This is a genomic window from Gordonia sp. 852002-51296_SCH5728562-b (assembly GCF_001665475.1).
Lineage (GTDB): Bacteria > Actinomycetota > Actinomycetes > Mycobacteriales > Mycobacteriaceae > Gordonia > Gordonia sputi.
Genome location: NZ_LZMI01000115.1, coordinates 1 through 44565 on the forward strand (window position 1 = coordinate 1; position 44565 = coordinate 44565).

48 protein-coding genes, 4 tRNA genes, 1 pseudogene and 1 riboswitch are annotated in these 44565 nt (G+C 66.6%); of the genes and pseudogenes, 33 read left to right on the forward strand and 20 right to left on the reverse strand.

The window, feature by feature from the left end; translation table 11 throughout:
- The first annotated feature begins 262 nt into the window (after window positions 1-262).
- The 7 genes from A5766_RS19530 (at window position 263) to A5766_RS19560 (ending at window position 3539) form a co-directional block, all read left to right on the forward strand.
- The gene (locus tag A5766_RS19530) at window positions 263-499 is read left to right on the forward strand and encodes a hypothetical protein (RefSeq protein ID WP_231894734.1); all 237 of its coding nucleotides are present in this window, start codon (window positions 263-265) and stop codon (window positions 497-499) included.
- A 117-nt stretch (window positions 500-616) separates the two neighbouring features.
- Entirely contained in the window at window positions 617-919 is a 303-nt protein-coding gene (locus A5766_RS19535) for a hypothetical protein (protein WP_064906077.1), read from the forward strand.
- A gap of 5 nt (window positions 920-924) precedes the next feature.
- Window positions 925-1119: a hypothetical protein gene (locus A5766_RS19540; RefSeq protein ID WP_064906079.1), complete on the forward strand. Its 195-nt coding sequence runs from the start codon at window positions 925-927 to the stop codon at window positions 1117-1119.
- A 64-nt stretch (window positions 1120-1183) separates the two neighbouring features.
- On the forward strand, window positions 1184-1798 hold the full coding sequence (locus A5766_RS19545; protein ID WP_064906081.1) for a hypothetical protein: 615 nt from the start codon (window positions 1184-1186) through the stop codon (window positions 1796-1798).
- Entirely contained in the window at window positions 1795-2010 is a 216-nt protein-coding gene (locus tag A5766_RS19550; RefSeq protein WP_064906083.1) for a hypothetical protein, read from the forward strand. Before A5766_RS19545 ends, A5766_RS19550 begins: the two co-directional genes overlap by 4 nt.
- A 294-nt stretch (window positions 2011-2304) precedes the next feature.
- Window positions 2305-2805 carry a hypothetical protein gene (locus A5766_RS25170; protein ID WP_231894735.1) on the forward strand — a complete coding sequence of 167 codons (501 nt, stop codon included), beginning with the start codon at window positions 2305-2307 and terminating at the stop codon, window positions 2803-2805.
- 134 nt (window positions 2806-2939) lie between these two features.
- Complete coding sequence (locus tag A5766_RS19560; protein ID WP_064906085.1) at window positions 2940-3539, forward strand: hypothetical protein; 600 nt, start codon at window positions 2940-2942, stop codon at window positions 3537-3539.
- A gap of 61 nt (window positions 3540-3600) precedes the next feature.
- Here A5766_RS19560 and A5766_RS19565 read toward each other — a convergent pair whose 3' ends face one another.
- The 3 genes from A5766_RS19565 to A5766_RS19575 all read right to left on the reverse strand — a co-directional run bounded on the left by A5766_RS19565 (window position 3601) and on the right by A5766_RS19575 (window position 6045).
- Window positions 3601-4851, reverse strand: a complete 1251-nt coding sequence (locus tag A5766_RS19565) for a HEPN domain-containing protein (RefSeq protein ID WP_064906087.1) — start codon at window positions 4849-4851, stop codon at window positions 3601-3603.
- Window positions 4852-4935: 84 nt separating this feature from the next.
- Complete coding sequence (locus tag A5766_RS19570) at window positions 4936-5814, reverse strand: hypothetical protein (protein ID WP_156527527.1); 879 nt, start codon at window positions 5812-5814, stop codon at window positions 4936-4938.
- A 156-nt stretch (window positions 5815-5970) separates the two neighbouring features.
- A tRNA-Val gene (locus tag A5766_RS19575) sits at window positions 5971-6045 on the reverse strand.
- Between the two features lie 234 nt (window positions 6046-6279).
- Here A5766_RS19575 and A5766_RS19580 point away from each other — a divergent pair.
- The 3 genes from A5766_RS19580 (at window position 6280) to A5766_RS19590 (ending at window position 6542) form a co-directional block, all read left to right on the forward strand.
- Window positions 6280-6352: transfer RNA gene (locus A5766_RS19580), tRNA-Gly, on the forward strand.
- A gap of 22 nt (window positions 6353-6374) precedes the next feature.
- A tRNA-Cys gene (locus A5766_RS19585) sits at window positions 6375-6448 on the forward strand.
- 19 nt (window positions 6449-6467) lie between these two features.
- Window positions 6468-6542, forward strand: a tRNA-Val gene (locus A5766_RS19590).
- 152 nt (window positions 6543-6694) lie between these two features.
- On the opposite strand, the gene A5766_RS19595 is transcribed toward A5766_RS19590, so the two are convergent.
- On the reverse strand, window positions 6695-8041 hold the full coding sequence (locus tag A5766_RS19595; RefSeq protein WP_082965581.1) for a tyrosine-type recombinase/integrase: 1347 nt from the start codon (window positions 8039-8041) through the stop codon (window positions 6695-6697).
- A gap of 291 nt (window positions 8042-8332) precedes the next feature.
- Between A5766_RS19595 and A5766_RS24095 the strand changes: the two genes are divergently transcribed.
- From A5766_RS24095 to A5766_RS19635, 8 genes are all read left to right on the forward strand, one after another.
- Window positions 8333-8578 (forward strand): helix-turn-helix transcriptional regulator, encoded by a 246-nt coding sequence (locus tag A5766_RS24095; protein ID WP_156527528.1) that lies wholly within the window; start codon window positions 8333-8335, stop codon window positions 8576-8578.
- A gap of 74 nt (window positions 8579-8652) precedes the next feature.
- Entirely contained in the window at window positions 8653-9663 is a 1011-nt protein-coding gene (locus tag A5766_RS19605; protein WP_064906093.1) for a bifunctional DNA primase/polymerase, read from the forward strand.
- The gene (locus A5766_RS19610) at window positions 9663-10979 is read left to right on the forward strand and encodes a DUF3631 domain-containing protein (RefSeq protein WP_064906095.1); all 1317 of its coding nucleotides are present in this window, start codon (window positions 9663-9665) and stop codon (window positions 10977-10979) included. Before A5766_RS19605 ends, A5766_RS19610 begins: the two co-directional genes overlap by 1 nt.
- Window positions 10980-11268: 289 nt before the next feature.
- Complete coding sequence (locus tag A5766_RS19615) at window positions 11269-11502, forward strand: hypothetical protein (protein WP_064906097.1); 234 nt, start codon at window positions 11269-11271, stop codon at window positions 11500-11502.
- Window positions 11503-11508: 6 nt separating this feature from the next.
- Window positions 11509-12570 carry a hypothetical protein gene (locus A5766_RS19620; protein WP_064906099.1) on the forward strand — a complete coding sequence of 354 codons (1062 nt, stop codon included), beginning with the start codon at window positions 11509-11511 and terminating at the stop codon, window positions 12568-12570.
- On the forward strand, window positions 12567-12767 hold the full coding sequence (locus tag A5766_RS19625) for a hypothetical protein (RefSeq protein ID WP_064906101.1): 201 nt from the start codon (window positions 12567-12569) through the stop codon (window positions 12765-12767). The genes A5766_RS19620 and A5766_RS19625 overlap by 4 nt, the downstream gene beginning before the upstream one ends.
- 441 nt (window positions 12768-13208) lie before the next feature.
- Window positions 13209-13637 carry a hypothetical protein gene (locus A5766_RS19630; protein WP_064906103.1) on the forward strand — a complete coding sequence of 143 codons (429 nt, stop codon included), beginning with the start codon at window positions 13209-13211 and terminating at the stop codon, window positions 13635-13637.
- Between the two features lie 5 nt (window positions 13638-13642).
- Window positions 13643-14047 (forward strand): hypothetical protein, encoded by a 405-nt coding sequence (locus A5766_RS19635; RefSeq protein ID WP_156527529.1) that lies wholly within the window; start codon window positions 13643-13645, stop codon window positions 14045-14047.
- A 396-nt stretch (window positions 14048-14443) separates the two neighbouring features.
- Here A5766_RS19635 and A5766_RS19640 read toward each other — a convergent pair whose 3' ends face one another.
- On the reverse strand, window positions 14444-15034 hold the full coding sequence (locus A5766_RS19640; protein WP_231894736.1) for an oxidoreductase: 591 nt from the start codon (window positions 15032-15034) through the stop codon (window positions 14444-14446).
- 257 nt (window positions 15035-15291) lie between these two features.
- Window positions 15292-15388, forward strand: a riboswitch (TPP riboswitch).
- Between A5766_RS19640 and A5766_RS19645 the strand changes: the two genes are divergently transcribed.
- The 3 genes from A5766_RS19645 to A5766_RS19655 all read left to right on the forward strand — a co-directional run bounded on the left by A5766_RS19645 (window position 15382) and on the right by A5766_RS19655 (window position 17191).
- On the forward strand, window positions 15382-16155 hold the full coding sequence (locus A5766_RS19645) for a 3-oxoacyl-ACP reductase (protein WP_064906107.1): 774 nt from the start codon (window positions 15382-15384) through the stop codon (window positions 16153-16155). Its footprint overlaps the riboswitch before it by 7 nt.
- A 23-nt stretch (window positions 16156-16178) precedes the next feature.
- Complete coding sequence (locus A5766_RS19650; protein WP_064861396.1) at window positions 16179-16388, forward strand: hypothetical protein; 210 nt, start codon at window positions 16179-16181, stop codon at window positions 16386-16388.
- A 263-nt stretch (window positions 16389-16651) separates the two neighbouring features.
- The gene (locus A5766_RS19655) at window positions 16652-17191 is read left to right on the forward strand and encodes a GNAT family N-acetyltransferase (RefSeq protein ID WP_064906119.1); all 540 of its coding nucleotides are present in this window, start codon (window positions 16652-16654) and stop codon (window positions 17189-17191) included.
- A gap of 46 nt (window positions 17192-17237) precedes the next feature.
- Here A5766_RS19655 and A5766_RS19660 read toward each other — a convergent pair whose 3' ends face one another.
- Window positions 17238-18215: an alpha/beta hydrolase gene (locus A5766_RS19660; RefSeq protein WP_064906109.1), complete on the reverse strand. Its 978-nt coding sequence runs from the start codon at window positions 18213-18215 to the stop codon at window positions 17238-17240.
- 171 nt (window positions 18216-18386) lie between these two features.
- On the reverse strand, window positions 18387-19403 hold the full coding sequence (gene zapE / locus A5766_RS19665; RefSeq protein WP_064906111.1) for a cell division protein ZapE: 1017 nt from the start codon (window positions 19401-19403) through the stop codon (window positions 18387-18389).
- A 35-nt stretch (window positions 19404-19438) separates the two neighbouring features.
- Here zapE and A5766_RS19670 point away from each other — a divergent pair, with 35 nt between their 5' ends.
- The 4 genes from A5766_RS19670 to msrB all read left to right on the forward strand — a co-directional run bounded on the left by A5766_RS19670 (window position 19439) and on the right by msrB (window position 23671).
- Window positions 19439-20191, forward strand: coding sequence for a pyrimidine reductase family protein (locus tag A5766_RS19670; protein WP_064862990.1), 753 nt, complete (start codon window positions 19439-19441; stop codon window positions 20189-20191).
- Between the two features lie 14 nt (window positions 20192-20205).
- Window positions 20206-21819: an alpha/beta hydrolase gene (locus tag A5766_RS19675; protein WP_231894737.1), complete on the forward strand. Its 1614-nt coding sequence runs from the start codon at window positions 20206-20208 to the stop codon at window positions 21817-21819.
- An 89-nt stretch (window positions 21820-21908) separates the two neighbouring features.
- On the forward strand, window positions 21909-23180 hold the full coding sequence (locus A5766_RS19680; protein ID WP_064870818.1) for a glycosyltransferase family 87 protein: 1272 nt from the start codon (window positions 21909-21911) through the stop codon (window positions 23178-23180).
- Window positions 23181-23224: 44 nt separating this feature from the next.
- The gene (gene msrB / locus A5766_RS19685; RefSeq protein ID WP_064870819.1) at window positions 23225-23671 is read left to right on the forward strand and encodes a peptide-methionine (R)-S-oxide reductase MsrB; all 447 of its coding nucleotides are present in this window, start codon (window positions 23225-23227) and stop codon (window positions 23669-23671) included.
- 13 nt (window positions 23672-23684) lie between these two features.
- Here msrB and A5766_RS19690 read toward each other — a convergent pair whose 3' ends face one another.
- The 4 genes from A5766_RS19690 to hemE form a co-directional block, all read right to left on the reverse strand.
- Window positions 23685-24371 carry a haloacid dehalogenase type II gene (locus A5766_RS19690; RefSeq protein ID WP_005201899.1) on the reverse strand — a complete coding sequence of 229 codons (687 nt, stop codon included), beginning with the start codon at window positions 24369-24371 and terminating at the stop codon, window positions 23685-23687.
- A 20-nt stretch (window positions 24372-24391) separates the two neighbouring features.
- Window positions 24392-25087: a hydrogen peroxide-dependent heme synthase gene (gene hemQ, locus A5766_RS19695; protein WP_005201898.1), complete on the reverse strand. Its 696-nt coding sequence runs from the start codon at window positions 25085-25087 to the stop codon at window positions 24392-24394.
- Between the two features lie 311 nt (window positions 25088-25398).
- Window positions 25399-26814, reverse strand: coding sequence for a protoporphyrinogen oxidase (hemG, locus tag A5766_RS19700; protein WP_005201897.1), 1416 nt, complete (start codon window positions 26812-26814; stop codon window positions 25399-25401).
- A 19-nt stretch (window positions 26815-26833) separates the two neighbouring features.
- Complete coding sequence (gene hemE / locus A5766_RS19705) at window positions 26834-27859, reverse strand: uroporphyrinogen decarboxylase (protein WP_005201896.1); 1026 nt, start codon at window positions 27857-27859, stop codon at window positions 26834-26836.
- Window positions 27860-28054: 195 nt separating this feature from the next.
- Between hemE and A5766_RS19710 the strand changes: the two genes are divergently transcribed.
- Together A5766_RS19710 and A5766_RS19715 are read left to right on the forward strand one after the other, a co-directional pair.
- Window positions 28055-28693 carry a DUF3000 domain-containing protein gene (locus tag A5766_RS19710; protein ID WP_005201895.1) on the forward strand — a complete coding sequence of 213 codons (639 nt, stop codon included), beginning with the start codon at window positions 28055-28057 and terminating at the stop codon, window positions 28691-28693.
- 10 nt (window positions 28694-28703) lie between these two features.
- Window positions 28704-29984, forward strand: a complete 1281-nt coding sequence (locus tag A5766_RS19715; protein ID WP_064906113.1) for an HRDC domain-containing protein — start codon at window positions 28704-28706, stop codon at window positions 29982-29984.
- A 9-nt stretch (window positions 29985-29993) separates the two neighbouring features.
- Here the strand turns inward: A5766_RS19715 and dxs are convergent, their stop codons facing one another.
- From dxs to A5766_RS19730, 3 genes are all read right to left on the reverse strand, one after another.
- Window positions 29994-31970 (reverse strand): 1-deoxy-D-xylulose-5-phosphate synthase, encoded by a 1977-nt coding sequence (dxs, locus tag A5766_RS19720; RefSeq protein WP_005201893.1) that lies wholly within the window; start codon window positions 31968-31970, stop codon window positions 29994-29996.
- A 105-nt stretch (window positions 31971-32075) separates the two neighbouring features.
- Window positions 32076-33404, reverse strand: a complete 1329-nt coding sequence (locus tag A5766_RS19725) for a class I SAM-dependent RNA methyltransferase (protein WP_005201892.1) — start codon at window positions 33402-33404, stop codon at window positions 32076-32078.
- Between the two features lie 20 nt (window positions 33405-33424).
- Window positions 33425-35428 (reverse strand): APC family permease, encoded by a 2004-nt coding sequence (locus tag A5766_RS19730; protein ID WP_174273017.1) that lies wholly within the window; start codon window positions 35426-35428, stop codon window positions 33425-33427.
- A 216-nt stretch (window positions 35429-35644) separates the two neighbouring features.
- On the opposite strand from A5766_RS19730, the gene A5766_RS19735 reads away from it, so the two are divergent.
- Window positions 35645-36310, forward strand: a complete 666-nt coding sequence (locus A5766_RS19735; protein ID WP_039854159.1) for a potassium channel family protein — start codon at window positions 35645-35647, stop codon at window positions 36308-36310.
- Between the two features lie 9 nt (window positions 36311-36319).
- On the forward strand, window positions 36320-36979 hold the full coding sequence (locus A5766_RS19740) for a potassium channel family protein (protein ID WP_005201889.1): 660 nt from the start codon (window positions 36320-36322) through the stop codon (window positions 36977-36979).
- On the opposite strand, the gene A5766_RS19745 is transcribed toward A5766_RS19740, so the two are convergent.
- Together A5766_RS19745 and A5766_RS19750 are read right to left on the reverse strand one after the other, a co-directional pair.
- Window positions 36953-37639 (reverse strand): DUF3159 domain-containing protein, encoded by a 687-nt coding sequence (locus A5766_RS19745; protein ID WP_064906115.1) that lies wholly within the window; start codon window positions 37637-37639, stop codon window positions 36953-36955. The genes A5766_RS19740 and A5766_RS19745 overlap by 27 nt on opposite strands.
- Entirely contained in the window at window positions 37620-37997 is a 378-nt protein-coding gene (locus A5766_RS19750; RefSeq protein WP_005201887.1) for an OB-fold nucleic acid binding domain-containing protein, read from the reverse strand. Before A5766_RS19750 ends, A5766_RS19745 begins: the two co-directional genes overlap by 20 nt.
- Window positions 37998-38129: 132 nt before the next feature.
- On the opposite strand from A5766_RS19750, the gene A5766_RS19755 reads away from it, so the two are divergent.
- Window positions 38130-38891, forward strand: a complete 762-nt coding sequence (locus tag A5766_RS19755; protein ID WP_039854156.1) for an alpha/beta hydrolase — start codon at window positions 38130-38132, stop codon at window positions 38889-38891.
- Window positions 38892-38899: 8 nt separating this feature from the next.
- Here A5766_RS19755 and A5766_RS19760 read toward each other — a convergent pair whose 3' ends face one another.
- Both A5766_RS19760 and dut read right to left on the reverse strand, forming a co-directional pair.
- On the reverse strand, window positions 38900-39733 hold the full coding sequence (locus A5766_RS19760) for a DUF3710 domain-containing protein (RefSeq protein WP_005201885.1): 834 nt from the start codon (window positions 39731-39733) through the stop codon (window positions 38900-38902).
- Window positions 39734-39825: 92 nt separating this feature from the next.
- Window positions 39826-40302, reverse strand: a pseudogene (gene dut / locus A5766_RS19765) (dUTP diphosphatase); the annotation flags it as partial.
- Window positions 40303-40325: 23 nt separating this feature from the next.
- On the opposite strand from dut, the gene A5766_RS19770 reads away from it, so the two are divergent.
- A complete protein-coding gene (locus A5766_RS19770; protein ID WP_005201882.1) occupies window positions 40326-40889 on the forward strand; it encodes a DUF3093 domain-containing protein in 564 nt (187 codons plus the stop codon).
- A gap of 124 nt (window positions 40890-41013) precedes the next feature.
- Here A5766_RS19770 and A5766_RS19775 read toward each other — a convergent pair whose 3' ends face one another.
- Entirely contained in the window at window positions 41014-41313 is a 300-nt protein-coding gene (locus A5766_RS19775) for a DUF4193 domain-containing protein (RefSeq protein ID WP_005173015.1), read from the reverse strand.
- Window positions 41314-41789: 476 nt separating this feature from the next.
- Between A5766_RS19775 and cei the strand changes: the two genes are divergently transcribed.
- Window positions 41790-42503: an envelope integrity protein Cei gene (cei, locus tag A5766_RS19780; RefSeq protein WP_005201881.1), complete on the forward strand. Its 714-nt coding sequence runs from the start codon at window positions 41790-41792 to the stop codon at window positions 42501-42503.
- Window positions 42504-42523: 20 nt separating this feature from the next.
- Here the strand turns inward: cei and A5766_RS19785 are convergent, their stop codons facing one another.
- Window positions 42524-43435 (reverse strand): inositol monophosphatase family protein, encoded by a 912-nt coding sequence (locus A5766_RS19785; RefSeq protein ID WP_005201880.1) that lies wholly within the window; start codon window positions 43433-43435, stop codon window positions 42524-42526.
- A gap of 203 nt (window positions 43436-43638) precedes the next feature.
- Between A5766_RS19785 and ppgK the strand changes: the two genes are divergently transcribed.
- Window positions 43639-44424: a polyphosphate--glucose phosphotransferase gene (ppgK, locus tag A5766_RS19790; RefSeq protein WP_005201879.1), complete on the forward strand. Its 786-nt coding sequence runs from the start codon at window positions 43639-43641 to the stop codon at window positions 44422-44424.
- Window positions 44425-44565 lie beyond the last annotated feature (141 nt).

Consider the following 44565-nt stretch of genomic DNA (forward strand, 5'->3'; position numbering starts at 1 on the left):
CCGATCTCGAACACGTCGCGCAGGAACTCAACGGCCGTCCACGCAAAACGCTCGGCTGGGATACCCCAGCCGAGCGTCTGCGTGATCTAATCACCACCAACTAACAGCAGTGTTGCGCCGACCCCTTGAAACCGCCCACCACGGTGCGGGGGCCGCGCCTTATCCACAACACCTAGCACTGTCGGTGAATTGCACTGTGGCTCACAGGATTACCGGCGTTGCGCCGTTGCGCCGCACGTCCGCATAGGGCAGCATGGTGGGCATGACCGCAGCAGCACCCACCGCCGACCTCCCGGCGTCGCGGTGGTCCGGTCGCCTCGCCGCCCTGTCCCGCGCTGGCGTCCCCGACGACGATCCGCGCCAGGTCCGCGCCCGGGAGGCGCTCGCCTTCCACCGCTGCCTGCGCGTCATCGACGCCGAACGCGACCAGCTCGCCCCTGCCGACGCCGCCGCCCTGGCCGACTCCCTGGGAGACGGTGCGACGACCATGCGCACCTGACAACCACCTGCTGCTCTGGCGGGCCTCGACGCCACGGCAGCAGCACCGGATCGACGACACCACCCCGTTCGACCCACCCGCGACGCCTCGCCGTCGCACCACCGAGGAGACCCAACCATGACCAGCACCACCCCGAAGCCCACCGACCACGAGATCGAGTCCGCGATCCTGGCCACCGTTGCCGACCTCGCACCCGATGACGGCGACATGGTGCCGTGGTCCCGCGTCCGCGCCCGCCTCTCCCGCACGTTCGGCTACTGGGCGGTGCAGGAGTCGATGTGGGCGCTGTGGCGGCGCGGTGACCTCGTGCTCATCAAGATCAGCGGCTCACCCCACATCGGACTCCCCGACGAGTGCAGCCGGATGGCCGACGCCGCGTGCAAGAAGCGCGGCGAACCCCGACGGCTGCTCGTCGTCTGACCGCCATGCCCGCCCCCAGCGTCGACCTCGACGCCTTCCACGTCCTCGGCCAGCTCACCGGGCGCGCCTGGTGCGAGGGCCGACTCGACGCCACCGGCCTAGCCCAGGTCTGCCGCCACGTCCTCGGTCTCGACCTCGAACGGGCGCGGGCTGTCCTCAGCCCGTCAGCACCGACACCCATTACCGCACAACGCAATTAGGAGACACGTCATGGCCAGCGGATACCTCAAGCCCCGCCCCCAGTAGCCGGTCGGACCGACGCCGGTGTTCGACCAGACGACCAAGCGCGAGCGCCGTCGGCGGTGGCTCACCACGGTCTACGACGCCGACTTCGACTTCGCCGCCGAGGTCGACGCCATCGTCGGGCCGCTCGCCCAGCGCGTCGCCGCCCAGCCGCGCCCGATTGTGTTTGGCGCCCACGTCGAAGCCGTCACCGAGGCCGTGGGCGGGCTGTGTGGAACCGTCGCCGAGCTGGTCGCCGACACCCGGCTCCGCTCCCTCGACTCCGTGGACCGGGCGCGCGCCCGGGAGGCGCTGCGGACGGTGAACACCTCGGCGGTCTTGACGATCTCGCCCGAGGCGCTCGCCGACGGCACCTGGGCGGCGGCGCTGGTCGAGATCGCCCGCCCGCACACCGAGGCGCTGTCCCGGCTCCTCGGACGCCAGAACGACGCGCGCCGTGGGGAACCCACCGCCTCCGATCTGCTCATCGACGCCCTGCGCGGACTCGACAGCGCTTCCCTCGACCTGTCCCGACGCGTCGACAAGGCCGAATACTGGCGCTCGATCACCCCCGACGCCGACGGCACCACCGGACCCGACGCCGCGCAATCGGCCCGCGACACCCTCGCGGAGCTGGGTATCGGGGCCTCGACGTGAGCACCGCAACCACCACGGCGACCGGCCAACGCCTCGAACGGTGCGAGGGCTGTGGGACACCCACCTGGCGGTGGCGGGGATCGGTGCATGGTTACAAGTACGACGAGTGCGTCGCCCGCGCCATCGGCCTCGACCGGCCACCGTCCGAACGCCAGATGCGCACCGCCCGCTTCACCCGCCACGATCACCACGAACGACAGGAGTCACGATGACCGCCCCCGCCCCCTCGACGCCGGACCTGCTCCCCCGTCGACTACGACGCACCCCTCGTCAATCCGTTACCGGGCGGCCTGTCCCCGGCCACCACCTGGATTCAGGACGGGACCGGCGTCCCCCGCTGGCTCGCGGGCGGTGTGGCGGTGCGCACGTGGAACTTCGGCGGTGCCGACGCCTCCGGCATCTGGGGGGGCCGAGTGGTGCGGTGACCCCGGCGACGAGATCAAGGACGGCGAGCGGCCCGGCAACCTCGACCCGTTCGCCCCAATCACCTCGTGGGCGTTCGACATGTGCGACCTCACCGAGCCGTCCCAGGCCGAGGTCCGCACCCTCGCCGAGCAGAACCTGCGGCTCATCGAGCCGGTGATGGTCGAGCGCGAGTTCTCCGCACGCCTGCTCGCCGACGCCGGAACCCCCGCCGCCGCAACGGGATCGTCGAAGCGGTCGCCGAGCTGGAGGCGGCGCTGGGCCGCACCAACACCATCGGCGTCATCCACGCCTCGCCCCGCTGGGCCGCCCATGCCGCCGACCACAACCTGCTGCAGTTCGTCGGGGGCGGTGCGCCGCGCACCCCGCTCGGGCACCTGTGGGTCTTCGGCGGCGGGTACGAGGACTCGCCCATGTCCGACACCCTCGTCGCTACCTCGCCACTGTACGGGTGGCGCGATGCCGTGGCCGTCCGCGACACCATCGAGGCCCGCTACAACCAGTACGTCGCCATCGCCGAACGCTCGGTGGTCATCGGCTACGAACGCGCCATCGGAGCCGCCACGATCACCACCACCCCCTGAACCAACCGACGACGGGCGCGCATAACACGTTCAGGGCGCGTACGCCCAACGATGGGCCGGGAACCGGGATTGGCTGCGGGCCACCGGAACCCGGCCCCATCACCGCACCGCAGCACCACCGAGAGGAGCACCACATGACGAGGACCACGCCCCGCACGATCTGGCACCGCGAACGCACCCCGAAGCGCACCGAGGTCGCACCGCCGACACCGGAGTCCTCGACGCTGACCCCGGCCCAGCGGTCGAAGTACGCGCTCGCGGTCCACGAATCGGCACACGCCATCGCCGCCACCATCCTCGGCCACGAGGTCACCACCGTGACCCTCAACGACGACACCCGGTCGGGAAGCTGTGCGGTGGTCCAGCGATTCGGTGGCCCGCCCTCACCCGAGGTCGCCTACGCAGGCCCCTACGCCGAGCAGTTCTTCCGCCACGGTGGCCCGCCCACGGGCGCTGCGATCCGCCGCGCCCTCGACGGCACCGACGACTTCGCCGCCATGACGGCGGCGGGCGACACCCGGCCCGCAGAGATTCCCCGGCTCATCGCCAACTGCTGGGCCTCGATCACCTACCTCGCCAACCACCTCACCATCAACGGCGCAGCCACCCAGGCCGACGTGAACCGCGCGCTGCACCTCCCCGCCGACGACCCTGACGGTCGCCATCACGCCCTGGCAGAGATTCGATCGGGCAGTGCGCCCGGCTCGTTCAACGTCGTCGCCCCGCTCCCGTAGGCCGAGCCGTAGGCGAAGCCGCGAAGGCGAATTAGTAAGCGGCACAGCGCGTTTCTCTGAATCAGGGCTGAGGTGCGCCAGAAGACATCGCGGCTAGCTCGTCGGCCCGCTCCTTGACGTGCATCTTCAAGTTCTCGCGGTAGAACTCGTAACGCTGGTGGTCGCTCAGCGCGTCCGCGATCTCCTCGTCGGTGAAGCCTGCGTGCGACAGCAGACACAGCCTCAACACCCAGATCGCCGACGACTCCGCGATCATCCAGTTGTAGACCTGTTCCTCGAACGGGCGTCCGGTGTTGTGATGCGCCAGGTCGTTGCGAGCATCCTTGACTAGCTCTGCCCACTTGTCGACGGGCAGGGTGATCTCTGGGGCGATACGAAGCGCCGTCTCATGAAGGGCACGAGCGCGCTTCACGTAGTGCATGTCGCCCGGGTCGACGATGCGCTTGTGGATGCCCTCGATGAGCGAGCACGCCACGACACCCTGAACCTGAATTGCCTCCTTCTCGACCGGGTTCGCGACAGCGGCAGCAAGTCCGTCCATGGTCTGCTCGATTGCGAGCCACCCAGCGATGCGCTCCAACGTCACCGACGATGGCGGCAGAAGGTTGTGAGGATCGGGCCACGATGTCTTGCTTGAGTCCTGGTCTCGAGTTTTCACATCGAGCCAGTCGCCTTGCGCGGTCTCGCGGACTTGGATGCGCTGCGGTGTGAGGTCGGCGTCGACGGTCAGCTTCATCAGCGTCACCACCGAACGCACCGCGCGGTCAGCCGAGCGCAGCCTCAGCGTGAACGACGGGCGGAACTCCAACCACACCAGCTCGTCGTCGCGTTCACACAGCAACTCGCCCGCGTCACTCGTCGCTGACCCGGCGTCGGGTAGCTGCTCCCACCAGCCCGGGCTATCGAGAGTGAAGCGGAAGGCGTCCAGCGTCGCGGCATGGCCAGTGGGCAAGTGCGCACCAACGATCAAGGTGTACGGGTCCCAGACCTGCTGCAGTGGCGGCGTCTCGAAGTCGAACAGGTTCTTCGGCATGTGCTGCAGATACGAGTCAATACCCGTCACTGGACCGGCGTCCGTGTCGCCGAGCAGCACGCGAGCCACACCGTCCTGCACGATGCTCGCCGGGTCACCACGGTGACTGATGTGTAGGCCCGTCTCGGTGACTTCCACCGGTTCGTTCAGCTCGTCGATGACGCGGTGGTTGAGCTTAAGCCGAGCCCGAGACCCGGGCTCCCAGGTCAGGGTTCCTGGGACGCGCTTCGCAGTGTTGTCGGGCGACCAGAACTCGCCCGTCATCTCTAGTGATTCCACGCGGCCAAGATAGCCGTGCCCTACGACACAGATAGTCGAGTACCAGAAGATGAGCTCGCTCGATCTACACCAGATGTTGCCCGCTTATTGTTCACCGTCGCCACCCTCGATAGCTGGCTGTGGGTCGGGGTCGCCCTTGTGGAACACCTCGTGCGCGTCGAGCGCTGCGCTGAGGTACGTGCCGTCGGAACTCATCGCCCGCAGCATCGACTCGATCTCGAAGCCGCCGTCACCAGCGCGCAGACGCGCAGATACTTGGCGGTGCATCATCAGCGGTAGACCACCGACTCGCTCATCGAGGCTGTGCTTCCACAGCACCCGGTACACCCGCATCTCGGGCGTCACCTCGTGATCGAGGTACCAGGTCTCCTCGCCCGGCTCGAACTTCCAGGCAATCCGGCGCGACGACAGCTTGGCTCTGCGTCTCCCCGCCATCTGAGCGGTCCCCCGAACGGTGACAGCCTCACCGCGAGCGTCGAGGTGCTCTGCGAGCGATGGCCACAGCCGGTACACCCGAGATGTAGTAGCCCCGGCCTCAAGCCGAACAGGACCGTGCGGCGTCGGCTCGCGAACCTCTAGCTCCTTCGAATCCGCGTCGCGGAAGGCAGGTGGCCTGATCCACCTGCGACCGGTGTTCCACCATTGTCCGTGGCCCGGCCCAACGTCGAGCGCAATCTCGTCGACCGAGACCGGCGACCGACCCACGTTGGTGACCCTCACCCGCGCCGCCTCGATACCGAAGAAGCCGAGATCACCCATGTCCCGAAGCGGGTCGTTCCACGCGCGCCGCTTGCTCCCCGATGTCTGCACCACTGCGCGGTCCTCGTCGCGGTAGTAGAACAGCAACTCGACCTTCAACCTCGCGCCGGAAAGCCGGTAAAGGGTGAACTGCCAGACCAGACCGCCGAGGGTGATGCAGGCGCTCGTGATCGACACGATGAGCGCGACGGTAGCGGTTGTCACCACGTCAGGATGGCACAGCCCACCGACGGAACCGCCCCACGAGGCGGTGTGTCGAATTGCGCAGCTGCGCTGGGAGTTTCGAGGCGGTACTCACGGGCAACAACGCGCTCGGTATTGCCCGCTTATTGCCCGGGCTGGCCAAATATCGCTCTGACCTGGTGGTCCCGGCTGGGATCGAACCAGCGACCTCCCCGGTGTGAACGGGACGCTCTTCCACTGAGCCACGGGACCGCGCGCGACGCGCAGAGGCGTCGGTGCACGAGGGGAAAGACTACACGGATCGACGCTGGGAACCCAAATCGCGGTCTGGCGGTGCGTCTCGGCGCGATCGCGACTCCTACCCGCTGCACACATCCTACTTTGCGAGGCTCTGACCAGGCGATTTGGTAGAAGCGTGTCGGTCGGATAATGTTCTGCATCGCATCGCGAGCAACAAATGGTCCACAAGATCTGCTCGCGAAGCATGCGGATGTAGCGCAGCTGGTAGCGCATCACCTTGCCAAGGTGAGGGTCGCGGGTTCGAATCCCGTCATCCGCTCGGCGCGAGTCGACTCGCATCTGGTGGTGTGGCCGAGTGGTGAGGCAACGGCCTGCAAAGCCGTGTACACGGGTTCGATTCCCGTCGCCACCTCCAAACCACCAATTTCATACCCGCGCGATTAGCTCAGCGGGAGAGCGCTTCCCTGACACGGAAGAGGTCACTGGTTCAATCCCAGTATCGCGCACCATAGTTAGGCCAGTTCAGACGCGGTTTCCGAGACAATCGGGAGCCGCGTTTCTGCTATCCGGGTCCGCTGTGCACGCACAATGCACGCACAATGCACGCACAAGGTTGTAATACCGGGACGTACTGGCAGCGTTGTGCACGCACCTGCACGCACTATTCCCCCACGACGCGCAGTGCCGGAGCCGACGGCGTGACCGACGTTGCGACGGCTGACAGCAGGCCAGCGGACGCCGACAGGTCCTCGCGGAAGAGGCCGACATAGACGCGCTGCGTGATCGCCACCGATGCGTGGCCCATCCACCGCGACACAATCTCAATCCGCACACCGGCGGACGCGCACAGACTGGCGAACGTATGCCGGAGCGCGTGCACCGTGATCACGCGATCCTCACTCGACAGCCCGGCCAGATCAGCCGCCGGGATGATCACCCGTTTGTTCAGGTTCGACCGGCGGATCGGTGCGCCGGTGGCGCCGACGAACACGGGGTCGGTCGGTGCCTTCCCCTGCACGTGCGCGCGCAGATCGGCCACGAGGTGCGGCGCCAGGTCGACGTCGCGCACCTTGTGGCCCTTGGGCAGACCGGGCACGAGGTGGCCCGCCTCCTCTGTATTGGCGCGGCGTACGTGAATGATCCCTTTGGTCAGATCGAGGTCGCGCACCTGTAGTCCGGACAACTCCCCTACGCGCAGACCGGAGTACGCAGCGAAGCGGAGGAGCAGACCGTCGGGTGATGCCGGAGCGGCCGGGATGATCGGCACGCCGTCGGCGTCGCGTTCGAGGTCAAGTTCTGCCTTACGGTCCCGGCCGCCGCGGGAGCGGTTCGAGCGGAGCATGTAGAGATAGTCAGCGGCCCGTGCCAAGCGGTCGACCTCGACAGCCGACAGGAACACATCGGCTATGCCGTCGACCTTGGGCAGCTTCACCTTCGCGGCCGGGTTACCGCGCAAGCGACCATCGGCCACGGCGTAATCGAGAACCGACGACAGCACCACATAGCACCGGTGCACGGTGGCCGACGACAGCCCGGACCCGACGAGGTCAGCAACCCACCCGGTCACCTCACCGTGCGTGATCGACCCCAACTCACGAGACCCCCACACCGGCGTGATGTGGTTCTTCAGGATCGAGGCGTAGTTCTCCTGCGTCGTGGTGCTCTTGTCGATCACCAGAGTCTTCAGCCACGCATCGGCCACGGTCTGCACGGTGGTGCGACTCTTCCGACGGTCGACGTGCGACCCGTCGCGTAGTTCGGCCGTGAGCCGGTCCGCCTCTGCCTGCGCGTCGGCTTTGATCTCGAACGTGCCGCCGGAGCGCTCCCGGCCGTCGAGGTCCACGAACTTGATAGCCCACCGCGCGCGCTTGGGTACCTCGACGCCGTCGACCACATGCCAGCCGGAGGACCGTTTCACCCGCCGCCGGTAGTCCGTGTAGTGCTGATCAATCACGCGGACGTTGCCAGGCCGTCGGCGCGTTGTACGGGTCTGCGCAGGTTCGTTCATGCGGTCCAGAGTATCCGCTGACCTCTTCCCGATGCACGCACACCTCTAGTGTGACGTAGTTCACACCGATGGATATCGCGCTGACCTGCGCTGATAGTTGTCACGGTTGACGATCACGGGTTTTCGCGTCGTCGCTGGTCACCGGATTATGTGTCTCGAACCGGCCCGGGTCCCTGTAGTTTTCGAGTTGACGAACAACCGTGACAACTATTGTCCCCCAACATGTTTCGAGCGTGTCGAGCTAGTTTCATGTGCTCTCATGGTGTCACCGGAACAAACCAGGAGGACCACATGAACACAATCGACGTCACCGAAGCACGAGACGCGGCCGACGCCGCTCCCCTGCCCACACTGCCCACTGACCCCGCGGTGCTGCTCGACGAGCGACAGGCCGCATACCTGGCCGGACTCAGCCCGTTCACGCTGCGGAACATGCGCCAGGCCGGACGCGGACCGCGCCACGTGCAGATCGGCCGTCGCATCCGCTACCGGCGGCTCGATGTCGAAGTTTGGATCGAATCGCACATCGCTGCCTGACTCTCGCACGATCACCACACATCGCCGGGGAGGCGGTAGCGCGAAACGTATTCGCGCGCAACGAAAGTGGAGAAATGCCCTACAACAAGAAACGGCGCCCGGCCGGGGAGCCGAGCGCCGTCGCCGCGATCACCACGCGCGAGCAGGAGAATGCCCACCTCGACGATACTTCGGTGGTCGGACATTTTGCACGCCTGGCGCACGAGATCGCCGATGAAATCCCCGGCGCAATGGTCGGGCCGCTGGCCGGTAAGGAACCGGCGAACGCTGGCAGTGGGTTCTACGACTTCGTGTCGGTCGATGACCCCCGGTTCGACGAGATCGCTTGCGCGGCAGACGATAACCCTCGTGTGAGCGGCATCGGCTGGCGCCCGTCGGCCGGTCAGGGGGTGATTGACTACGACGCGTACAAGCCGGGTATTCCGGAGAAGTTCGCCGCGTTCGCCGCTGCTGTCGATCTGCCTGACACGCTGACGATTGTTACCGGTCAGGGTGGTCGTCACCTCGTGTTCTCACTGCCCGACTACGCGCATGAGTCGGGGCTGTCGGTGCCTGAGGGGAGCGGAATCGACGCCGTGCGCACGCACTGGCAGGGCTACTTGGTCGGACCCGGTTCGGTTCACCCGGACACCGGCGACCTGTACCGGTTCGAGGAGCCTCGTCGGCCGATCGCTGAGTTACCGCCGGACGCGGTCGCTGCACTGACGGCGTCACGTCGCCGTACGAGCGGACGCGTCGGCCGACCGGCCAATGATGAGGTTGCGCTGTGGCTGTATCGCCACGGCAGCGGACGGCCGTCGGCCGCGATGCGCACAGCGGTCCGCGATCTGGGAACGATGCGTGAACACGCCCACGACACGATGCGCGATGCGATCTGGCGCTGTCTGCGTCTGGCCGACGAGGGCCACCCCGGCGCCCAGGTCGCTATCGGCAAGGTCACCGCGAAGTTCCTCGACGAGATGACCCGGCGTGAGCGCGTCGGTCTGCCCGGTGTCCGCACGCCTGAGGAGGCCATGTACGAGATTCGCGATGCGCTGGCCGGTGCGGTGGCCCACATCCTCGCTGACCGTGAGGGGGTGGCCTGATGGCTGACGCTGACGAGGTCGCACGCAAGGTGACCGAGGAGCTTGTGGGCAAGCCTCCGCAGGAGCGAAAGCGCAAGCCGCGCAAGGATATGCACAAGGTTGCTGACGCGATCGAAGTCTACCTGCGCCGGTATTGTGTGCTGCCCGGTGAGCACTGCTACGTGGCCGCGACGCTGTGGGTGATGCACTCGTGGGTGGTCGAATCGTTCGACACGACGCCGCGTCTGTTCCTCGACAGTGCGGTGCCCGGTTCGGGTAAGAGTCGCGTGCTCGAATTGCTCGAACACCTCGTGTGCTGGCCGCTCAATTCGTTTTCTGCGTCCCCGGCCGCGTTGATCCGGTCGATCGACGCCGGACAGCGAACAATCCTGATCGACGAGGTCGACACGGTCTATGCGAAAGCGGCAGGGACCGAGGACATCACGGCCGTGATCAACGCCGGGTACAAGCGGGGTGCGAAGGTGCCGCGTTGTGTCGGTCAAGGTGCCGACTTCGAGGTGGTCGAACTGTCCGCGTTCGCGCCGATGGCGCTGGCCGGGCTGACGACCAACGTCCCCGACGCAGTGCGGTCACGGTCGATCCACTTCCGGATGCGCAAACGCATCGCGGCCACCGAACCGCTGGCGCGTTACCGGCGTCGGGACGCTGAGGCTGAGGCCGGGTCGATGCGCGCCTCACTGCGCGTGTGGTCGGAGTCGACGGTCACCGATGCGCTGGCAACCGCGCGCCCGGTGCTGCCCGACGGCGTCGAGGATCGACCAGCCGAGGTCTGGGAGCCGTTGGTGGCTGTGGCCGACGCGGTCGGTGGGCAGTGGCCCACACGTGCCCGTGAGGCGTGCGCTGCGTTCGTGTTCGCGAAGTCAGCCGACGGCCCGTCGCTGGGGGTCGAGATGCTGACCGCGATTCACGAGATTATGGCGACGTTCAAGCTCGACGACATCGCGACACCGACGCTCATCACCGCGATCAAGGACATGAAGGACGCGTCGCCGTGGCCTCCGTCGCGGGGTGACCTCGAACCGGCCGTGCTGGCGCGGTTGCTGCGTCCGTTCGATGTCGAGCCGAAGCAATTCAAGGTCGACGGCAAGAAAGTGCGCGGCTACCGGCGGTATGGCGATGGCGGTCTGTTCGATGCGTTTGCGCGCTACGTCGAGGACGGCGACGCACCCGACGAGGAGTCGCGCAGCGTGCCCGAACCGAAGCGGACGAGCGTTGTCCGAACCGACCGGAGCGGACGTCGGCCGCTGCTCAGACTCGACTACGACATCCGCGATGTGCCCGGTGTCGACCCCGACGACGAGGAGACGGCGTCGTGACCGTCTCCGCGCCCGTCCTCGTCATAGGCGGTACTAGCGGTACCCCCGGTACCCGCGTGGTGTATCCGCTGGTCAGAGCGCCGCTGGCGTGGTACCGGGCTGGCGAAATTACCCGGTACCCGACCGGTACTGACCCGGTACCCGACCCCGATCGGGTAGGTACCGGCAAGACGCGGGTACCGGGTACCCGGTACCTACCCGGTACCAATTTCACCCCCTCTGACCTGCGAAGTACCGGCAGTACCGCCGGTACCGCCGTCTCAGCCAATGGACGGGAGCACACGAGCGCATGACCGCATCGACATCGGGCACCGGACCCCGAAGCAAGGCACGAGAGAACGCGATCGACCGGCGCCGACAGGAGTTCGACGAGTACGTGACGCGGATGCTGACCGACCCGACGCCCGGCACCACATGGCACCCGCTCTACCGCTGGCCGTCGGACACCGACGAGGCATACGCGGAACGGGTCGCCGACTACGAGCGAACACAGACCACCGGCCGACCGGCCGGGGAGAGATGAGGGGATATGACCGACATTCTGAGTACGCCGCCGAGCGCGCAGGCCTACGCCGAGGAGGAGCGGCGCAGGGGCCGCAACGCGGAGATGAGCAGGCCGAGCCGTCGACAGGTCGAGGAGCACAACAAGCGCGTCATGGCCCAGGCTGGGGATCGGCTGATGGCCTCGACGACGTCGGTTGCACCGGAGCCTTCGCCGCCGGTCGGTAGTCATCCGCCGGTGCCCGACCTCACCGCTCAGGGGGCCATAGGGCAGGCCGTGATTGACCTCCTGCGTTTCGACCGGATCGAGGCAGCGCGCACGCGGACGATGTCACGCGTGATCGAGGAGGAACGCGCGCTTGCCGACGAGGCGCACGGAGACGCGCTCGACGCGCAGATCGACGAGTACCTGTCGGCGGCGTGGTCCGCTGCCACGAAGAAGGAGCGTGTGCCCGCGCTGCTCGATCCGATCATCCGGTGGGATACCCACGAGCGCGTCGTCGAGGACCGTCGACTGATCGGCAAGCGGCTGCGCACCGCGATCGACGACCGCGCGGTGTCCGACGCGCAGGAGGCCGTGACCGGCGCCCTCGACTCAATCCACGCGCTCGTGATCGACGAGGCGCAGGGGTCGCTCACGGACGCGGTGCAGGCAGCGGAGCGGCTGACGCTGGCGGGGCTCGACGTGGACGCCGACGCGGGACAGTTGGTTGATGCTGGCGACGACGGCGCGCTGGCCGCGCTGCGGCTCTGGCGTGCCGCTGTCGTGCGCTGGGAGCGGGTGCAGGCCGTCAGGCAGTGGTGCGCTGCTGCCCTCAACAGGGGTCTGATGGTCGATAGGCAGGGGTCCGTGTGCGTGGTGCCGCCTCCTCGTATGCGATCGGGTGAGTGGCTGTCGGAGGTCGATCGGCAGCGTGCCAACGGGATACAGGCAGAGGAGCGCACCCAGGGGTCTGCACAGTGGCAGGGGTCTGCACCCTCGTGGCTCGCAGGCCGTACCGCACACGAGGTGCTGCGCTGGTATGTCCGGCTTGATGCTGGCGACCGGCCGGTGCCTCGTGGTGTCGTGAGCGATGAGGTGTCGGCATGACGAACGAGGACACCTACGATCGGTCATTCGGCCGCTACCTCGATCGAGACATGCGGGACCGGCCGCACACGGCGCAGGAGGCAACCGACGAGCGCGCAACGCGTGGACACGGCACGGTGGCTGATCAGGGGTCCAGTGGGGACAAGCCTCGTGCGCCGCGACACGACGACAGAGGTTTCGGCCGGTATCTGACCTGACCTCGCACGAACGGCCGTCAGCGGCCAACTCAGCCCCGATTACTACGCGCTGGCGTGGTGTCGGGGCTGAGTGCTGTCGGCGGTCCGCGGCGGGGTGAGATAGGGGGGTGGCACCCCTCCGGGGGTCGATCGGCCAGAGCCCCGCCGCGTCCTGTCCTCCCGAACGAGGCCAAAGGTTAAAGGCACTCGAAACCGGTCCTGACCAGGGCATTTAGACCCTCTGAGGGCCACGCTGACGGCCGTTCTCGACGTCGACTAGGTCGAAACCTACACCCGCGCAACGCATTACGTGGCGCGCTGGCGCACTGAGGGTACGGCTGAGAGTAGACCCGCACGGTTGACGCCAACCGAAACAATTGCGACACAACGGTATTCACACACACCGGCGGTATTCTGTCCTCACCCGGACATCACCGCCGGGGACGACAGGAGAACCACGACATGCCACCCAAGAAACGAGCAACCGGGACCACCGGCGACGCCATACGCGCGTTCTATCTCTCGTGGGCAGCCGACGAGGGTCTAGAACTCGACGTGACCGACCTCGCGCTGCTCGAACGCCTGGTGAAGGCCACCGACCTGGCCGCGCGGATCGAGGCCCAGATCGACGCCGACGGCCCGATGCTGACCACCGAACGCGGCACGAGCAAACCGCACCCCGGCCTACCCGCGTTGCGCGGAGAGGTCGAACTAGCCGCGAAGCTGACCGTCCTCCTCGACAAGCGCATCGAGGACGCCGCGTCGGACCAACCGGCCAACCGTGGCGGCGTCGCACCGTTCGCCACACGCGGCCAGTACCGCACCGGAACCGACGACACCCCGGCAGCGGTGCGCAAGCCCGCACGCACACCCCGGAAGCGGAGGCAGTAGACGTGGTGCGCAAGAGCACGGGACCACGACTGTCGTCGACCTCGACGGCCACCAAGAGTCCCGACGAACTGACCTTCGCCGACGTACCTGCCGAGCAGCGTCCGTCGTCATTCGCGCGCGTGTGGCTGGCCGTCGTGCCGTTGCGCCCGGACGAGACCGACGAGAGGCACTGTTCGCTCGCCTACGGCCTGAGCGTCGACGAGGTCGACCGGGAGCGCGCCGTAGGGCACACGTTGGCCGTCGATTCCCACTGGCGCACGAAGCTGGCGCAGGAGGCGCACGCGGAGGCGTATCGGACATGGCTGGCCGACAACGGCCTGGCCCGGTTCGTGCGGAGCAACGGCGCACCGACCGGCGCGTGGTCGATGCAATCGTTCCGCCGGTGGGACGAGACCCGACGCGGCATCTGATCTGTGCACGCACTGTGCACGCACACACTCCGGTTCACCCCGGTTTCTCGCAGTCCGGCAACGGTTCGACACAACGGCATATATGCAGTTCAATCGGTGTTTCTGAGTTGGCGCCGGTTTGTGCCGGTTTCTCGCAAACGTCGAGATGCGAAAACTGACACGGAAGAGGTCACTGGTTCAATCCCAGTATCGCGCACCATGAGATCCCGCTGTTCGCAGCGGGATCTTTTCGTTTCGCGCCTGGGTCCGGTTGTGTGGGATGCAGGGGTACAAAAATGCCCCCGAGGATCCCACGCAACAGCCGATCTACCCCCTCCGGATGGCCTCGACACTACGTTGCGCAATGACTGCCTCATCCAGAGACGCGGGGCGCAAACCATTCGGCCGGCCCGCGAGCTAATCAAGGAAACTGAGCAACGCCGTTCGGGCGTCTGGGCCGGATGCCTCGACGAGGAGGTCGTCGTCCACCCGCAGAGTCCCGTCGTCGACCCGATAGAGGCGACCGACATCGTCACGCGCCGCCACATGGAATCCCAATGCGACTTCCGCGGACACCTCGACTTGGACCTTCGCCGCTCCGATATGCAGGAAGGCGCGCCCACCGCTGTCACTCAATCCATCAGTGGCTGAATAGAACTCAGTGTCAATCACCTCCACTCCCGTGTTCGGCCAGATGAGATCAATGAGGTGAGTCAGGTGTATCCCGAGATCGACAAACGATCCCGATCCTCCGCTGCGGGGATCGACCATCCACGACGCGTCGCCGTCGAACACGCCACGACGCCTGCCGTCGTGGCCGAATGTGAACGACGCATGAACAGGAGGCGCGGCAAGGAGCTCCAGGAAGCGCGCGACGGCAGGCACGTGGTGCAAGAAGAAGCCTGTCGCCGCCGGCACGTCACGCAGCGTTGCCGCGACGACCAGAGCTTCGTCCTCAGTGCATCCCAGCGGCTTTTCGATGAAGCATGCGACGTTCGCACTCGCCACCTCGCGCCTGCCGCAGGTGAGCAGTGGTGTTTCCGTCCAAGATCACCGCGTCGACGGAGGCGAGAGAGTGAGGTGCCTGGTCAGCGGACATGACGTCGACCATCCCTACGGCGGGATGTGCGTCGAGAGCAGCGAGATGGTCGCTGACGTGGACGTGGGTACCACCCCACAAAAGAACTCGCACGTCTTTACGCTACGAGTTCTCTGCGGTGCGTGCGTCGTGCTTGCGTTCGCCACCCGAGTGCGATCTGATTGCCACAACTGACACGGGGTGCCGACACGAGGTCGGCTGAGATCACACCCGCAGAACCTGCTCCAGTTAGCACTGGCGAAGGGATGGTCCGAAAATGGCTGCAGCGCCATCTCTTTCCGAGCACGTCGTACTGATCACCGGCGCGGGCCGCGGACTGGGCGCAGCGATCGCACGCGCCGCGGCCCGTGAGGGTGCCCGCGTGGTCGTCAACTATCGACGCAGCGCCGACACGGCAGCTGCGCTGGTGGCAGAGCTCGGCGACCGAGCCGTCGCCGTCGAAGCCGACGTGACCGATCCCGGCGCGGTGCAGGCAATGATCGACGCTGCGACAACGCATTTCGGCACCCCGATCACGGCGGTGGTGAACAACGCCCTCCCCGACTATTCGTTCAACGGCGACGCCCGCTCAACGGCCGACACCATCACCACGGCAGAACTCGACGACCAGTTCCGCGGAATCGTCGGCGGCGCATTGACAGTCGTGCAGGCGACCCTTCCGGGTATGCGAGAAGCCGGTACAGGACGCATCGTCAACATCGGCACCAACCTCGTGCAGAATCCCGTTGTCCCGTATCACGACTACACAGCAGCCAAGGCTGCTCTCCTCGCGCTCACTCGCACGCTCGCCGCCGATCTCGGCCCGGACAACATCACAGTCAACATGGTCTCCGGCGGACTCCTACGCACCACCGACGCCAGCGCCGCGACACCTCCCGAGATCTTCGATGCCATCGCCGCGTCCACTCCCCTGCGATCGGTCACGACTCCCGAGGAATTCGCCGACGCGACACTGTTTTTCCTCTCACCGTGGTCGCGTGCCGTTACCGGACAGAACCTTGTCGTCGACGGCGGCCTCGTCAAGGACTGAGCGTTGACAGGCATACTGCGAGCATGAACATCGACTATCGCCCGGGCAGTTTCACCGTCGTCGACGCATCAGGCCGCGAAGCCGCCTTCGACGGCGACCAGTACAAGTGGGAGATCACCGACGGCATGCTCATCGTCAACGCCATCACCACCGAGGGCCAGGGCGCTATGCCGTATGAGGTGACCGAACTACGCGAGATCTACGCGGGCTCGTGGCGACTCTCGCTGGGGTGAATCCAACGGTTCGTCAATCCGAGGGTTCGTCGTGGCCAAGGCCTTCCGATCGCCCTCCGACGCCTTAGCGGCGGTCGTAGAATCGTATGCATGACTGCTGATATGACACCCGGCTGCGACAACCCCGACTGCACCTGCGGACCCGACTGCTCGTGCGGCGCCAACTGCTCCTGCGGAAAGAAATAGCGCTGTCTGTGCCACTCGATCCGACCGGCCCAATCACCGCCGAAGCTGCACCCGAACAACATTCCCAGGACAGGTTCATCGTCGACGTCGTGGTCGACCCCTCGCTCGCCGCCGACGTCGCCGAGGTAGCTGCCGCCACCTTCCCCCTGGCCTGCCCGCCACACTCGTCGCCCGACGACATCGCGGGTTTCATCAACGCCAACCTGGCCGAGGCGAACTTCGCTGCGTACATCGCCAGCGACGAGAGTGACGTGCTGGTCGCCCGCACACCCGACGGCACGACGGTGGGCTACTCGCTCGTTCACCACCGGCCACCCTCCGACCCCGACGTCGCCGCCGTGGTCGTCGAGGCACCGTCGTCGGAGCTGTCGAAGATGTATGTCCTTCCCGACCATCACTCGCGGGGACGCACCGACCCGCCCGGACAGTTGTTGATGCGCGCCGCGATCGAGACGGCACGCGATCGCGGCAGCGTTCTCGTCTGGCTCGGCGTCAATCAGGAAAACGTTCGCGCACAACGCTTTTACGCCAAGATGGGATTCGAGCGCGCCGGTGTCAAGACCTTCGACCTCAACGGCAGCATCGAGAACGACTTCATCCTGACCCGACGACTCTGATCCCGCAGGCTCTGATCACCACGGCCCAGGCCCCCCGACGGCGCGCTCAGCGCACCGGAACGTCGAGCGCCTTCGCGATCGTCGGCCATGCGCGGTGCAGATCCTGGTTCCAGTAACCCCATGAGTGCAGACCCTGACGGAAGTTGTAGGTGATCTTCACGCCCGCCCTATCGGCCTTCTGTTTGAAGGCCTTCGTGCACTGCAGGGCGGCACTCTCGAGTGCGCCACCCACCGGCGAAGCAATGCCCGCCACGCCTAGCGAGAGATCAGGCAGTCCGTTGCCGACTGAGACGTAGATCGGCTTCTCGCGTAGCGCGGCGATGTGTTCTGCAGGGTCGTGTGCGGCCCAGAGCGGGCTGGTGATCGGTCCCCACATGTTGTCCGGGTTGCCGCCGCGCGTTTGGACGGTCGCCGCAGTCGCGCGACGGAAATCCGGTGTCCCCTGATCGAGACATCCGCTGAATGCTGCAACGCCCGAATACATTTCGGGATTTCGGACCGCGATCGACATCGCGCCGAGCGCGCCCATCGACAGCCCACCGATTGCTTTCACGCCGTTGGTGTCGAACCGCTTCTCGATGAGCGGCGGGAGTTCTTTGGTCAGAAACGTCTCCCACTGGTTGTTCTTGAGCACGGGGTCGTTCGACCGCCAGTCGGTATAGTACGAGCCCGTCCCTCCGATCGGAAGCACCACGTAGACCCGCTTGTCGGCCATGAACTTCTCGATGTCGGTCTGGTAGGTCCAGCCGCTCTCGGTGTAGTTCGTGTAGACACCGCCGTCGATTCCGTCGAGGAGGTACAGGGTCGGACGCGGCTTCGAGCGATCGCGCGGCAACAGCACGCTGACCGTGATCCGTCGCCCCATGGCCGCGGAGTATGTCGTCACCTGCGCACGCGTCGCGGTCGCCATCCGTACCGCCTCGATGCGCGACGCATCGGTGGCGACGGCCGGGGCCGCAGACGCTGGCGCCGAAATCGCCACTCCCACAAAGAGTGCCGCGACCAACGCAACAGCCGCCGTCATCACTATCCGCACAAATACCCCCAGGGTCGAGTCAAACGAGACGCCGACGCATCCCGCCCATGAGCGCAGATTCCCGTCCCCCGACACGTCTACACTACTGAGGAGTAAGTAAAGCACGGCCGACTTTCAGTGAACACTCGAACACCGAAAAAGGTGGCCCACCAGACGGTGCTAGCCGATGGCTGATTCCGACGACCGAGACAGCGCGAGGAGTCGTGACGTCGCACGGAGATACTTCTTGCGGTACCCGCCGGCAAGCATCTCGTCGGTGAAGATCTCGTCGAGCTTCCCTCCCGACACGGTCACCGGAATGTCGGCGTCGTAGAGCCGGTCGGCGAGAACGACGAGGCGCAATGCCACCGATTGGTCCTTGGCCGGATGCACGTTACGGATGCCGACAAGGGAGACGCCGTCGACCAACGCCTTGTACTTCGACGGATGCAGCGTACTCAGGTGCTCACAGAGGGCGTCGAAATCGTCGAGGGTCGCGCCGGGCGTCGACTCTACGAGCGAAACGAGGTCGGCGTCGCTGCGCGGATCGGGGGCAGGCGGCAGATCGCGGTGGCGGTAGTCGGGTCCGTCGACGCGGATGGTATCGAAGACGGATGCGAGCTTGCGGATCTCCCGGAGGAAGTCCTGTGCCGCGAAACGCCCCTCACCGAGTTGCCCGGGAAGTGTGTTCGACGTCGCGGCGATCGACACACCTTGCTCGGTGAGTTCGGCGAGCAGTCGCGAGATCAGCATGGTGTCGCCGGGATCGTCGAGCTCGAACTCATCGATGCACAACACCGAGTGATCGGAGAGCCGCTCGACGGCCTGCATGAATCCGAGCGCGCCGACGAGATGCGTCACCTCGACGAACGTCGCGAACGACTTGGGTTCGGGCATCGCGTGGTAGATCGATGCCAACAGGTGCGTCTTGCCGACGCCGAACCCACCGTCGAGGTAGAGCCCGACGCCCCGCTGTTGCTTGTTGCGGGAGAACAATCCCCGTTTGCCACCGCGGACCTTGCGTGCGCGCGTCACGAAGTCGCGTGCGGCGTCGACGGCCTGCGACTGCGTAGGCTCGTTCGGGTCAGGGATGTAGGAGTCGAAGCTGACCTCGTCAAAGGTCGGTGGAGGCACCATCTCATCGATGAGAGCGTCGGGAGACACGACCGGATTGCGGTCGACAAGACTGGCCACCATAACCGGAGCCTAGCGATAGCTGTCGGAAGGACGGGATGCTCTACCTGCAGAAAGCGACCCAGGTCACATTCTCACCGGACAACGACCTCGACGGTCTGGCCGATCTGTACGCCTATCCGTCCGATCTGGAGGGCTCGTGGCTGCGCGTCAACATGGTGTCGACGCTCGACGGCGCGTCGGCGTTCCAGAACAAGTCAGGCGGCCTGGGGGGTGCAGGAGACAAGGCGATCTTTCGGGTTCTCCGCGGTCTGTGCGACGTCGTACTCGTCGGCGCGCGAACCGCGACGGCCGAGGGATACGGTCAGCCTGAACCCGACACCGCGTTCACCGACCGCAGGTCGGCGGCGGGTCAGCCGCCCGCACCACGCCTGGCCCTGACGACGCGGTCGCTGACGATCGACCCCGACTTCGCTCCACTGCGCGATCCCGGCACTGTCGTCATCACCACCGCCGGAGCCGACCCCGCCCGGCGGGCCCGTCTCGTCGACGCCGGCGCCACGCTCGTCGATTGCGGCGATGACTCGCTCGATCCCCACGTCGTCACGAACTACCTCGCCGCCAGCGGGTCCCCACGAATCCTGTGCGAGGGCGGCCCGAGCCTGCTCGGCTCCTTCGTCGACGCCGATCTCGTCGACGAGCTCTGCCTCACGATCAGTCCGAACCTGCTGTCCGGCGACGCGACGCGTATCGCCCACAGCGACAACGACGACGCGGCACTGCACCGTCTGCGCCCCGTGCACCTCCTCACCGACACCGACGGCTATGTCTTCAGCCGGTGGAGCCGTTGACTACGCTCGCCCACATGCGATCTGCGCGAGGCCGACACGGACAACCCCGGCGACCCCGTCACCCCTGGACCGTCGTCATCGGCGCCACCTGCGCTCTCGTCGCGGCGCTCGTCGTGTCGTCGTGCGCAGTCGGCCCCGACACCGGACCAGGACTCGTACCCGCGGGCGACGGCGGCGGCAACCAGTCTCCGGCGTCATCGAGTGCCGCACCACAGATCCCCGCACTGCAGAAGCCGCGCAACGAACTCGACTGGCGCGAGTGCGGTAGCCGGGTCGCACGGGACTACTCGACGTCGGCGCCGAGCGGCGTGACCATCGAGTGCGCCACGCTGCCCTCCCCCATCGACCCCGATCGCCCCGGCGACACCGTCGACGTCGCGTTGACGCGGGCCCGGGTGGCCGATACCCCCGCCGACGCTGCGCCTCTGGTGCTGACCTCGGGCTCCGACCTTCCGTCGTCGCGCACGCTGCTGCTCCTCGCGGGCGGCGCGGGCAAGAAACTCCTCACGAGCAATCCGGTGGTCGCAGTCGACAGGCGCGGGATCGAACGCAGCGGCGCGCTCGACTGCCTGACGCGCGACGAACGCTCGACGATCCGCAACAACGGCCTCGGGGGCGGGTCGTCGGACACATCTGCGCGGCTCACACGTCTGTCCGCCGCGGCGTCGACCGCCTCGGACGGCTGCACCGAAACACTCTCTCCGAACCAACTGCATTTCGGCATCTCCTACGCGGCGTCCGATCTGGAATCGCTGCGTGAGCGGTGGGGAGTCGACAGGCTCGGGCTGATCGGCGTGGGCGAAGGGTCAGACGTGGTCATCGCGTACACCGCCCAGTACGGCGGTCGGACCGGGCGCATCATCCTCGACACACCGACGCCCTTCGGCGCGAATGCCCGTGACACCGGCGCCAACGAGGCGACCGGAGTCCAGGCAGCACTGCGAACCTTCGCTCAGCGCTGTTCCTCTCTGCCCTCGTGCGCATTCGGGGCCAACGGAACCCAGACGATGCAGAGTGTGCTCGACAAGGGGCGCGACGGTCAGCTGGGCGGCATGTCCGATACCGATGCGCTGACCGCGATCACCACGGCACTCGCACTCGCACCCAACAGCCCCGACGGAATCAACTCGGTGGCATCGGCCGTCGCGGCCGCCGACCGCGGAGACACCCGTGCCCTCTCCGGATTCGCCGACGACGCGGCGTCGTTGCGCGAATCCGACGGACAGCTCGTCGCCGCGTGCAACGACGTCTCCGGGCCGATCGGCCAGAACGAGATCCCCGGCCTCGCAACGACCTGGAGCAAGCAGAATCCGCTCACCGGCAACAACTCGGCACTCTCGCTCGGTAGGTGCCTCGGCTGGGCGTCGACACCCACGGTCAATCCGCCGAACTCGTACCCGGTCCCGCCGCTGCTGCTCAACGGCACCGGCGATTCGATCAACGGTGGCAACGGCATCTCGACCGTCAACACGGTGCTGACCAAGGCGGGCGCAGACTCGGTCAGCGTGACGTGGGAGGGCCTGGGCTACTCGGTGCTCGCCCGCAGCGACTGCGCTGCCGACGCGGTCTCCGATTACATCAAGCAGGCACCGCTGAGCGGGCCGTCGGAACGCGGTTGCCCGACCTGACCGAGTCCCGCCCGACGCGTCACAGGATTCCTACGCCGGCACGGCGGGGCCGACGCCGTGTCGGACGCCACTCGTAGTACGGTTCGCGGGTGGCCTCTCTCGACAGGATTCTCTACCCGCAGATGACGGTGCAGCGGATCATCCCGCTGGTGCTGTGGCCGCTCACGATCATGACGGCGATCCACCGGTCGGTGATTCTCGCGATCAACGGCGACCGGACCGACGACTTCACGCCCGTCTACCAGGCCGCGTTGCGGTTCATGAACAACCAGCCGGTCTACAACGAGAATCTCAACACCGTCGACCCGCATTATCTGTATCCGCCGTCTGGGACACTGTTGATGGCACCGATCTCGGTGCTGGATCCGCAGACCGCGCGCTGGACCTTCATCGGGGTCAGTGTGCTTGCGTTGGTGATCTCCGCGATCCTTCTCACCAAGCTCTTTGGCTACTCACTCAAGTCGTGGGTGCTGCCGACCATCCTGTTCTTCTTCTTCATGACAGAGTCGACGGCCCACACTCTGATCTTTACGAACTTCAATGCCTTTGTGCTGCTTGGCATGTCCGCATTCATGCTCCTGATGATGAAGCGTCAGGATTGGTGGGCCGGTGTACCGATCGGACTGACCATCGCCGTCAAGCCGGTGCTCGCTCCCCTCCTGCTGCTCCCGCTGCTCAACCGCCAGTGGCGCATCCTGGTCACCGGAATCGGCGTCCCGCTGATCCTGACGATCATCGCGTGGCCGCTGTCGGCGGATCCGAAAGCCTTCATCGACCGAACACTCCCCTATCTCGGCGAGGCACGCGACTACTACAACAGCTCCATCGCGGGCAACGGCGCCTACTTCGGCGTCGCACCGTGGCTGGTGCTCGTTCTGCGCATCGCGTTCGTTCTGATGGCCGTGTTCTCGCTGTGGTTCCTGTACCGCTACTACCGCACGACCAATGAACTGCTGTGGCTGACCACCTCGTCGGGTGTGCTGCTGACCACGACGTTCCTCGTGGGCGCGCTCGGCCAGGGCTACTACTCGATGCTGCTGTTCCCGTTGATCATGACTGTCCTGATCCCGGGCTCGACCATCCGCAACTGGCCGGCATGGCTCGGGATATACGGCTGCATGACCTTCGACTCGTTCTACTCGCGCGAATGGACGGCCTTCGGCTGGATGCTCGAGTACAACAAGGTCACCTACGGCTGGTCACTGCTGATGATCGCCGTGTTCTGCTCCCTGCTGTTCCGCTATCTCGACGTGCGGGGACAGGGCGAGGGTTCGCTCCAGCGGCAACCGGAGGTTGCGGCCGCCGAGGCACCGTCGTCCACGGACACCGCGGCCGACCGCACTGTCAGCCAGCCTCGGTAACGGGGCCAGTGGCACGGCCAATGCGACACTCGTACCGTTGAGTCATGACATCTGAGACTTCTGGAAAGTCGGCTTCCGAGAGCCCCGAGCAACTGGCGAACCTCACCGACGACCAGTGGCGTGAGCGCCTCACCCCGCAGGAATTCCGCGTGCTGCGGCAGGCGGGCACCGAAGCGCCGTTCGTCGGCGAGTACACCGACACCAAGACAACCGGCGTGTACCGCTGCCGCGCCTGTGGTGCGGAACTGTTCCGCAGCGACCAGAAGTTCGATTCGCACTGCGGCTGGCCGTCGTTCTTCTCGCCGTTGGCGGGCGACGCGATCATCGAGCGATCCGACGACTCGATGGGGATGCGACGCACCGAGGTGCTGTGTGCCACCTGCGGCTCGCACCTCGGCCATGTCTTCGCCGGCGAGGGCTACGACACCCCGACCGACCTGCGGTACTGCATCAACTCGATCAGCATGACGTTGGAGCCGGACGAGGGTTGACCGGTCGGGCCGATCAGCAACCGAGTTGATCGGCCAGGTCGTCGAATCCGGTGGCACGGAAGTCGTCGAGGGGATTCGGGGTTTCGTCCTTGTGTACCGGACCCCACTCGCGGGGACGTTCGATATAGGCGGTGCGCAGTCCGCACGCGCGAGCCGCGTCGAGATCCCACGCGTGCGTCGCGACCATCAGGACGTCCGACGGCTCCACCTGCATGAGGCGCGCGATCCCGAGGTAGACCTCTGGCGACGGTTTGTAGTGCCGCCACAGATCGGCGCCACCCAGGAAGTCCCAGTCGAATCCGTTGTGCTTGGCCATCTCGGCGAGTAGCGCCACGTTTCCGTTGCTCAACGCGGAAACGACGAACTTCGACGTCAGGCGGCGAATCCCGTCCGCGGCGTCGGGCCAGCCCGGAATGACGTGCCAGGCATGTACGGCCGTGTCCAACTGCGTCGAAGTCGCCGTGATGTCGTACGAGTCCCGCAGCAATGCGTCCAATGACTCGCGGTGCAGATCGTCCAGCAGTGTCCACTGCCTGGCACCCGATTCGATCTGCTCCAGCGCCGGCGCGTAGGTGTCTCGCCAGTCGTTCGCGAGCTGTGAGGCGTCGACAGTCGGAAACTGTTCGGCCAGAACAGTACTCACACCTGTATGCCAATCGGTGACGGTGCCGAACGTGTCGACGGCCAGGACCTTGACCACGTGCCCTCCTCGTTCGTGAACTAAGGCAGCGCGTCGACGAGGTCGACGACCTCGACGCGTGGTCCCGTGAAGAACGGAATCTCCTCGCGCACGTGACGGCGAGCCTCGGTGGCGCGCAGATCGCGCATCAGGTCGACGATCCGGTGCAACTCCTGAGCCTCGAAGGCGAGTAGCCACTCGTAGTCTCCGAGCGCGAACGAAGCAACCGTGTTGGCCCTGACGTCCTTGTAACCACGAGCAGCCTTGCCGTGTTCCGCGAGGATCGTCCGACGCTCCTCGTCGGGAAGCAGATACCAGTCGTAGGAGCGCACGAACGGGTAGACGCAGATGTACTTTCCTGCCTCTTCACCGGCGAGGAACGCGGGCACGTGGCTCTTGTTGAACTCCGCCGGCCGGTGCAGCGCCGCTGCGCTCCACACCGGATCGCACGCCTGGCCGAGCACAGTCTCGCGACGGAATCGGCTGTAGGCGGCCTGCAACTGCTCGATGTGCTCGGCGTGCCACCAAATCATGAAGTCGGCATCTGCACGCAGGCCCGACACGTCGTACACGCCGCGCACGACCACGCCCTCGTCCTCCAGCGACTTGAAGAAGTCGGTGGCGTCCGACTTGGCCTGGTCACGGTCGTCACCGAGCTCGCCAGGGCGCACGGAAAATACCGAGAACATCAGGTAGCGGATCGTCGAGTTCAGGGCGGAATAGTCGAGGCGGCTCATGAGATCAATGGTGCCACCGGCGCGCGTCCGCGAACCGGGCAGGGTGGTCTCGACTCGGGTGCTCGCTGACGCTCGCGCCCGCTCGACCAGCGAAGTTGGGCACGGTGGTCTCGACTCGGGAGCTCGCTGGCGCTCGCGCCCGCTCGACCAGCGGAGTTCGGCTCGCGCCCGCTCGACCAGCGGAATTGGACAGGGTGGTCTCGACTCGGGTGCTCGCTGGCGCTCACGCCCGCTCGACCAGCGGGGTTGGGCGCTCCGGCTCACGCCACTCGACCAGCGAAGTTGGGCGCACGTCCGCTCGACCAGCGGGGTTAGGCCCCCAGGTCGCCGAGCAGGCGTTCGACGGCCCTGCCTGCCTGGCCGATGCACGCGGGTACCCCGACGCCTCGCACCGCGTTGCCCGCAAGGGCCAGCCCGGCAGGCAGCGACTCTTCTACCTTCGCCATCGTCGCGAGATGCCCTGGCGCGTAACGCGGTAGCGTCCATCGCTGCACGAAGGTCTCGACGACGCGTCCCGTCAACGGCTCGATGCCTGCCGCCGCGCACACTCGATCGAGATCGGCCAGCGCCCACTCGCGCAGTCGGTCGTCGATTCCTGGCTCGAGATCCTCGCCGGGAATCGGCTGCCCGTATCGGCCGAAGGACGCACGCACCGACAACGCCCCGCCGGGTTCGCCGAGATGCGCCCACTTGCGCGAGCTGAGCGTGAAAGCCTTGGCGCGCAGGTCTTCTCCCGTGGCGACGAGCACCCCGGAGTTATCGGGAAGTGCGGTGTCGGGCGCCAGCGTGATGGACACGACCACCGACCCCGCCCGCTCGACCGCCAGCAACGTCGACGCGGCGTCGGGCACCTCACGGCGGAGCATGTGTCCCGTCGTCCACGCCGGCGTCGACAAGACGACGCCGTCGTAGCTCGCGCCGGCACCGGCCGGGCGATCGCCCGTGAACAGTGCCCATCGCGAGCCGTCGCGTCGGATATCGGTCACCGCCGCGCAGGGGCGGAGGTCGGGTCGCGCGGCGTCGAGCAGCGCTTCGACGAGGACTCGATACCCGCCGACCAACGTTCCGAAGACCGGCCCGGTCGCGGTCGGGTTGGCCAGCAGGGCGCCGACCGCGGCCGTCAGACTCGGCGCACCCGCGTCCAGCTGTGCCGCCAGAGCCGGAAGCGCCTCGCGCACACCGATATCCGCGGCCAGGCTCGAATACACCCCGCCGAGCATCGGGTCGACGCTGCGCGACACCACCGACGGACCGAACCGGTCGGCGACAAGATCTCCCACCGAGACGTCGGTACCGGGAGCCCATTCCAACCGACGGTCGGGTTCGGTACGCATTCGCTCGAGATCTGGCCGATCGACCAGGCCGGCGACCGCGTCGGGCGTTGCGGGAATCCCCATCAGCGCAGGGCGGGGCATGTCGTGCAATCGGCCAGACGCCCACAATGCGGGTCGACGCCCGGTCGGCGACACCACCCGATCAGCCAGACCGAGCTCGGTGACCAAGCCGAGCGCCTCCGGTCGTCGCACGATGAACGCCTCGGCGCCCACGTCAACGAGCACAGACCCCCGACCGTCAGCACCGACGTCGACCGTCTTGAGGATTCCGCCCGTCCGCTCCCCCGCGTCGTAGAGGTCGATACGTGCGTCGGGACCGAGTCGCTGCCGCAGCCGGAACGCCGCGGTGAGACCCGAGATGCCCGCTCCGACAACGGCGACGTCGATGGTCATGTCCTCACCTCGCGAGCGTTCAGATCGAATGGACCAGTTCGACGGTCCGCGTGATCACATCCGGATCGGTTCCCGGCAGCACACCGTGCCCCAGGTTGAAGATGTGCCCTGCAGCGCCGTGCACGACAGCACGCTCACCCTCGGCGACGATGCGTCGAACATGTTCGTCGATCGCTGCCTCGCCTGCGAAAAGCACTGTCGGATCGAGGTTTCCCTGCACTGCGACGCCTCCGCCGACGCGGCGCGCGGCATCGTCGAGTGGCACGCGCCAGTCGACGCCGATCACGTCGGCTCCGACCTTGGTCATGGATTCGAGCAACTCCCCTGTTCCGACACCGAAGTGGATGCGGGGCACACCGAAATCGGAGACCTCGGCCAGCACGCGCGCACTGTGCGGCGCGACGAACGTCCGGTAGTCGGCATCCGAGAGCGCACCGGCCCACGAGTCAAAGAGCTGGATCGCGTCGACTCCGGCGTCGAGCTGGGTGCGTAAGAAGGTGATGGTGATGTCGGCGAGACGACCCATCAACGCATGCCAGAGCTCCGGATCGGAGTACATCATCGACTTGGTGATGGTGTAGTTGCGGCTCGGCCCGCCCTCGATCAGATACGAGGCGAGGGTGAACGGCGCACCCGCGAATCCGATGAGTGCGGTCTCGTCGTCGAGTTCGTCGAGGATCAGTCCGATGGCACGCGCGATCGCGCCCACCGATTGGGGGTCGAGCGCCGGGAGCTGCGCGACGTCGTCGGCGGTACGCACCGGATGCGCGATGACCGGGCCGGTACCCGCGACGATGTCGAGGTCGACGCCTGCGGCCTTGAGCGGCACGACGATGTCGGAGAAGAGGATTGCGGCATCGACGTCGTGGCGCCGCACCGGTTGCATCGTGATCTCACAGACCATCGCCGGATCGAAGCACGACTCGAGCATCCCGTGATCGGCGCGAATGGCGCGGTATTCGGGCAGGGAGCGACCTGCCTGCCGCATGAACCACACCGGACGTCGTGTGGGTGCGCCGCCGGTCGCGGCAGCGATGAGCGGCATCTGGGCATGATTTCGGCGCGTGCGGGCAGGGTGTGACATCACCGATCACTCTGCCATGTGGGACAAAGACGCAGGCCGACCAGGTCGGCCTTGCTCGCCGAGCTCCCCCGCCCGCCTCGACACGCCGACGACCGAGGGCCTACCTGCCCGGCGCGCCTCCCGTCGGCCACGCCTACCTCACTCTACCGTCGAGATGTGACCTCCTCTGGAGCTCCGACGGAGCCTGCTGACTTCCGCACCGCGGTCGAGTCGCTGCACACCGCCCAGATCCGGCGCGATATCGAGGTCGGGCCGATCCGTCCGCCGCAGCGACTCGCCCCGTACAGCTATGCCGTGGGCGCCGAAGTACGCGTACCCGATATCGACGACGACGTGCCGGTCGACTCGTCGGGAAGCGCATTCGGCCGATTGGTCCTGCTCTACGACCCGGCAGGCCAGGACGCCTGGAACGGCACCATGCGCCTCGTCGCCTACATTCAAGCCGAGGTCGAAGCCGCGCTGGCAATGGATCCCCTCCTGCCCGAGGTGGCGTGGAGTTGGCTGTCCGACGCGCTGGGCGCCGAGGTGGGTTCGACGTCGAGCGACGGCTCGCAGACATCGCGGACCGGCGAACCGATCGTCGTCACCGCACTCGGCGGCACCGTCACGTCGACGACGTCGGTGCGCTACGGCGACATCGCCGGACCACCCAGGGCGCATCAACTCGAACTGCGGGCCTCGTGGACCGCACCGACCTCCGACGGCCTCGGTGGCCATCTCGAGGCGTTCTGCGACGTCCTGTCGTCGGCTGCGGGCCTCCCCCCGGTCGGGGTCACCGAGCTCGGTTCGGTGTGAGTCCATCGGTATGAGCACATCCGACGAGCGGCCCGCCGACTCCGGCAGTGAGGTCGTCGCCGAACCATTACTCGCACCCGCCGACGGTGTTCCACCCGTGCTGTCCCGCGCGGCGGAATTCGCCGAGGCCGCTGAACGCCTTGCCGCCGGAACCGGCCCAGTCGCCGTGGATACCGAACGCGCCTCGGGATATCGATACTCGCAACGGGCATACCTCGTTCAGTTGCGTCGCACCGGCTCCGGCTCCTTTCTGCTCGACCCGATCAGCGAGCCAGAGACACTGGCCCCGGTGATCGAGGCGCTCGACGGCCCGGAGTGGGTGTTGCACGCCGCCGATCAGGACCTGCCCTGCCTGCGCGAACTCGGCTTCCGCTGCGAGACGGTCTTCGATACCGAACTGGCCGGGCGGCTACTCGGAGAACCCAAGGTCAATCTCGCGGCAATGGTTGCCACCTACCTCGGACTCGGCCTGCAGAAGGGTCACGGGGCCGCTGACTGGTCGCGGCGACCGCTCCCCGACGACTGGCTCAATTACGCAGCGCTCGACGTCGAGGTGCTCGTCGAATTGCGCGACGCCGTGCAACAGGCGCTGGTGGAGCAGGGTAAGGACGAGTGGGCACGCCAGGAGTTCCGCTACGTTCTCGACCGTCCGGCGCCTGCCCCACGCGTCGACAAATGGCGCAGGACCGCCAACGTGCACACCGTGAAGAACAGCCGATCGTTGGCTGCGGTCCGCGAGCTGTGGGCTGCGCGTGAAGAGCTCGCCCAGCGACGCGATGTCGCGCCCGGCCGGATTCTGCCGGATTCGGCCATCGTCACCGCGGCCAACGCCATGCCGACATCGCAGGCGGAGCTGACCCGACTACCCGTCTTCGGCGGCCCACGGCAACGTCGTCAGGCCGGCATCTGGCTCGGCGCGATCGATCGTGCACGCAGCCTCCCCGAATCCCAACTGCCGTCGAAACGCGGTCCGACAGTAGGACTCCCGCCGATCAGCAGGTGGGAGCAGCGCAACCCCGACGCCGCGAAGCGCATCGCGCAGGTCCGTCCGATCGTCAAAGAGATCGCCGAGAACAACAACCTGCCCCTCGAGAATCTGCTCGCGCCCGACCTGGTACGCCAACTCGCCTGGGACGGAGTCGATCTACCTGCGACACCCGACGTCGTCGACGCATACCTCGCGGCGGGCGGTGCGCGGCCGTGGCAGCGCGAACTGACTGACATCGCTCTTGCTGACGGGCTGAATGCCGCTGCGAAAGCGCCTGCGGCCGAGCCGGATTCGACGAGCTGACCGCGAGCGTCAGCCCCGGTCGCTCTCCGGCGTGTCGACGCCGGCGCCATCACGCGCCACGTCGACTGCCTCGTCGGCGTGCTCGAGCTCTGGCACCGTTTCCATCCCCGACACCGTGGCCGTGATCGACCGCGCGAGATCCTGAGCCGTCAGCCCGAGCTCGGCCAAGATCTCGCCACGCGACGCATGTTCGATGAAACGCTGCGGAATCCCGCGAAGTTGGACGGGCACAGGCACTTCCGCGTCGGAGAGCGCGGCGCTGACGGCAGCACCGACTCCCCCGCTCACACCGCTGTCCTCGAGCGTTACCACCAGCCGATGTCGGCGCGCGAGGTCGACGATCGACTCGGCGACGGGAAGCACCCACCGCGGGTCGACGACCGTCGCGTCGATGCCCTGTTTGGCCAGCCGGTCCGCGGTGTCGACAGCGAGACCACAGAACGCGCCGACGGCGACGATGAGTACGTCGCCCGACGCTTTTCCGACGCCGGGTGACGACCGACGCAGGATGTCGACGCCGTCGTCGAGACGCTCCACCGCGCGAATGTCTTCGGGCACAGCGCCTTTTGAGAAGCGCAGTGCGGTCGGGCCGTCGTCGACGGCAAGCGCTTCGTCGAATTCTTCGCGAAGGCGGACGGCGTCGCGCGGTGCGGCGACGCGCAGACCGGGAACCATCGCCATCAGCGACAGATCCCACATGCCGTGGTGACTGGGGCCGTCAGGCCCGGTGATCCCTGCACGGTCGAGGACGAGGGTGACCGGCTGGCGCAGCAACGCGACGTCCATGAGGAGCTGGTCGAATGCGCGGTTGAGGAATGTCGAGTAGATCGCGACGACGGGGTGCATGCCGCCGAGCGCGAGACCCGCCGCCGAGGTGAGCGCGTGCTGTTCGGCGATGCCGACGTCGAACATCCGATCGGGATACTTCTCGCCGAACGGTGCGAGCCCGGTCGGGCCGGGCATCGCAGCGGTGATCGCGACCACGTCGGGACGCGTCGCACCGGCTTCGAGGAGTGCCGCGGAGAACACCGAAGTCCAGTCCTGCGCCGACACCGACTTCGCGCGGCCGGTCTTGGGATCGATCACACCGGTCGAGTGCATCTGATCCGCGACGTGATTCTCGGCGTGAATGTAGCCGTTGCCCTTGCGGGTGACGGCATGCACAATCACCGGACCACCGAACGATCGTGCCCGCGCAAACGCTGCCTCGAGCGCGTCGACATCATGGCCGTCGACCGGCCCGACGTACTTGAGCCCGAGGTCGGTGAACATCTGCTGGGGCGCAAGGAGGTCTTTGATCCCGCTCTTCATGCCGTGCAGCACCGCGTACGCGGGTCCGCCCACAACGGGCAACATCTGCATCACACGACGGCTCTCGTCGAGGAAGCGTTCGTATCCGGGCTGGAGTCGCAGACCCGACAGGTGCGCCGCGACGCCGCCGATGGTCGGTGCGTAGGAGCGCCCGTTGTCGTTGACGACAATGACCACCGAGCGGTCGGAATCGGCGATGTTGTTGATCGCCTCCCAACACATTCCGCCGGTGAGCGCGCCGTCGCCGACGATAGCGACGACCGTGCGGTCCTGACCGGTCAGAGCGAACGACTTCGCCAGTCCGTCGGCGTAACTCAGCGCTGCCGATGCGTGCGAGGACTCGACCCAGTCGTGCTCACTCTCGGCGCGATCCTGATACCCGGTGAGTCCGTCGCGTTGACGCAACTCGTCGAAGCCCGCGGCACGTCCGGTGACGATCTTGTGCACGTACGACTGGTGGCCGGTGTCGAAGATCACGGGATCGACAGGCGAATCGAAGACGCGGTGGAGCGCAAGCGTCAGCTCGACGACCCCCAGGTTGGGGCCGAGGTGGCCACCAGTGGCCGACACCTTCTCGATGAGGAATTCACGGATCTCACCGGCGAGTACCACGACCTCATCCGGCGACAACGCCTTGAGATCGGCCGGGGAAGAGATCCGCTCGAGCACACTCATCGAGTCCTCCTACTACGCACACCGGCCGCGCGGGCTTGTCGCGGTCGTGTCGAACAGTCTACGGACCTCGCGGCAGTGCCCTGGGTCACCACAACCGCGAGCTGGTCACACACCGGCGGCCGCGATCGGCACCAGCACGGCGATCGCCTCGACGTGGTGCGTCAGCGGGAAGGCGTCGAATGCCCGCATCCTGGTGACCGCGTATCCGCGTTCGGTGAACAACGCGAGGTCGCGTGCGAACCGCGCGGCGTCGCAGCCGACGTGCACGACGACCTCGGGCGACGCGGCGACGATCCTGTCGATCACGCGGGTGCCTGCGCCGGTTCGCGGCGGGTCGAGCACGACGACCTCCGGTGACGGCAACGACTCGATCACGTCGGCGACCTCGCCACGATGAGTGGTCACCGACGTGTCCTCCTCGTCGAACACCGCATCAGCCGCGGCCAGTGCGGCGGCGTCGGAGTCGACGATGTGGACCTCACGGGCGTCGAGAGTGTCGACGAGGGCGCCCGCGAACACACCGGCACCGCCGTAGAGATCCCAACAGGTCGCGGGCCGCGAGACGTCCGTCGAAGCGACGAACTCGGCGACGGTCTGCGCGTAGACGGTCGGCGCCATTCGGTGCGCCTGCCAGAAGCCGATCACCGGAATCGACCACTCCCGCTCACCCACGCGGTGGCGGGCGGCGGCGTCGCCTTCGAGTACCGTTGTGGCCCTGCGTGATTCGACGCTACGTCGACGACGCTGCGCGGCACTCCTGCCACGATCACGACGAGAATGTCGCCGCGGCGCCGCGGCCGGCGCGAGTTCGGTGATGTGCCTGCGGCCGACGTCGTCGGCGACGATCGCCAACTCCGCACCGGGAGTGAAGCGGCGGTCGTCGAGTCCGTCGAGCAGACCTGCGACCGGCTGCACACAGTCGACGCCGACGACGAGGTCGCCGCTGTGGAAGCGGTGCTGTCCGCTTCGGCCTGCGTCGTCCACCGCGAGACGCGTCCGCACACGCCAGCCGGTGGCGTCGTCGGACAAGGAGCGGATGCCGATCGCGGGTGGCGCATCGGGGTCGGCGTCGTCGGCACACCAGTCGTGGACGCGATCGGCGGTGAAGTGACCGACCCGCACGAGAACGTCCTCGAGCGCCTGCGCCTTCAACGTCCGCGCGTGGCCCGGTTCGATGAAGGCGAGGTCGCAGCAGCCCGCACCGTGCGCGGCCGCCGGGCAGATCATGTCGACGCGATGTGGCGAGGGGTCGAGGATCTCTATCGCCTCCGCGCGCCAGAACGAGTCCGCTCGGGCGTCGACGACCCGCGCCGTGACCGTCTCCCCGGGAATGGCTCCACGCACGAACACCACACGTCCGTCGTCGAGTCGTCCGACGGCATCTCCCCCGTTGGCCGGGCGATCAACCCGCACGGTGACGACGGGTGCGGTCACGGGTCGTTGCGGCGTGGAGCTCACTGGCCACCCAGCGCTCGTCGGGTGTCGCCTGGGGCGTTGTACTCGAGGTCGTCGCGTCGTCGGTCCGACGACGTGAGCTGCCAGGGCACCGACGTGACCATGACGCCCGGCTCGAACAGCAGGCGCGTTTTGAGTCGCAGTGCCGACTGGTTGTGCAGAATCTGCTCCCACCAGTGACCGACGACGTATTCGGGGATGAAGACGGTGATCACGTCGCGCGGATGCTCGCGGCGCACCCGACGCACGTACTCGATCACCGGGCGCGTGATCTCACGGTACGGCGACGCAATCACCTTGAGCGGCACCTTGATGTCGCTTTCCTCCCACTGCGACACCAGTATTCGCGTGTCGCGGTCGTCGACGTTGACCGTGATGGCCTCGAGGACGTCCGGCCGCGTGGCGCGGGCGTAGAGCAACGCACGCTTGGTCGCCAGGTGCAGCGTGGAAATCAACACGATCGAGTGCGTGCGGCTCGGAAGAACCTGATCTTCCTCGGCTTCGACACGCTCGAGTTCGCGCTGCACCGATGCGTAGTGATGGTGGATCAGCTTCATCAGCACGAACAGGATCACCATCGCGAGGATGGCGATCCATGCGCCCGCGGTGAACTTGGTGATGAGCACCACCACCAAGACCGTCGCCGTCATCACGAGGCCAACCGAGTTGATGACCCTGGACTGCTTCATTCGACGCCTGGCACGCGGATCGGTCTCGTGTCGCAACAGACGCGTCCAGTGACGCACCATGCCCGCCTGGCTCAGCGTGAACGAGACGAACACGCCGACGATGTAGAGCTGGATGAGCGCGGTGACCTCACCGCCGAATGCGACGACGAATGCGATCGCCGCGACAGCGAGGAAGATGATGCCGTTGCTGAAGGCGAGGCGATCGCCACGAGTGTGCAACTGTCGGGGCAGGAACCGGTCCTGCGCGAGAACCGAACCGAGCACCGGGAATCCGTTGAACGCGGTGTTGGCCGCGAGCATCAGGATGAGGGCGGTGGCGACGGCCACGAAGTAGAAGCCCACCGGGAAACTCTCGAAGACGGCCTGCGCGAGCTGCGCGATGAGCGCCTCCTGCTGAAAGCCGGGTGGCGCGCCGATCAGGTCGCGCGCAGGGTCGGAGACGTACTTGGCGCCGACTCGCTCGGCGAGCCAGACGATCCCGAGCAGCAGCACGATCGCGATCGTTCCCAGCATGAGCAGCGTCGTGGCTGCGTTGCGCGACTTCGGTTTCTGGAAGGCGGGCACGCCGTTGCTGATGGCCTCGACACCGGTCAGTGCCGCCGAACCCGACGAAAACGCTCGCGCGATGAGGAAGATGAATGCCACACCGGCGAGATGCGTGTTCTCCGCGCGGATACCGAAGTCGGCGGTCTCGGCGCGGACGTCACGACCGAGGACGAAGATCTCGGTCGCGCCCCACAGGAGCATCGCGATGACCCCGATGATGAACGCGTAGGTGGGAATGGCCAGCACCGAGCCGGATTCCTTGATGCCGCGCAGGTTGACCGCGGCGAGCACGACGATCGCCGCCACACAGAACCACACCCGATGCTCGTGCACGAACGGGATGGCGGAACCGATGTTCTCCGCGGCCGACGAGATCGAGACCGCGACGGTCAGCACGTAGTCGACGAGCAGTGCGCTGCCGACGACCAGACCCGCCGTCGGTCCGAGATTGACGGTTGCCACCTCGTAGTCGCCGCCGCCGGACGGATAGGCATGGACGTTCTGTCGGTAGCTCGCGACGACCACCGCCATCACGACAGCGACAGCGATCGCGATCCAGGGCGCCAGGGTCATGGCGCTGAGGCCTGCGACCGAGAGCACCAGGAAGATCTCCTGCGGCGCGTAGGCGACAGACGACATCGCGTCAGAGGCGAACACGGGCAGCGCGATCCGCTTGGGCAGCAGTGTGTGGCCCAATTTGTCACTACGGAACGGCCTGCCGAGGAGCAGTCGTTTCGTCGCAACAGACGCCTTTGACACGGTGGACACCACGCAACACTAAGACCTAGCGCTCGTGTTGGGCCACTACGGCCCCGGCAAGGTCTATCAAGCGGCAGTGATCTCCGCGTGTGGGCCAGTTCGCATGGCCCGATGTCGCCGGGGTCATCGGGCGGGTAGGTTCAAGTCGCGCGGACAATCGGCGGCAACCGCCTGCGTCGACGCTCCACCGCGCCCGACGAGCAGTGAACCCACGAGAGGATCGATGTGCGGGTAGTCATCATGGGGTGCGGACGAGTGGGATCGTCCCTGGCGATGGCCATGCAGAAGCGCGGTCACCAGGTGGCCATCATCGACCGCGATCCGGCGGCGTTCACACGACTGTCCGACGACTTCACCGGTGAGCAGATCGTCGGGGTCGGGTTCGATCGCGACGTACTCGCCCGCGCCGGGATCGACCAGGCCGACTCGTTCGCCGCGGTGTCCTCGGGCGACAACTCCAACATCATCGCCGCGCGCGTCGCGCGCGAGACTTTCGACGTCCCTCGCGTCGTCGCCAGAATCTACGACGCCAAGCGCGCCCAGGTCTATGAGCGACTCGGGATTCCCACCGTCGCGACGGTGCCGTGGACGACCGAGCGATTCGTCTCGGCACTCGGCGAGACGTCGACGACGACGGAGTGGCGCGATCCGTCGGGAACCATCGCGATCGCCCAGCTCGACATCCACGAGTCGTGGATCGGCATCACGTCGGTGAAGTTCCAAGAGCTCTCAGGGGCCCGCCTGTCATTTCTGAACCGCCACGGCAAACCGATCCTCCCCGAAGCCAAAACCGTTCTGCAACAAGACGACATCGTGTTCGCATCGGTCCGCCTCGACGATCTCGCCGGTGTGCGCGCACTCGTCGCAGCGCCGCTGGCCCATGCCGATTAGAGGAGAGAGATGAAAGTCGCCATCGCCGGTGCAGGCGCAGTCGGTCGTTCGATCGCCCGTGAACTCATCGCGGCAGGCCACGAGGTCACCCTGTTCGAACGCCTCGCAAGCCACATCGACGTCGAGGCGGTCCGCGGAGCGAACTGGCTGCTCGCGGATGCGTGCGAGCTGGCCAACCTCGAACGAGCCGGGTTGCAATCCTACGATGTGATGATCGCCGCCACCGGCGACGACAAGGCCAATCTCGTGGTCAGCCTGCTGGCGAAGACCGAGTTCGCGGTGAGCAGGGTCGTCGCCCGCGTGAACGATCCGCGCAACGAGTGGCTGTTCGGAGAGGACTGGGGCGTCGACGTCGCGGTGTCGACACCTCGACTACTGGCCTCGCTGGTCGAAGAGGCGGTGTCGGTCGGTGATCTGGTGCGGCTCATGACATTTCGTCAGGGTCAGGCAAACCTCGTCGAACTCACACTGCCGCCCGACACCCCGCTGGCGGGCAAGCCGGTCCGCAAGATCGATCTGCCGCGCGACGCCGCGCTGGTGGCCATCATCCGTGGCGGCCGCGTGATCGTGCCCGAGCGCGACGATCCGCTCGAGGGTGGCGACGAACTCGTCTTCGTCGCCGCAGTCGACGTCGAACCGGCGCTACACGCGGCGATCCACGGCAGCTGAGGCCCCGTCGGCGCGCGACGCGCGTCGGACGAGCACCATGGTCACCACGACTGCGAGCGCGGTGAGTGGCCAGCCCATCCCGATCCGGGCGACGGCCAGCCAACCGGTATCGCCGCTGTCGTAGAGCGACGACTGTGCGAGATAGCGCCCCGCGAACACGAGCGCCCAGAATGCCGTGGCGACGTCGTAGGCGATCAATGTCCTGCGGTCGCGACGCCACTGCGTTCCTGCGCCGTTGACGTAATTCCAGGCCACGCCGATCAGCGGCCATCGAAGCAGGATCGAAGCGACCAGGACACCCGCGTACAGCAGCGACGTCCAGATGCCGAACAGAAAGTAGCCTTTCGCGTCGCCGACGCGATGGGCGATGAACGCGCAGATCGCCACGCCGAGAAAGCCGGAGATCGCCGGTGCGAGTCCGTCGTGACGGAACAGACGGACGGCCGCGACCACTGCTGCCGTAGCCAGTGCCGCGAAGATCGCCGCCGTCACACCGAATGCGGCGTTGACGGCCACGAATACGATGACCGGGATCGTCGACGAGATCAGGCCGGATACTCCGCCGAGCTGCTCGAGAACCGTCGGCGTCGGCCGTTCGCCTGCCTGGGCTGCGTCGATGTCCGACGCGGCGTCGGGACTGTCAGTCTTCTCCGTCGCCATGCAATTCGTAATCGGGGTTGTAGATCACCTTGGTGCCGTTGTGTTCGCCGAGCCGCCCACTCACAGTGATCTTCCGACCCGGCTCGATACCGGGGATGCGGTTACGTCCCATCCATTTCAGAAAGACGACGTCGCTTCCGTCGAAGAACTCCGCCTTGACCCCACTCTTGGCGGTGCGTGAACAGGTCTCGACCGCACGCAACTCGCCGTGCATCGTGACCTCGTCGCCGCGCGAACACTCCACCGCGCGCTGGGCGCCGGTGGCCGCCGACTCCGCCGCGATCTTCTCCGCGTCGGCTTCTCCGAGATCTTCGGTGAGCCGCCTGGTCAGTCGCTTGAGATAACCGGCTGTGGGCATCCCAACCTCCAAATAGCGATGTGGGCACGATCAGTGTTTCGGGCGCGGTTAATCGGGCTGAACCAACCGAGCCGCACTCGGTCAGCCTAGACCCCTGCGCTCACCAGTTACAACGGACGGCATCATCGGTTCATGCCCTCGGCTGACACCGCGCCCCCACCAGCACCGACCGCGTTGATCGCCATGCCCGGCACAGGGTCGGACGACGACTACGTTCGACGGGCATTCGGGGCGGCCGCCCGACTTCTCGACGTCGAGCTCATCGCTGTGGAACCGACCGCCGACCTCATCCCCGGATTCATCCGCGCACTCGACGCCGCGGCGCGCGAGCATGCGGTCGTCCTGGTCGGCGGCGTGTCCATCGGCGCGGTGACCGCACTGCGGTGGGCGCTGGACCGACAGGCCGCACACACCGGAACCTGTGCCGGCGTCCTGGCTGCGCTACCGCCGTGGAGCGGCGAACCGTCGGGATCGCTTGCCGCGGCGAGCGCCCGCCTCACCGCCGACTCCATCGAACGCGACGGACTCGACGCAACGATCGCGGCGATGGTCTCGACGAGTCCCGAGTGGCTCGGCGTCGAGCTGAGTCGGTCGTGGCGCGCGCAGTCCCGCGACCTGGTCGCACAACTGCGCGCGGCGGCGGAGTGCGCGGCTCCAACCTCGGACGACATCTCCAAACTCGCTGTGCCACTTGCGCTCACCGCCACGCTCGACGATCCACTACATCCCCGCACAATCGCCGAGGAGTGGTCGGCCGCTGCACCGCGCGCGGAGATCGTCGACGTCGAATTGACTCAGTGGGGCACAGATCCCTCGGTGCTCGGGACATCGTGCGCGCGAGCCTGGCTGCGCCTGAGTGCGGCGCAGGAGTCGGAGCCTGCCCGGCGCCTATGAGAGCGAGGTCAGCGGCGTCGACGAAAACGCTGCATTGCCGAGCCCGCCGAGCGGGTCTGATCGTCGGAGGAGTCGACGTCCCCACCGGCCGTGAACTCGGCGTCGTCGGCGGCGTCGCCCGTGTCCGTGCCACCCGTCTGCTGCGCAGTCGGATCGTCACCCGAGCCTGCAACGGCTCCGTCGGGTACGACGACGCCGGGCGGGACATCGCCACCCTCGGCCGACGCGCCCTCGAACATCTGCTGTTGTGCTGCGGCGACCTGCTCGGCCAAGACCGGCGGCAGGACAAGAGGCAGCATCTCGCGGGGAGGTGCGGGCTCGGCGCCTCGACGCACCACCGACTCCGCGAGCACGGCACGAGACAGCTGGGACAGTTCGGACGCGGTTTCGTTCGGTCCGCTCGCCACCAGGCGAACCATCCAGCGCGGGCCGTCGACGCCGATGAAACGATGACAGCCGCCCGGAACCTCTGCGACGATTTCGCGGCCCCAATGACCGTCTTCGATGCTCGTGGTCGCTCCGTCGTTCTTCAATGAGTCGACGAGTTCACCGACCACCTCGCGCCACAGTCCCGGCGACTTCGGCGCCGCGAAAGCAGCGACGGTGATCCGGCCGTAGGGAGTCACCAGGTAGACGGCCTCTGGTTGATGGTCGGCGGTCATCTCGACGGTGACCTGGCCGCCTTCGACAACAGGCACCAGCACGGCACCGAGGTCGAGGTGCGATTTCTCGAGATCCTCTGCCGGGGTGTCGAGTTCGGTGATGTCGTAGGGTCCGCGCGCCTGCCCGATGAGCAGCGGCTGGTCGGCAGTGTCCGACGCCGACTCGGGGTCTCGTGCCATCACGTGGGGTTCTCCTCGTTCGCGTTGTCGCCTGCGGTATCCGAGCCGTTGGCCGGGTCGACAGTGCCCGGATCGACGGATCCCCCACCCGTCAGTATGGCGTGTCCGCCGCTCGATCCGTAGCCACCCTCGCCGCGAGCTGTCTCGTCGAGCTCGTCGACCTCGGTGAAGTCGGCGAGTTCGATCCTCTGGATCAGCAACTGCGCGATGCGATCCCCGCGCACGATGCTGATCGTCTCCGACGGGTCGAGGTTGATCAGACACACCTTGATCTCCCCGCGGTACCCGGCGTCGATGGTTCCGGGCGCGTTGACGATCGACAATCCGGCGCGCGCGGCGAGTCCCGACCGCGGATGGATCAGCCCGACCGTTCCGAATGGCAGCGCCACGGCGATCCCCGTTCCGACGAGCTGTCGACGGCCTGGCGGCAGTTCGACATCAATGGTGGAACAGAGGTCGACACCCGCATCGCCGGCATGAGCCCGAGTCGGCAGTGGAATGTCCGGATCGAGTCGCTTCACCGGGATCTGACCGATCGGTGCAGCGCCGGGGGTGGATTCTACGGTCACGAACGCAGACTACGCTGAGCTTTGTGAGTTCATCCGAACGCCCCGAGGAGACCGGGGTCCGGTCGTCAGGACCGACTGATCCGGCAGCAGACCGCTACAGCGAACGGCTGCGTGTGCCCCTGTGGTGGTGGCCTGCCGCGGCAGTGGTGACCGCGGTCGCCGGATACGAGATAGAGCTCTCGGCGCATCGCTCGTCGTGGAGTTTCGTCGGATACATCGCCGTCGGGCTGCTGTGTGCATTCATGCTGTGGTCGATGGGCCGTACCCAGATCAGGGTCAGCGCCGACGGGGTCTTGCACGCGGGCAAGGCGCAATTGCCGAGCTCTGTCATCGCGCGCGGGGCGAGTATCCCTGCGTCGGCCAAGAGTGCGGCGCTCGGTCGGCAGCTCGATCCGGCTGCCTTCCTCATGCACCACGCGTGGATCAAGACGATGGTGTTGTTGGTGTTGGACGATCCCGATGACCCGACGCCCTACTGGCTGGTGTCAACGCGTCATCCCGAAAAGGTGCTCGCCGCACTGGGCATTCCCGATGCCAGCACGACGCATACGGTGAGTCCTGAGCACTCGGACCGCGACCAGGGCTGAAGCGACCTGGGCTGAAGCGACCAGGAGTGGGGACGACCAAGGCTGGGGGCCCACGGTCGGTCCGAGACTCACGAGCAGACGCAAGCGGCGCAGCGGTGCCGGATACCGGCACGCTGCGCGCCGCTCAGGCGCAGTCGACGCAGATGAGCGAGCTGCCGTTCTCCCGAGCCAATCGGCTGCGGTGATAAACGAGGAAGCAGCTGCTGCAGGTGAACTCGTCGGCCTGCTTGGGGATCACGCGGACGGAGAGCTCTTCACCCGAGAGATCAGCGCCGGGCAGCTCGAAAGACTCGGCCGTGTCGGTCTCGTCGACGTCAACCGCAGACGACTGGGCTTCGCTGCGACGAGCCTTCAACTCTTCGAGCGAATCCTCATTCAGGTCTTCGGTCTCCGTACGCCGTGGCGCGTCGTAATCAGTAGCCATTGTGTGCCTTACTTGGTTGGAGTTGGAGCCGAGGAGGACTGGCTTGTGGCCAGTCGACCAATGAGCACGATGCCTGTCGGGGGTTGGATTTCACCGACGTCACAACAACTCGTGGCGCCTGCAATTCGTTACCCCCAACCAAACAGATTTATGTGATGTGCATCACATATTCTGCAGACTGGTCCGCCCTTGTCTAGGACGGGGCGCCCGAACTGTAGTGCATCGCTTGTCCGCGGTCAACATCACGCGTACGCCGATTCATTCCCGAGTGTCGGTCGACTCAGACGCACACCCGGAGTGAACCAGGACTCGTGCGCAGACCGGACCGACTCACACGCACAGGGACCGACTCGCATACACAGTGCTTGACCCACACCCGCGCACGAACCCTCTACAGTGAACCTCGTCCTGCTCGCTGGGCTCCCGGCGTCGGCAGGCGCAGGTATGCGTGGATGCGAGAAGGAGCAGGGTCAACGGTGGTCTCGAGGATTACGGTCGGTTACCCCACCGATGACAAGGGACGCCCCTATCGACGTCGGCGTGCGCGGCCCGCCATCATCGTCGCGGTCATCCTGCTCGTCGTGGGTGTGATCGCATGGGCTGTCGCGCTTTCCAACTCGACGGCCGACGCAACGCCCACGAGTTGCAACCAGCCCACACCGGCCAGTTCATCGGTGGCGGCACCCCCGGTCGCCAATGCCCCAGCGGCCGCGTCGGCGAAGACACCGAAGCTGACCGTCGTCAGCCGTGACGACATGCTGAAGGTCGCACCCGCCGCACTGTCGACGTTCCAGGTGCGTGTGCTCAACGCGTCGACTCAGCGCGGCGAAGCCCAGACGGTCTCAGACGATCTGACCGCGCAGGGATTCAATCCCGTTCCCGACGGTGCATACGCCGACGACGCCCTCTACCCCAACCACGACCTCGACTGCGTGGCGCAGATCCGCTTCGGGCCCGCAGGAAAGGCTGCCGCAGCGTCGGTCTGGGTCGCGATCCCGTGTGCAGAACTCGTCGACGACGGCCGCACCGGTACCTCAGTCGACGTCGCGCTCGGCGAGCACTACAAGGCACGTGAGCAGTCGCAGGACACACAGGCCGCGCTCGAAGCCCTTCGCTCGGCGGACCCGCACAACCCCAAGACCGGAGCCGACCCGGGAGTGGTGCGGGCGGTTCACGCCCAATCCTGTTGATCGACAGCCTGATTGATCCCTCAGGAGATCGGCGACAGCGCGCCGATCTCATCGAGCAACGCGAAGAACTCATCAGCGATACCAGGCGCGACGGCAACCGTGGCGTCGCCGGCTGCTGAGCGCGAATCCGGTGGCGGAGTCCGCACAATCGCACCCGCCTCTGCTGCGATGAGGGCACCGGCCGCCCAATCCCAGGGACTCAATCCGTGCTCGATGTGCGCATCAACCGCGCCGGAGGCAACCATGCACAGGTCGAGCGCCGCGGCACCTATCCGACGTAGATCCCGAACCCGCGGAAGAAGCCGGGACATCAGCTCGCCCTGTGCGCGTCGGCGCTCGACGTCGTAGCCGAAGCCGGTCGCGACCAGAGCGAGGTCGACGCGCGAGATCGGGTTGGCACGAAGCCTCGTACGCACACCGTCGCGGACTTCATATGCGCCACCCGACAGCGTCGCCGTGTAGACGACGTCGCGCGCGACGTCGACCACAGCACCGGCAACCGACCTGCCGTCGACCTGGGCGGCCACGGAGACCGCATACGCGGGGATGCCGTAGAGGAAGTTGACGGTCCCATCGATGGGATCGATCACCCAGCGCACACCGGACGGGACCTCGACGGTGCCGCCCTCTTCCTCACCGAGCACGGCATCGTCGGGACGCAGGCGCTTGAGCAGCCCGCGGATGAGTTCCTCGGACTCGGTGTCGGCGAGCGTCACAGGGTCGGTCGGCGTCGATTTCGTCGACACTGCCGACGGGGCAACGTCATTGCCTGTTCCCGGTGCCGTTCCGGTGTGACCGAACAGCTCCGGCCGCCGCCTGCGGACATGGCGAGCCGCTTCGGTGGCCACCTCGAATGCCACCTCACCAAGCCGCTCCACATCGACGCCGGCGATAGTCGGAGCCGTATCGACCTTCTCGCGGGGGATGTTCACCAGACCATCATGTCAGTTGACCTTCGCCCGACCCTCTCGGTGACCTCTACTCGACCTGTGGGCGGCACGCAATCACCCGACGGGTACGCGATCGTCACCGTGCGACACGATTTCCGACAAGGTCCGCCCGTTGCACGTCACGCCTCGATAGCCTGAATATCGCACGGTCGCGGACACCGCGATCCCCGAGAGAGGAAGCCGCCATGACCGACTCATCCACCTCTGCGAGCGATTCCGCCGGACCACGCGCGTTCGGCGTCGACGTCGGGGGGTCGGGGATCAAGGGCGGAATCGTGGACCTCACGACCGGCAAGCTGGTCGGCGAACGCTACAAGGTGCTCACCCCCAAACCGGCGACACCCGAAGCGGTCTCGCGGGGCGTTGCCGAGGTCGTCGGCCACTTCAACTGGGATGGGCCCGTTGGCATCACACTTCCCGGAGTCATCACCGGCGGAACCATGCGCACCGCGGCGAACATCGACAAGGGCTGGATCGGCACGAATACCTACGAGCTCTTCGCCAAGGATCTCGGGGGGCGTGCTCTGTCGGTCGTCAACGACGCGGACGCAGCCGGAATGGCCGAGGACGCGCACGGCGCCGGACGTGGCGTCGACGGGGTGGTCATGCTGCTGACGTTCGGCACCGGCATCGGATCGGCGATCCTGGTGAATGGCACGCTCGTACCGAACACCGAGCTCGGCCACCTGATCGTCGGAAAGAAGGAAGCCGAGCATCAGGCGTCCTCGCGCGTGAAGGAAGAAAAGGGCTGGTCGTACAAGAAATGGTCCAAGAAGGTCAGCAAGGTCCTCGATGAGTACGAGGCACTGTTCTGGCCGTCGTTGTTCATCGCGGGCGGCGGCATCAGCTGCAAGGCCGACAAGTGGATTCCGTACCTCACGAACGAGACCAAAGTGGTTCCGGCGACCCTGCAGAACACGGCCGGAATCGTGGGAGCCGCGATGGCCGTCGATCAGGGTCTCAAGCCCTGATCCCGTCGACGTCGCAGCGATCTCGTAGCGCCCGCCCGGGGGGGCCCCCCCGGGGGGCCCCCCGGGCGCGTTACCGAGATTGCGACAACCGGCCGGCGCCCGGCGTTGTTTGCATTGGGGGGTTGTGTTGGGTTAGACATT

What these genes read in the sequence shown, in the direction of transcription:
- A5766_RS19755 (WP_039854156.1), top strand. Translation starts at nt 38,130, where the DNA reads ATGCCCTCGGCTGACACCGCGCCCCCACCAGCACCGACCGCGTTGATC.
- A5766_RS19615 (WP_064906097.1), top strand. Translation starts at nt 11,269, where the DNA reads ATGACCGCATCGACATCGGGCACCGGACCCCGAAGCAAGGCACGAGAG.
- A5766_RS19605 (WP_064906093.1), top strand. Translation starts at nt 8,653, where the DNA reads ATGCCCTACAACAAGAAACGGCGCCCGGCCGGGGAGCCGAGCGCCGTC.
- A5766_RS19715 (WP_064906113.1), top strand. Translation starts at nt 28,704, where the DNA reads ATGAGCACATCCGACGAGCGGCCCGCCGACTCCGGCAGTGAGGTCGTC.
- A5766_RS19645 (WP_064906107.1), top strand. Translation starts at nt 15,382, where the DNA reads ATGGCTGCAGCGCCATCTCTTTCCGAGCACGTCGTACTGATCACCGGC.
- zapE (WP_064906111.1), bottom strand. Translation starts at nt 19,403, where the DNA reads ATGGTGGCCAGTCTTGTCGACCGCAATCCGGTCGTGTCTCCCGACGCT.
- A5766_RS19750 (WP_005201887.1), bottom strand. Translation starts at nt 37,997, where the DNA reads ATGCCCACAGCCGGTTATCTCAAGCGACTGACCAGGCGGCTCACCGAA.
- A5766_RS19595 (WP_082965581.1), bottom strand. Translation starts at nt 8,041, where the DNA reads ATGAACGAACCTGCGCAGACCCGTACAACGCGCCGACGGCCTGGCAAC.
- A5766_RS24095 (WP_156527528.1), top strand. Translation starts at nt 8,333, where the DNA reads ATGAACACAATCGACGTCACCGAAGCACGAGACGCGGCCGACGCCGCT.
- ppgK (WP_005201879.1), top strand. Translation starts at nt 43,639, where the DNA reads ATGACCGACTCATCCACCTCTGCGAGCGATTCCGCCGGACCACGCGCG.
- A5766_RS19670 (WP_064862990.1), top strand. Translation starts at nt 19,439, where the DNA reads ATGCTCTACCTGCAGAAAGCGACCCAGGTCACATTCTCACCGGACAAC.
- A5766_RS19630 (WP_064906103.1), top strand. Translation starts at nt 13,209, where the DNA reads ATGCCACCCAAGAAACGAGCAACCGGGACCACCGGCGACGCCATACGC.
- A5766_RS19745 (WP_064906115.1), bottom strand. Translation starts at nt 37,639, where the DNA reads ATGGCGACGGAGAAGACTGACAGTCCCGACGCCGCGTCGGACATCGAC.
- A5766_RS19675 (WP_231894737.1), top strand. Translation starts at nt 20,206, where the DNA reads ATGCGATCTGCGCGAGGCCGACACGGACAACCCCGGCGACCCCGTCAC.
- A5766_RS19650 (WP_064861396.1), top strand. Translation starts at nt 16,179, where the DNA reads ATGAACATCGACTATCGCCCGGGCAGTTTCACCGTCGTCGACGCATCA.
- A5766_RS19560 (WP_064906085.1), top strand. Translation starts at nt 2,940, where the DNA reads ATGACGAGGACCACGCCCCGCACGATCTGGCACCGCGAACGCACCCCG.
- A5766_RS19775 (WP_005173015.1), bottom strand. Translation starts at nt 41,313, where the DNA reads ATGGCTACTGATTACGACGCGCCACGGCGTACGGAGACCGAAGACCTG.
- hemG (WP_005201897.1), bottom strand. Translation starts at nt 26,814, where the DNA reads ATGACCATCGACGTCGCCGTTGTCGGAGCGGGCATCTCGGGTCTCACC.
- A5766_RS19610 (WP_064906095.1), top strand. Translation starts at nt 9,663, where the DNA reads ATGGCTGACGCTGACGAGGTCGCACGCAAGGTGACCGAGGAGCTTGTG.
- A5766_RS19740 (WP_005201889.1), top strand. Translation starts at nt 36,320, where the DNA reads ATGAAAGTCGCCATCGCCGGTGCAGGCGCAGTCGGTCGTTCGATCGCC.
- dxs (WP_005201893.1), bottom strand. Translation starts at nt 31,970, where the DNA reads ATGAGTGTGCTCGAGCGGATCTCTTCCCCGGCCGATCTCAAGGCGTTG.
- hemQ (WP_005201898.1), bottom strand. Translation starts at nt 25,087, where the DNA reads ATGAGCCGCCTCGACTATTCCGCCCTGAACTCGACGATCCGCTACCTG.
- A5766_RS19760 (WP_005201885.1), bottom strand. Translation starts at nt 39,733, where the DNA reads ATGGCACGAGACCCCGAGTCGGCGTCGGACACTGCCGACCAGCCGCTG.
- hemE (WP_005201896.1), bottom strand. Translation starts at nt 27,859, where the DNA reads ATGCCGCTCATCGCTGCCGCGACCGGCGGCGCACCCACACGACGTCCG.
- A5766_RS19660 (WP_064906109.1), bottom strand. Translation starts at nt 18,215, where the DNA reads ATGACGGCGGCTGTTGCGTTGGTCGCGGCACTCTTTGTGGGAGTGGCG.
- A5766_RS19535 (WP_064906077.1), top strand. Translation starts at nt 617, where the DNA reads ATGACCAGCACCACCCCGAAGCCCACCGACCACGAGATCGAGTCCGCG.
- A5766_RS19540 (WP_064906079.1), top strand. Translation starts at nt 925, where the DNA reads ATGCCCGCCCCCAGCGTCGACCTCGACGCCTTCCACGTCCTCGGCCAG.
- A5766_RS19625 (WP_064906101.1), top strand. Translation starts at nt 12,567, where the DNA reads ATGACGAACGAGGACACCTACGATCGGTCATTCGGCCGCTACCTCGAT.
- msrB (WP_064870819.1), top strand. Translation starts at nt 23,225, where the DNA reads ATGACATCTGAGACTTCTGGAAAGTCGGCTTCCGAGAGCCCCGAGCAA.
- A5766_RS19530 (WP_231894734.1), top strand. Translation starts at nt 263, where the DNA reads ATGACCGCAGCAGCACCCACCGCCGACCTCCCGGCGTCGCGGTGGTCC.
- A5766_RS19620 (WP_064906099.1), top strand. Translation starts at nt 11,509, where the DNA reads ATGACCGACATTCTGAGTACGCCGCCGAGCGCGCAGGCCTACGCCGAG.